Annotated in this window: 64 protein-coding genes (1 of these 64 cut by a window edge); 56 read left to right on the top strand and 8 right to left on the bottom strand. The window is 67.9% G+C overall.

Annotation, left to right across the window (positions count from 1 at the left end; all coding sequences use genetic code 11):
• The 37 genes from fusA to truA all read left to right on the top strand — a co-directional run.
• A protein-coding gene (fusA, locus tag ACFOSH_RS10760) for an elongation factor G (protein ID WP_378238593.1) crosses the window boundary here: on the top strand, positions 1-459 show its 3' portion. The gene continues 1,641 nt to the left of window position 1, outside the view; only the last 459 of its 2,100 coding nucleotides appear in the window; its start codon lies off the left edge, out of view; the stop codon is at positions 457-459.
• 124 nt (positions 460-583) lie between these two features.
• The gene (gene tuf, locus ACFOSH_RS10765) at positions 584-1,777 is read left to right on the top strand and encodes an elongation factor Tu (RefSeq protein WP_378238595.1); all 1,194 of its coding nucleotides are present in this window, start codon (positions 584-586) and stop codon (positions 1,775-1,777) included.
• 412 nt (positions 1,778-2,189) lie between these two features.
• The gene (rpsJ, locus tag ACFOSH_RS10770) at positions 2,190-2,495 is read left to right on the top strand and encodes a 30S ribosomal protein S10 (protein ID WP_003102098.1); all 306 of its coding nucleotides are present in this window, start codon (positions 2,190-2,192) and stop codon (positions 2,493-2,495) included.
• A gap of 31 nt (positions 2,496-2,526) precedes the next feature.
• Positions 2,527-3,177: a 50S ribosomal protein L3 gene (rplC, locus tag ACFOSH_RS10775; protein WP_276366386.1), complete on the top strand. Its 651-nt coding sequence runs from the start codon at positions 2,527-2,529 to the stop codon at positions 3,175-3,177.
• Between the two features lie 2 nt (positions 3,178-3,179).
• Positions 3,180-3,869 carry a 50S ribosomal protein L4 gene (gene rplD / locus ACFOSH_RS10780; protein ID WP_378238596.1) on the top strand — a complete coding sequence of 230 codons (690 nt, stop codon included), beginning with the start codon at positions 3,180-3,182 and terminating at the stop codon, positions 3,867-3,869.
• Positions 3,866-4,177 (top strand): 50S ribosomal protein L23, encoded by a 312-nt coding sequence (gene rplW / locus ACFOSH_RS10785; RefSeq protein ID WP_378238597.1) that lies wholly within the window; start codon positions 3,866-3,868, stop codon positions 4,175-4,177. Before rplD ends, rplW begins: the two co-directional genes overlap by 4 nt.
• A gap of 16 nt (positions 4,178-4,193) precedes the next feature.
• Positions 4,194-5,030: a 50S ribosomal protein L2 gene (rplB, locus tag ACFOSH_RS10790; protein WP_378238598.1), complete on the top strand. Its 837-nt coding sequence runs from the start codon at positions 4,194-4,196 to the stop codon at positions 5,028-5,030.
• An 18-nt stretch (positions 5,031-5,048) separates the two neighbouring features.
• Positions 5,049-5,330, top strand: coding sequence for a 30S ribosomal protein S19 (rpsS, locus tag ACFOSH_RS10795; protein WP_026468892.1), 282 nt, complete (start codon positions 5,049-5,051; stop codon positions 5,328-5,330).
• Between the two features lie 29 nt (positions 5,331-5,359).
• Positions 5,360-5,776, top strand: a complete 417-nt coding sequence (gene rplV / locus ACFOSH_RS10800; protein WP_076163003.1) for a 50S ribosomal protein L22 — start codon at positions 5,360-5,362, stop codon at positions 5,774-5,776.
• Positions 5,776-6,627, top strand: a complete 852-nt coding sequence (gene rpsC, locus ACFOSH_RS10805) for a 30S ribosomal protein S3 (protein ID WP_364026035.1) — start codon at positions 5,776-5,778, stop codon at positions 6,625-6,627. The genes rplV and rpsC overlap by 1 nt, the downstream gene beginning before the upstream one ends.
• A gap of 3 nt (positions 6,628-6,630) precedes the next feature.
• Positions 6,631-7,050, top strand: a complete 420-nt coding sequence (gene rplP, locus ACFOSH_RS10810) for a 50S ribosomal protein L16 (protein ID WP_360279834.1) — start codon at positions 6,631-6,633, stop codon at positions 7,048-7,050.
• Positions 7,050-7,298 carry a 50S ribosomal protein L29 gene (gene rpmC, locus ACFOSH_RS10815; protein WP_005166783.1) on the top strand — a complete coding sequence of 83 codons (249 nt, stop codon included), beginning with the start codon at positions 7,050-7,052 and terminating at the stop codon, positions 7,296-7,298. Before rplP ends, rpmC begins: the two co-directional genes overlap by 1 nt.
• Positions 7,295-7,573 carry a 30S ribosomal protein S17 gene (gene rpsQ / locus ACFOSH_RS10820; protein ID WP_378238599.1) on the top strand — a complete coding sequence of 93 codons (279 nt, stop codon included), beginning with the start codon at positions 7,295-7,297 and terminating at the stop codon, positions 7,571-7,573. Before rpmC ends, rpsQ begins: the two co-directional genes overlap by 4 nt.
• A 79-nt stretch (positions 7,574-7,652) precedes the next feature.
• Positions 7,653-8,021, top strand: a complete 369-nt coding sequence (gene rplN / locus ACFOSH_RS10825) for a 50S ribosomal protein L14 (RefSeq protein ID WP_005166785.1) — start codon at positions 7,653-7,655, stop codon at positions 8,019-8,021.
• A gap of 3 nt (positions 8,022-8,024) precedes the next feature.
• A complete protein-coding gene (gene rplX, locus ACFOSH_RS10830; RefSeq protein WP_378238601.1) occupies positions 8,025-8,339 on the top strand; it encodes a 50S ribosomal protein L24 in 315 nt (104 codons plus the stop codon).
• Positions 8,340-8,341: 2 nt separating this feature from the next.
• Positions 8,342-8,905: a 50S ribosomal protein L5 gene (gene rplE, locus ACFOSH_RS10835; RefSeq protein WP_101612171.1), complete on the top strand. Its 564-nt coding sequence runs from the start codon at positions 8,342-8,344 to the stop codon at positions 8,903-8,905.
• A gap of 4 nt (positions 8,906-8,909) precedes the next feature.
• On the top strand, positions 8,910-9,095 hold the full coding sequence (locus tag ACFOSH_RS10840) for a type Z 30S ribosomal protein S14 (RefSeq protein ID WP_005166789.1): 186 nt from the start codon (positions 8,910-8,912) through the stop codon (positions 9,093-9,095).
• A gap of 80 nt (positions 9,096-9,175) precedes the next feature.
• A complete protein-coding gene (gene rpsH, locus ACFOSH_RS10845; protein ID WP_101612172.1) occupies positions 9,176-9,574 on the top strand; it encodes a 30S ribosomal protein S8 in 399 nt (132 codons plus the stop codon).
• Positions 9,575-9,590: 16 nt separating this feature from the next.
• The gene (gene rplF / locus ACFOSH_RS10850) at positions 9,591-10,130 is read left to right on the top strand and encodes a 50S ribosomal protein L6 (RefSeq protein ID WP_378238602.1); all 540 of its coding nucleotides are present in this window, start codon (positions 9,591-9,593) and stop codon (positions 10,128-10,130) included.
• 2 nt (positions 10,131-10,132) lie between these two features.
• Positions 10,133-10,531, top strand: coding sequence for a 50S ribosomal protein L18 (rplR, locus tag ACFOSH_RS10855; protein WP_378238603.1), 399 nt, complete (start codon positions 10,133-10,135; stop codon positions 10,529-10,531).
• A 31-nt stretch (positions 10,532-10,562) separates the two neighbouring features.
• Positions 10,563-11,207 carry a 30S ribosomal protein S5 gene (rpsE, locus tag ACFOSH_RS10860; RefSeq protein ID WP_378238604.1) on the top strand — a complete coding sequence of 215 codons (645 nt, stop codon included), beginning with the start codon at positions 10,563-10,565 and terminating at the stop codon, positions 11,205-11,207.
• Position 11,208: 1 nt separating this feature from the next.
• On the top strand, positions 11,209-11,394 hold the full coding sequence (rpmD, locus tag ACFOSH_RS10865) for a 50S ribosomal protein L30 (RefSeq protein ID WP_076163011.1): 186 nt from the start codon (positions 11,209-11,211) through the stop codon (positions 11,392-11,394).
• The gene (rplO, locus tag ACFOSH_RS10870) at positions 11,391-11,837 is read left to right on the top strand and encodes a 50S ribosomal protein L15 (RefSeq protein ID WP_378238605.1); all 447 of its coding nucleotides are present in this window, start codon (positions 11,391-11,393) and stop codon (positions 11,835-11,837) included. The genes rpmD and rplO overlap by 4 nt, the downstream gene beginning before the upstream one ends.
• A 359-nt stretch (positions 11,838-12,196) precedes the next feature.
• Positions 12,197-12,961, top strand: a complete 765-nt coding sequence (locus tag ACFOSH_RS10875) for a hypothetical protein (protein WP_378238606.1) — start codon at positions 12,197-12,199, stop codon at positions 12,959-12,961.
• A 50-nt stretch (positions 12,962-13,011) separates the two neighbouring features.
• Complete coding sequence (locus tag ACFOSH_RS10880; protein ID WP_378238607.1) at positions 13,012-13,644, top strand: LysE family translocator; 633 nt, start codon at positions 13,012-13,014, stop codon at positions 13,642-13,644.
• A gap of 308 nt (positions 13,645-13,952) precedes the next feature.
• Positions 13,953-15,260, top strand: a complete 1,308-nt coding sequence (gene secY, locus ACFOSH_RS10885) for a preprotein translocase subunit SecY (protein ID WP_378238608.1) — start codon at positions 13,953-13,955, stop codon at positions 15,258-15,260.
• Entirely contained in the window at positions 15,257-15,811 is a 555-nt protein-coding gene (locus tag ACFOSH_RS10890) for an adenylate kinase (RefSeq protein WP_378238609.1), read from the top strand. Before secY ends, ACFOSH_RS10890 begins: the two co-directional genes overlap by 4 nt.
• 44 nt (positions 15,812-15,855) lie before the next feature.
• On the top strand, positions 15,856-16,632 hold the full coding sequence (gene map, locus ACFOSH_RS10895; RefSeq protein ID WP_378238610.1) for a type I methionyl aminopeptidase: 777 nt from the start codon (positions 15,856-15,858) through the stop codon (positions 16,630-16,632).
• 530 nt (positions 16,633-17,162) lie between these two features.
• Positions 17,163-17,384, top strand: a complete 222-nt coding sequence (infA, locus tag ACFOSH_RS10900; protein ID WP_005166804.1) for a translation initiation factor IF-1 — start codon at positions 17,163-17,165, stop codon at positions 17,382-17,384.
• A gap of 36 nt (positions 17,385-17,420) precedes the next feature.
• Positions 17,421-17,534 carry a 50S ribosomal protein L36 gene (rpmJ, locus tag ACFOSH_RS10905; RefSeq protein ID WP_004558882.1) on the top strand — a complete coding sequence of 38 codons (114 nt, stop codon included), beginning with the start codon at positions 17,421-17,423 and terminating at the stop codon, positions 17,532-17,534.
• Between the two features lie 206 nt (positions 17,535-17,740).
• A complete protein-coding gene (rpsM, locus tag ACFOSH_RS10910) occupies positions 17,741-18,121 on the top strand; it encodes a 30S ribosomal protein S13 (protein WP_101612179.1) in 381 nt (126 codons plus the stop codon).
• Positions 18,118-18,303 carry a hypothetical protein gene (locus ACFOSH_RS10915; protein ID WP_005166807.1) on the top strand — a complete coding sequence of 62 codons (186 nt, stop codon included), beginning with the start codon at positions 18,118-18,120 and terminating at the stop codon, positions 18,301-18,303. The genes rpsM and ACFOSH_RS10915 overlap by 4 nt, the downstream gene beginning before the upstream one ends.
• A gap of 18 nt (positions 18,304-18,321) precedes the next feature.
• Positions 18,322-18,729: a 30S ribosomal protein S11 gene (gene rpsK / locus ACFOSH_RS10920; protein WP_004558885.1), complete on the top strand. Its 408-nt coding sequence runs from the start codon at positions 18,322-18,324 to the stop codon at positions 18,727-18,729.
• A 23-nt stretch (positions 18,730-18,752) separates the two neighbouring features.
• On the top strand, positions 18,753-19,358 hold the full coding sequence (gene rpsD, locus ACFOSH_RS10925; RefSeq protein ID WP_005166810.1) for a 30S ribosomal protein S4: 606 nt from the start codon (positions 18,753-18,755) through the stop codon (positions 19,356-19,358).
• 127 nt (positions 19,359-19,485) lie between these two features.
• Positions 19,486-20,559: a DNA-directed RNA polymerase subunit alpha gene (locus ACFOSH_RS10930; RefSeq protein WP_005166811.1), complete on the top strand. Its 1,074-nt coding sequence runs from the start codon at positions 19,486-19,488 to the stop codon at positions 20,557-20,559.
• A 75-nt stretch (positions 20,560-20,634) separates the two neighbouring features.
• Positions 20,635-21,198, top strand: a complete 564-nt coding sequence (rplQ, locus tag ACFOSH_RS10935) for a 50S ribosomal protein L17 (RefSeq protein WP_378238611.1) — start codon at positions 20,635-20,637, stop codon at positions 21,196-21,198.
• 73 nt (positions 21,199-21,271) lie between these two features.
• On the top strand, positions 21,272-22,105 hold the full coding sequence (truA, locus tag ACFOSH_RS10940) for a tRNA pseudouridine(38-40) synthase TruA (RefSeq protein ID WP_378238829.1): 834 nt from the start codon (positions 21,272-21,274) through the stop codon (positions 22,103-22,105).
• Here the strand turns inward: truA and ACFOSH_RS10945 are convergent.
• From ACFOSH_RS10945 to eccE, 3 genes are all read right to left on the bottom strand, one after another.
• On the bottom strand, positions 22,075-23,034 hold the full coding sequence (locus ACFOSH_RS10945) for an endonuclease domain-containing protein (protein WP_378238613.1): 960 nt from the start codon (positions 23,032-23,034) through the stop codon (positions 22,075-22,077). The genes truA and ACFOSH_RS10945 overlap by 31 nt on opposite strands.
• Before the next feature lie 253 nt (positions 23,035-23,287).
• On the bottom strand, positions 23,288-24,010 hold the full coding sequence (locus ACFOSH_RS10950; RefSeq protein WP_093938471.1) for a hypothetical protein: 723 nt from the start codon (positions 24,008-24,010) through the stop codon (positions 23,288-23,290).
• On the bottom strand, positions 24,007-25,188 hold the full coding sequence (eccE, locus tag ACFOSH_RS10955; RefSeq protein WP_378238615.1) for a type VII secretion protein EccE: 1,182 nt from the start codon (positions 25,186-25,188) through the stop codon (positions 24,007-24,009). Before eccE ends, ACFOSH_RS10950 begins: the two co-directional genes overlap by 4 nt.
• Positions 25,189-25,746: 558 nt before the next feature.
• Here eccE and eccB point away from each other — a divergent pair.
• The 3 genes from eccB (at position 25,747) to ACFOSH_RS10970 (ending at position 28,909) form a co-directional block, all read left to right on the top strand.
• Entirely contained in the window at positions 25,747-27,372 is a 1,626-nt protein-coding gene (gene eccB, locus ACFOSH_RS10960) for a type VII secretion protein EccB (protein ID WP_378238616.1), read from the top strand.
• Between the two features lie 68 nt (positions 27,373-27,440).
• Positions 27,441-27,755 (top strand): hypothetical protein, encoded by a 315-nt coding sequence (locus tag ACFOSH_RS10965; protein WP_378238617.1) that lies wholly within the window; start codon positions 27,441-27,443, stop codon positions 27,753-27,755.
• A 5-nt stretch (positions 27,756-27,760) separates the two neighbouring features.
• Entirely contained in the window at positions 27,761-28,909 is a 1,149-nt protein-coding gene (locus tag ACFOSH_RS10970) for a WXG100 family type VII secretion target (RefSeq protein WP_378238618.1), read from the top strand.
• A gap of 46 nt (positions 28,910-28,955) precedes the next feature.
• Here the strand turns inward: ACFOSH_RS10970 and mycP are convergent, their stop codons facing one another.
• Together mycP and eccD are read right to left on the bottom strand one after the other, a co-directional pair.
• A complete protein-coding gene (gene mycP / locus ACFOSH_RS10975) occupies positions 28,956-30,605 on the bottom strand; it encodes a type VII secretion-associated serine protease mycosin (protein ID WP_378238620.1) in 1,650 nt (549 codons plus the stop codon).
• 23 nt (positions 30,606-30,628) lie between these two features.
• Positions 30,629-31,993 (bottom strand): type VII secretion integral membrane protein EccD, encoded by a 1,365-nt coding sequence (gene eccD / locus ACFOSH_RS10980; RefSeq protein WP_378238830.1) that lies wholly within the window; start codon positions 31,991-31,993, stop codon positions 30,629-30,631.
• Positions 31,994-32,506: 513 nt separating this feature from the next.
• On the opposite strand from eccD, the gene eccCa reads away from it, so the two are divergent.
• The 5 genes from eccCa to ACFOSH_RS11005 all read left to right on the top strand — a co-directional run bounded on the left by eccCa (position 32,507) and on the right by ACFOSH_RS11005 (position 39,790).
• Positions 32,507-36,514: a type VII secretion protein EccCa gene (gene eccCa, locus ACFOSH_RS10985; RefSeq protein ID WP_378238621.1), complete on the top strand. Its 4,008-nt coding sequence runs from the start codon at positions 32,507-32,509 to the stop codon at positions 36,512-36,514.
• A 68-nt stretch (positions 36,515-36,582) separates the two neighbouring features.
• Positions 36,583-38,523: a type VII secretion-associated protein gene (locus tag ACFOSH_RS10990; protein ID WP_378238622.1), complete on the top strand. Its 1,941-nt coding sequence runs from the start codon at positions 36,583-36,585 to the stop codon at positions 38,521-38,523.
• Positions 38,524-38,535: 12 nt separating this feature from the next.
• Entirely contained in the window at positions 38,536-38,898 is a 363-nt protein-coding gene (locus tag ACFOSH_RS10995; protein WP_378238623.1) for a hypothetical protein, read from the top strand.
• 233 nt (positions 38,899-39,131) lie between these two features.
• Entirely contained in the window at positions 39,132-39,452 is a 321-nt protein-coding gene (locus ACFOSH_RS11000; protein WP_350573364.1) for a WXG100 family type VII secretion target, read from the top strand.
• A gap of 53 nt (positions 39,453-39,505) precedes the next feature.
• Positions 39,506-39,790, top strand: coding sequence for a WXG100 family type VII secretion target (locus ACFOSH_RS11005; RefSeq protein ID WP_378238625.1), 285 nt, complete (start codon positions 39,506-39,508; stop codon positions 39,788-39,790).
• Positions 39,791-39,908: 118 nt separating this feature from the next.
• Here the strand turns inward: ACFOSH_RS11005 and ACFOSH_RS11010 are convergent, their stop codons facing one another.
• Entirely contained in the window at positions 39,909-40,643 is a 735-nt protein-coding gene (locus ACFOSH_RS11010; RefSeq protein ID WP_378238627.1) for a DUF4333 domain-containing protein, read from the bottom strand.
• Positions 40,644-40,646: 3 nt separating this feature from the next.
• Positions 40,647-41,537, bottom strand: coding sequence for a hypothetical protein (locus tag ACFOSH_RS11015; RefSeq protein WP_378238628.1), 891 nt, complete (start codon positions 41,535-41,537; stop codon positions 40,647-40,649).
• A 275-nt stretch (positions 41,538-41,812) separates the two neighbouring features.
• Here ACFOSH_RS11015 and rplM point away from each other — a divergent pair, with 275 nt between their 5' ends.
• The 6 genes from rplM to ACFOSH_RS11045 all read left to right on the top strand — a co-directional run bounded on the left by rplM (position 41,813) and on the right by ACFOSH_RS11045 (position 47,804).
• Positions 41,813-42,265 carry a 50S ribosomal protein L13 gene (gene rplM, locus ACFOSH_RS11020; protein ID WP_378238630.1) on the top strand — a complete coding sequence of 151 codons (453 nt, stop codon included), beginning with the start codon at positions 41,813-41,815 and terminating at the stop codon, positions 42,263-42,265.
• A 14-nt stretch (positions 42,266-42,279) separates the two neighbouring features.
• Positions 42,280-42,795: a 30S ribosomal protein S9 gene (rpsI, locus tag ACFOSH_RS11025; protein ID WP_378238631.1), complete on the top strand. Its 516-nt coding sequence runs from the start codon at positions 42,280-42,282 to the stop codon at positions 42,793-42,795.
• Between the two features lie 234 nt (positions 42,796-43,029).
• Positions 43,030-44,364 carry a phosphoglucosamine mutase gene (glmM, locus tag ACFOSH_RS11030; RefSeq protein ID WP_378238632.1) on the top strand — a complete coding sequence of 445 codons (1,335 nt, stop codon included), beginning with the start codon at positions 43,030-43,032 and terminating at the stop codon, positions 44,362-44,364.
• A 141-nt stretch (positions 44,365-44,505) separates the two neighbouring features.
• Positions 44,506-44,814, top strand: coding sequence for a type VII secretion target (locus ACFOSH_RS11035; protein WP_378238634.1), 309 nt, complete (start codon positions 44,506-44,508; stop codon positions 44,812-44,814).
• Positions 44,814-47,288: a hypothetical protein gene (locus ACFOSH_RS11040; RefSeq protein WP_378238635.1), complete on the top strand. Its 2,475-nt coding sequence runs from the start codon at positions 44,814-44,816 to the stop codon at positions 47,286-47,288. Before ACFOSH_RS11035 ends, ACFOSH_RS11040 begins: the two co-directional genes overlap by 1 nt.
• An 18-nt stretch (positions 47,289-47,306) precedes the next feature.
• Positions 47,307-47,804, top strand: coding sequence for a hypothetical protein (locus ACFOSH_RS11045; protein ID WP_378238637.1), 498 nt, complete (start codon positions 47,307-47,309; stop codon positions 47,802-47,804).
• 4 nt (positions 47,805-47,808) lie between these two features.
• Here the strand turns inward: ACFOSH_RS11045 and ACFOSH_RS11050 are convergent, their stop codons facing one another.
• A complete protein-coding gene (locus ACFOSH_RS11050) occupies positions 47,809-48,741 on the bottom strand; it encodes a cytochrome P450 (protein WP_378238639.1) in 933 nt (310 codons plus the stop codon).
• A gap of 15 nt (positions 48,742-48,756) precedes the next feature.
• Between ACFOSH_RS11050 and ACFOSH_RS11055 the strand changes: the two genes are divergently transcribed.
• The 5 genes from ACFOSH_RS11055 (at position 48,757) to ACFOSH_RS11075 (ending at position 54,199) form a co-directional block, all read left to right on the top strand.
• Positions 48,757-50,454: a fatty acyl-AMP ligase gene (locus ACFOSH_RS11055; protein ID WP_378238640.1), complete on the top strand. Its 1,698-nt coding sequence runs from the start codon at positions 48,757-48,759 to the stop codon at positions 50,452-50,454.
• The gene (locus ACFOSH_RS11060; RefSeq protein WP_378238641.1) at positions 50,444-50,749 is read left to right on the top strand and encodes an acyl carrier protein; all 306 of its coding nucleotides are present in this window, start codon (positions 50,444-50,446) and stop codon (positions 50,747-50,749) included. Before ACFOSH_RS11055 ends, ACFOSH_RS11060 begins: the two co-directional genes overlap by 11 nt.
• 138 nt (positions 50,750-50,887) lie before the next feature.
• Complete coding sequence (locus tag ACFOSH_RS11065; protein WP_378238642.1) at positions 50,888-51,202, top strand: hypothetical protein; 315 nt, start codon at positions 50,888-50,890, stop codon at positions 51,200-51,202.
• Complete coding sequence (locus ACFOSH_RS11070; RefSeq protein ID WP_378238643.1) at positions 51,199-53,586, top strand: hypothetical protein; 2,388 nt, start codon at positions 51,199-51,201, stop codon at positions 53,584-53,586. The genes ACFOSH_RS11065 and ACFOSH_RS11070 overlap by 4 nt, the downstream gene beginning before the upstream one ends.
• Positions 53,587-53,614: 28 nt before the next feature.
• Positions 53,615-54,199, top strand: coding sequence for a hypothetical protein (locus tag ACFOSH_RS11075; protein WP_378238644.1), 585 nt, complete (start codon positions 53,615-53,617; stop codon positions 54,197-54,199).
• Positions 54,200-54,256 lie beyond the last annotated feature (57 nt).

Consider the following 54,256-nt stretch of genomic DNA (forward strand, 5'->3'; position numbering starts at 1 on the left):
GACGCGGGCGCGCAGGACGCCATGCAGTACGGCGTGCTGGCGGGCTACCCGCTCGTCGGGTTGAAGTTCACCTTGCTGGACGGCGCGTACCACGAGGTCGACTCGTCGGAAATGGCCTTCAAGATCGCCGGCTCCATCGCGATGAAGGAAGCCGCGCGGAAGGCCAGCCCGGTCATCCTCGAGCCGCTGATGGCCGTCGAGGTCACCACGCCCGAGGACTACATGGGCGATGTGATCGGCGACCTCAACTCCCGCCGTGGCCAGATCCAGGCCATGGAGGAGCGCGCCGGCACCCGTGTCGTCAAGGCGCTGGTGCCGCTGTCGGAGATGTTCGGTTACGTCGGTGACCTGCGGTCGCGTACCCAGGGACGTGCCAACTACTCGATGGTGTTCGACTCCTACGCCGAGGTTCCCGCGAACGTCGCGAAGGAAATCATCGCGAAGGCGACGGGGGAGTAGTTCCCGTCCGCTCGCGGGCATAAGGAACACTCCTGAACGTCCGCGGCATCCGTCAAGAAACGAATCGCCGTCCGACAGCCACGTTGGCCGGTGAGTAAGCAAAACAGTCCAGGAGGACATTCCAGTGGCGAAGGCGAAATTCGAGCGGACCAAGCCGCACGTCAATATCGGAACCATCGGTCACGTCGACCACGGTAAGACCACTCTGACCGCGGCGATCACCAAGGTTCTGCACGACAAGTACCCCGAGCTGAACACCGCCTCGGCGTTCGACCAGATCGACAACGCGCCCGAAGAGAAGGCGCGTGGCATCACGATCAACATCTCGCACGTCGAGTACCAGACCGAGAAGCGGCACTACGCCCACGTCGACGCTCCCGGTCACGCGGACTACATCAAGAACATGATCACCGGTGCGGCCCAGATGGACGGTGCGATCCTCGTGGTCGCGGCGACCGACGGCCCCATGCCGCAGACCCGTGAGCACGTGCTGCTCGCGAAGCAGGTCGGCGTGCCGTACATCGTTGTCGCGCTGAACAAGGCCGACATGGTGGACGACGAGGAGATCCTGGAGCTCGTCGAGCTCGAGGTCCGCGAGCTGCTGTCCTCCCAGGACTTCCCGGGTGACGACGCTCCCGTCATTCAGGTCTCCGGCCTGAAGGCCCTCGAGGGCGACGCCAAGTGGGCCGAGAGTGTTCTCGAGCTCATGGCGGCCGTCGACGAGAACGTGCCGGACCCGGTTCGTGAACTCGACAAGCCGTTCCTGATGCCGATCGAAGACGTCTTCACGATCACCGGCCGTGGCACGGTCGTGACCGGCCGTATCGAGCGTGGCCGCGTCAACGTGAACGAAGAGGTCGAGATCGTCGGCATCAAGGAAAAGTCGACCAAGACCACCGTCACCGGTGTCGAGATGTTCCGCAAGCTGCTCGACCAGGGCGAGGCGGGCGACAACGTCGGTCTGCTGGTCCGTGGCATCAAGCGCGAGGACGTCGAGCGCGGCCAGGTCGTCGTGAAGCCGGGTACCACCACCCCGCACACGGAGTTCGAGGGCTCGGTCTACATCCTGTCGAAGGACGAGGGTGGCCGTCACACCCCGTTCTTCAACAACTACCGCCCGCAGTTCTACTTCCGCACGACGGACGTGACCGGCGTGGTGACCCTCAAGGAGGGCACCGAGATGGTCATGCCGGGCGACAACACGGACATCAGCGTCGTGCTGATCCAGCCGGTCGCCATGGACGAGGGCCTGCGTTTCGCCATCCGTGAGGGTGGACGGACCGTCGGCGCCGGCCAGGTCACCAAGATCAACAAGTGATTTAACGCCGACCCGGGGGTCTGATACACCCCCGGGTTTCAGGCGTCAAATCACGTGTGCGACACTATTCAGGTTGCTCGTCCTGGGGCGGCCGAATCCTGCAAGTCTTTCGACAAGCAGGTTCCGGCCGCCCTGGTATGAGCGGCCACGGTCCGCGGAGCACTTCCTTCGGGTGAGCTAGCGGGCAAGGGCATTTGAGACGGCGATTCGAACACCGCAGCCGGCTCGGTGCCACCTCACGTTGAGGAAGACCAGGCAAGACGAAGATCCCGCGGGATCCGTCTGTGCGTCGGGCGCGACACGCCCGACCGCGTGGACCGGGGACAGGGCCGTTGAGCTGGGAAAACCTCAGTCACGACCGAGGTTTGAAAAGACAAAAGCGGCACGAGACGAGAAGGAACGAGCAGCCACCATGGCGGGACAGAAGATCCGCATCCGGCTCAAGGCCTACGACCACGAGGCGATCGACACCTCGGCGCGCAAGATCGTCGAGACGGTCACGCGTACCGGCGCCCGTGTTGTCGGGCCGGTGCCGCTGCCCACCGAGAAGAACGTTTACTGCGTCATCCGCTCGCCGCACAAGTACAAGGACTCGCGCGAGCACTTCGAGATGCGCACGCACAAGCGTCTGATCGACATCCTCGACCCGACGCCGAAGACGGTCGACGCGCTCATGCGCATCGACCTGCCGGCGAGCGTCGACGTCAACATCCAGTAGCGGCTGGCGAGCGGCGGAGAGTAAGAGACTCATGTCTGACAGGCAAATGAAGGGCATCCTGGGCACCAAGCTCGGCATGACCCAGGTCTTCGACGAGAACAACCGGGTCGTCCCGGTGACCGTCGTGCAGGCCGGCCCGAACGTGGTGACCCAGGTTCGGACCCAGGAGACCGACGGCTACAAGGCCGTGCAGCTGGCTTTCGGCGCGGTCGACCCGCGCCGGGTGAACAAGCCGCGCACCGGCCACTTCGACAAGGCGAGCGTGACCCCGCGCCGTTTCCTTGCCGAGCTGCGTACCACCGACGCCGACACCTACGAAGTGGGCCAGGAGATCACCGCCGAGGTGTTCGAGGCCGGCATCGAGGTCGACGTGACGGGTACCAGCAAGGGCAAGGGCTACGCCGGTGTCATGAAGCGTCACGGCTTCAAGGGCCAGGGCGCGAGCCACGGTGCACAGGCCGTGCACCGCAAGCCCGGCTCGATCGGTGGCTGTGCCACCCCGGGCCGAGTCTTCAAGGGCCTGCGCATGGCGGGCCGGATGGGCAACGACCGGGTCACCACGCAGAACCTGACCGTGCACGCGGTGCGTGCCGAAGACGGCCTGCTGCTGATCAAGGGCGCCGTGCCCGGTCCCAAGGGCGGCCTGCTGTTCGTGCGCAGTGCCGCGAAGGGTGGTAACTGATCATGACCAGCGTCGAGCTGAAGACCCCGGCCGGTAAAGCCGACGGCACGGTCGAGCTCCCCTCGGAGATCTTCGACGTGCAGGCCAACGTGCCCCTCATGCACCAGGTCGTGGTGGGCCAGCTGGCCGCCGCGCGCCAGGGCACGCATGACACCAAGACCCGCGGTGAAGTCCGCGGTGGTGGCAAGAAGCCTTACCGCCAGAAGGGCACCGGCCGCGCCCGCCAGGGTTCGACCCGTGCGCCGCAGTTCACCGGTGGTGGCGTCGTCCACGGCCCCACGCCGCGTGACTACACCCAGCGGACCCCCAAGAAGATGAAGGCCGCCGCTCTGCGTGGCGCCCTCTCCGACCGGGTCCGCGCCGGGCAGCTGCACGTCGTGACCGAGCTGATCGCCGGCGACAAGCCGTCGACCAAGTCGGCCAAGACCGTGATCGCCGCGATCACCCAGGCGAAGCGCGTTCTCGTGGTCCTGAACCGCGACGACACGATCAGCTGGGCGTCCGCGCGGAACCTGCCCGAGATCCACCTCATCGCGCCTGACCAGCTCAACACCTACGACGTGTTGGTCAACGACGACGTGGTGTTCACCAAGTCCGCTTACGACGCTTTCGTCGCCGGTCCCGTCCGGGGCAAGGGCGCCAAGGCTTCGGCGCGGTCGAGCGAGGTTTCGGAAGGGAGTGACGAGCAGTGAGTGCCATCGCCATCGCCGATCCTCGCGACATCTTGCTCGCGCCGGTGATCTCCGAGAAGTCCTACGGGCTCCTCGAGGACCACAAGTACACGTTCGTGGTTCGCCCGGACGCCAACAAGACCCAGATCAAGATCGCGGTCGAGAAGGTGTTCGGCGTCAAGGTGGTCAGTGTCAACACCCTCAACCGCCAGGGCAAGCGTAAGCGGACTCGCGCCGGCTTCGGCAAGCGCAAGGACACCAAGCGCGCCATCGTGACTCTTTCGGCTGAAAGCAAGCCGATCGAGATCTTCGGCGGACCCACCGCGTAAAGGACTGAGCTGACACATGGGCATCCGCAAGTACAAGCCGACGACCCCGGGTCGTCGTGGCTCCAGCGTCTCCGACTTCGCCGAGATCACTCGGTCGACCCCGGAGAAGTCGCTGCTGCGTCCGCTGAGCAAGTCCGGCGGCCGTAACTCCAGCGGCAAGATCACCACCCGCCACAAGGGCGGTGGCCACAAGCGTGCGTACCGGCTGATCGACTTCCGCCGGAACGACAAGGACGGCGTTCCCGCCAAGGTCGCGCACATCGAGTACGACCCCAACCGGTCCGCTCGTATCGCGCTCCTGCACTACGCCGACGGCGAGAAGCGCTACATCATCGCCCCGGAGAAGCTCAAGCAGGGTGACACGGTTGAGAACGGCCCCCGCGCCGACATCAAGCCGGGTAACAACCTGCCGCTGCGCAACATCCCGGTCGGTACCGTGATCCACGCGATCGAGCTCCGCCCCGGTGGCGGCGCGAAGATGGCGCGGTCCGCCGGTGCCAAGGTGCAGCTGGTGGCGAAGGACGGGCCTTACGCCCAGCTTCGTCTCCCGTCGGGCGAGATCCGCAACGTCGACGTCCGCAACCGCGCCACCGTCGGCGAGGTCGGGAACTCCGATCACTCCAACATCAACTGGGGCAAGGCGGGCCGTAACCGCTGGCGCGGCAAGCGTCCCACCGTCCGTGGTGTCGTCATGAACCCGGTCGACCACCCGCACGGTGGTGGTGAGGGTAAGACCTCCGGTGGTCGTCACCCGGTGAACCCGAACGGCAAGCCCGAGGGTCGTACCCGTCGCCGCAAGGCTTCGGACTCGATGATCGTCCGCCGCCGCCGTACCGGCAAGAACAAGCGCTGAGCAGGGAGGTAGAAGCACATGCCACGTAGCCTTAAAAAGGGCCCCTTCGTGGACGACCACCTGCTCAAGAAGGTGGACGTTCTCAACGAGTCGGGCAAGAAGACCGTGATCAAGACTTGGTCGCGTCGCTCCACGATCATCCCGGATTTCCTGGGTCACACGATCGCGGTGCACGACGGACGCAAGCACGTCCCGGTGTTCGTCACCGAGGCGATGGTGGGTCACAAGTTGGGCGAATTCGCTCCGACTAGGACCTTCAAGGGCCACATCAAGGACGACCGCAAGTCGCGCCGCCGCTGAGCGGGCACGAGAGAACAAGGAAGCTAGCGATGAACGCCCAGAACGACGTGGCCGAGGCTTTGCCGACGGCTTACGCGCGGGCTCGCTTCGTCCGGGACTCGCCTACCAAGGTGCGCCGGGTGATCGAGCTGATCAAGGGACGTAGCGCCGCCGACGCCTTGGCCGTGCTCCAGTTCGCCCCGCAGGCGGCAAGTGAGCCGGTCGCGAAGGTGCTCGCCAGCGCCGTGGCCAACGCCGAAAACAACCTCGATCTTGACCCGGACACCCTCTGGATCAAGAACGCCTACGCCGACGAGGGCCCGACCCTCAAGCGCATCCGTCCGCGGGCCCAGGGCCGCGCGTACCGGATCCGCAAGCGGACCAGCCACATCACCGTCGAGGTGGAGTCGCGTCCGAAGGCCGAGGCCAAGAAGGCACAGGGCAAGAAGAAGGCAGGTGGCCGGTAGTGGGCCAGAAGATCAACCCGCACGGCTTCCGCCTGGGTATCACCACGGACTGGAAGTCGCGTTGGTACGCCGACAAGCAGTACGCGGAGTACGTGGCCGAGGACGTCAAGATCCGGAAGCTGCTGTCCACGGGCATGGAGCGCGCCGGGATCTCCAAGGTCGAGATCGAGCGCACCCGTGACCGGGTCCGCGTCGACATCCACACCGCCCGGCCGGGCATCGTCATCGGCCGCCGCGGTGCGGAGGCCGACCGGATCCGCGGCGCGCTGGAGAAGCTGACCGCCAAGCAGGTCCAGCTGAACATCCTCGAGGTCAAGAACCCCGAGGCCGACGCCCAGCTCGTCGCTCAGGGTGTCGCGGAGCAGCTGAGCAACCGTGTGGCGTTCCGCCGCGCGATGCGCAAGGCGATCCAGACCTCCATGCGTTCGCCGCAGGTCAAGGGCATCCGCGTGCAGTGCGGCGGTCGTCTCGGCGGTGCCGAGATGTCCCGCTCCGAGCACTACCGCGATGGCCGCGTCCCGCTGCACACGCTGCGTGCCGACATCGACTACGGCTTCTTCGAGGCCAAGACGACGTTCGGTCGCATCGGCGTGAAGGTGTGGATCTACAAGGGCGAGCTCGTGGGTGGCCTCAAGGCCAGGGAGGCGCGTGACGCCGCCGCTGCCGCCGAGCGTGCCCCGCGCCGTGACCGTGGTGACCGTCCCGCCCGCCCGCGCCGTTCCGGTGCGTCGGGCACGACGCCGACCTCGACCGAAGCCGGCCGGGCCGCCGCCGCCGCCAAGAGCGACGACGCCGCCCCTGCGGCCACCGAGGCCCCGGCTGCTGAGACTGCAGAAAAGACGGAGGGCTGACACGTGCTCATCCCGCGCAGGGTCAAGCACCGGAAGCAGCACTCTCCGAAGCGCCACGGTGCCGCCAAGGGCGGTACGAAGGTGAGCTTCGGCGAGTACGGCATCCAGGCGCTTGAGCACAGCTACGTGACCAACAGGCAGATCGAGTCCGCTCGTATCGCCATGACGCGTCACATCAAGCGTGGCGGCAAGGTGTGGACGACCATCTACCCGGACCGCCCGCTGACCAAGAAGCCGGCGGAAACCCGCATGGGTTCCGGTAAGGGTTCGCCCGAGTGGTGGGTCGCCAACGTGAAGCCGGGTCGCGTGATGTTCGAGATCAGCTTCCCGAACGAGGAGACCGCCCGTGAGGCGCTCCGCCGTGCGATCCACAAGCTGCCCATGAAGTGCCGCATCGTGACCCGTGAAGGTGGTGAGTTCTGATGGCGAAGGCAGGTGCCGCTCTGGCATCGGAGCTGCGTGAGCTCACCGCGGAAGAGCTCGTTCTGCGTCTGAAGGAATACAAGGAGGAGCTCTTCAACCTCCGCTTCCAGATGGCGACCGGACAGCTCGACAACAACCGTCGTCTGCGCACCGTCCGCACGGACATCGCGCGGATCTACACGGTCATGCGCGAGCGTGAACTCGGCCTGTCCGTTTCCCCTGACGCCGAGAGTGAAGGTGCCGCATGAGCGAGCAGCCCACCGAGGCGGCCGGCCGCAACGACCGCAAGGTCCGTGAGGGCTATGTCGTCTCGGACAAGATGGACAAGACGATCGTGGTCGAGCTCGAAGACCGCAAGAAGCACCGGCGTTACGCCAAGGTTCTCCGCAGCACCACCAAGGTCAAGGTGCACGACGAGAACAACGAGGCGGGCACGGGCGACAAGGTCACCTTGATGGAGACCCGCCCGCTGTCGGCGACCAAGCGCTGGCGCCTGGTGCAGATCGTGGAGAAGGCCAAGTAAGTAGGGCTCTTTTTGAGTCCCTTAGTTCCGCAAGGCTCGTACCTCGGTGCGAGAACCAGCGCGACATACAGGAGTTGACGTGATCCAGCAGGAGTCGCGGCTTCGGGTTGCCGACAACACGGGCGCGAAGGAAATCCTTTGCATCCGCGTTCTCGGCGGTTCGGGGCGGCGCTACGCGGGTATCGGCGACATCATCGTCGCCACCGTGAAGGACGCCATGCCGGCTGCCGGCGTGAAGAAGGGTGACGTCGTCAAGGCGGTCATCGTTCGCACGCGCAAGGAGCGCCGTCGTCCGGACGGTTCTTACATCCGCTTCGACGAGAACGCTGCTGTGCTCATCAAGAACGACAATGAGCCCCGCGGCACCCGCATCTTCGGCCCGGTGGGCCGCGAGCTGCGCGACCGAAAGTTCATGAAGATCATTTCGCTCGCGCCGGAGGTGTTGTAGAGCATGAAGGTGAAGAAGGGCGACACGGTCGTCGTCGTCTCCGGCAAGGACAAGGGCGCCAAGGGCAAGGTCATTCAGGCCTACCCCGAGCGCGAGCGTGTGTTGGTCGAGGGCGTGAACCGGATCAAGAAGCACACCCGGATCTCCCAGACCCAGCGCGGCGCGCAGTCCGGTGGCATCGTCACCCAGGAGGCGCCCATTCACGTCTCGAACGTGATGGTCGTCGACTCCGACGGCAAGCCGACCCGGGTGGGCTACCGCATCGGCGAGGACGGCAAGAAGGTCCGGGTCTCGCGCCGTAACGGTAAGGACATCTGATCATGACCACCGCAGAGAAGATCGCCCCGCGCCTCAAGGTGCGGTACCGCGAGGAGATCAAGGGACAGCTCCAGGAGGAATTCTCCTTCGAGAACGTCCACCAGATCCCTGGCGTCGTCAAGGTCGTCGTGAACATGGGTGTCGGAGACGCCGCCCGTGACAGCAAGCTGATCGAAGGCGCCATCAAGGACCTGGCCGCGATCACCGGGCAGAAGCCCGAGGTTCGCAAGGCTCGCAAGTCCATCGCGCAGTTCAAGCTGCGTGAGGGCCAGCCGATCGGTGCGCGCGTCACGCTGCGCAACGACCGCATGTGGGAGTTCCTCGACCGGCTGCTGACCATCGCGCTGCCGCGTATCCGTGACTTCCGCGGGCTTTCGCCGAAGCAGTTCGACGGCAACGGCAACTACACGTTCGGTCTCAACGAGCAGTCGATGTTCCACGAGATCGACCCGGACGCCATCGACCGCCCGCGCGGTATGGACGTCACTGTCGTCACCACCGCCAACACCGACGACGAGGGCCGCGCGCTGCTTCGCAAGCTCGGCTTCCCGTTCAAGGAGAACTGAGTCGATGGCCAAGAAAGCACTGGTCCACAAGGCCGCTAAGACGCCGAAGTTCAAGGTTCGCGGTTACACGCGCTGCCAGCGGTGCGGTCGCCCGCACTCGGTGTTCCGCAAGTTCGGGCTCTGCCGGATCTGCCTTCGCGAGATGGCACACGCGGGCGAGCTGCCCGGCGTCCGCAAGTCCAGCTGGTAAGAGTCTTTTTTAACTCCCACTTCGCCACAGGCCCCGCCGGTTGTGCAGGGAACCAGGGCGAGAAAGGTTGACAGGTCACCATGACGATGACCGACCCCATCGCAGACTTCTTGACCCGTCTGCGTAACGCGAACTCGGCTTACCACGACGAGGTCGTGCTTCCCCACTCGAAGATCAAGGCGAACATCGCCGAGATCCTCAAGCGCGAGGGCTACATCGCGAGCTACCGCGACGAGCCGGGCGAGAAGCACAAGAACCTCATCGTGGAGCTGAAGTACGGCCCCAACCGTGAGCGCAGCATCGCCGGCCTCCGCCGCGTGTCCAAGCCCGGCCTGCGGGTCTACGCAAAATCGACCGAACTGCCGAACGTTCTCGGTGGCCTCGGCGTCGCGATCATCTCGACGTCCTCCGGCCTCCAGACCGACCGTCAGGCCAAGCGCAACAGCGTGGGCGGCGAAGTCCTCGCCTACGTCTGGTAAGGAAGGGGGCACAGACATGTCACGCATCGGAAAGCTGCCGGTCGCCGTCCCCTCCGGGGTCGACGTGACCATCGAAGGTCAGCAGATCAAGGTCAAGGGTCCCAAGGGCACTCTTGAGCACACCATCGCCGAGCCGATCACCGTGGAGCGCGCCGAGAACGGCACGCTGGAGGTGAAGCGTCCCGACGAGGAGCGCACCAGCCGTGCCCTGCACGGTCTCACCCGGACGCTGGTCAACAACCTCGTCGTCGGTGTGACCGAAGGCTACGAGAAGAAGCTCGAGATCCACGGTGTCGGTTACCGTGTGCAGGCCAAGGGCTCGGACCTCGAGTTCGCCCTCGGCTACAGCCACCCGGTGAAGATCGAGGCCCCCGAAGGCATCACCTTCAAGGTCGAGACCCCCACCCGGTTCTCGGTCTCGGGCATCGACAAGCAGAAGGTCGGCCAGATCGCCGCGGTCATCCGCAAGCTGCGCCGCCCGGACCCGTACAAGGGCAAGGGCCTGCGCTACGAGGGTGAGAAAATCCGCCGCAAGGTCGGAAAGACGGGTAAGTGATCATGAGCGACACGACTACGAAGCGCAAGCCGGTCGGCAAGGACATCTCGACCCGCCGCCGCGTCGCGAAGGCCCGTCGGCACTTCCGCCTTCGCAAGAAGATCAACGGCACGGACCTGCGTCCGCGCCTGGTCGTCAAGCGGTCCTCGCGGCACATCGCCGTGCAGCTGATCGACGACCTGGTCGGCAAGACCCTGGCGTCGGCGTCCACCCTCGAGGCGGACGTTCGCGCGATGGACGGCGACAAGAAGGCCAAGGCCGCCAAGGTCGGGGAGCTTCTCGCCGCCCGCGCCAAGAACGCCGGTGTCTCGACCGTGGTGTTCGACCGTGGGGGCAACGCCTACCACGGCCGCATCGCGGCGCTCGCCGACGCTGCCCGTGAGGCGGGGTTGGAGTTCTGATGCAGATGCTCGTGAATGGAAGGACAGCCTGATGCCGGGACGTACACGGCAATTCGGCGGCGGCCAGGGTGGACCCGGCGGACAGGGCGGCAACGACCGCAATGACCGTCGCGACCGCCGTGACCGGCGCGACAGCGGCCGTGGCGGGGCCGGCCAGGACAAGACCCCGCACCTCGAGAAGGTCGTGACGATCAACCGCGTCGCCAAGGTCGTCAAGGGTGGTCGTCGCTTCAGCTTCACCGCCCTGGTGGTCGTCGGTGACGGCGACGGTCAGGTCGGCGTCGGCTACGGCAAGGCCAAGGAAGTTCCCGCGGCCATCGCCAAGGGCGTCGAGGAAGCGAAGAAGAACTTCTTCCGCGTTCCCCGCGTCGGTGGCACCATTCCCCACCCGATCCAGGGTGAGGAAGCCGCCGGTGTCGTGCTGCTCCGTCCGGCCTCGGCCGGTACCGGCGTCATCGCCGGTGGCCCGGTGCGCGCGGTGCTGGAGTGCGCGGGCGTCCACGACGTGCTGTCGAAGTCGCTTGGCTCCGACAACGCGATCAACATCGTGCACGCGACCGTGGCGGCCCTGAAGGGTCTGCAGCGTCCCGAAGAGGTCGCGGCCCGCCGCGGTCTCCCGCTCGAGGACGTCGCCCCGGCTCGGATGCTGCGTCAGCGCGCGGGCCAGGGGGTCTGACATGACTCAGCTCAAGGTGACCCAGGTCAAGAGCAAGATCGGCACGAAGCACAACCACCGTGAATCGCTGCGCACCCTCGGGCTGCGCAAGATCCGGCAGAGTGTCGTGCGTGAAGACACCCCCCAGGTTCGCGGCCTCATCCACACGGTCCGCCACCTGGTGGAGGTCGAGGAGGTCAAGGCATGACTGCCATCAAGATCCACCACCTTCGTCCGGCTCCGGGCGCGAAGCGCGAGAAGATGCGCGTCGGCCGTGGTGAGGGCTCGAAGGGCAAGACCGCCGGTCGCGGTACCAAGGGCACCAAGGCCCGGAAGAACGTGCCCGCCGGTTTCGAGGGTGGGCAGATGCCCATCCACATGCGGCTGCCGAAGCTTCGCGGCTTCAAGAACCGTTTCCGCACCGAGTACCAGCCCGTGAACCTGGGCGACATCGCCCGCGTGTTCCCGGACGGTGGCAAGGTCGGCAACGAGGAGCTCGTCGCGAACGGTCTCGTCCGCAAGAACAAGCTCGTGAAGGTGCTCGGCAACGGTGAACTGAACGGCGTCAAGCTGGACGTCACCGCCGATGCCTTCTCCGGCTCCGCCAAGGAGAAGCTCTCCGCCGCCGGTGGCTCCGCCACCACGCTCTGAGCTCTCCCGCTTCACCCGGCTCCCTCCGCTTCGCTGCGGGAGCCTTCGCTTCACCGAAAGGCCCGCCCGGCTCCGCCCGGCGGGCCTTTCGCTTGCGCTCACTCCGACCTGCGTTTAGCCCCCTAATCGCGATCCGGTCACTCCGCTCCCGGCGCCCCCGCAGACTTGCGTTTAGCCCCCTAATCGCGATCTGGGCGCGGGGAGCTCTTCCGGCCCCGGATCGCGATTAGGGGGCTAAACGCAAGTCCGTCGGTCGCCCAGGTGCCCGCCGCCCGGATCGCGTTTAGCCCGCTAAAGGCGACGTGCCCGTCTGGGCGGCGAGCGTGGCGTGCAGGGGTCTGGCCTGGAAGGATCGCAAGGTGGACACACCTCCCGGGCAGAATCCGCGATCCTTCCAGCAGCAGCCGGACGCTCCGCCGACGGTCGTGTCGGTCTCCGGCCCCATGGATCCGGTACCCGGGCGGGGGAGGACCGACCACCCCGAGCCCCGCAGGCTCGTCGCGGCGAGCCTGACGGTCCTGGCGTCGGTCTTGGTCCTCGTAGGCTGCTTCTTCCCGTTCTTCACCACGGAATATCGGCTCAGTTTCGACCGCAGCGACAAGATCGCGGTCGTCGTCCAAGGCGCCTGGGACACGAAGATCCTCCAGCGCAACGATCCCGCTTTCGTCATGGGAACGTCGCCCGTCGGTGTTCCTCTTCTGGTCGCCGCGGTGATCCTCCTGGCGGCCGCGATCGCCGCCGCCCGCGCCGCCCGGCTGCGACGGCCGGGCACTTTGGACCGATGGCTCACCACCATCGCTGCGGTGTTCCTCATCGGCGTCGTCTCCACCGTCGCCATGCTGGGAATCGGACGCCAGCTGGGAGCACCCGCGGAAGGAACGCTGACGCTCGACGCCGGCATGTGGGCCCTTTTCGCCGCAGCCGCCGCCGCGGCGGGCGCGGCCGTCATGACTCATCGCGTCCAGGCGGACGAGGTCCCAGTGAGCGACCCGAGCCTCGCGGACATGCCGACGCCGAAGGACGGAATCTCCATCACGATGCTCCCGCCGGAGCCACAACCCGAGCTACCGGACTATTCAGCCTTCGCGCCACCCCCTGAGACGGGCTCGAAAGTGCGCGATTAGCCCGCTAAACGCGCTCGCGGCCGCCGATACGGTGGGGGAGGAGGTGGCCGATGACTTGGGCAGTGGTCTTTTTCGGAGCGGCGGTGCTCGTCGCTTTTACGCCAGGGGCGAACAACCTGCTGGGCCTGCACCACGGCATGACACAGGGTGCATGGAAAGGGCTCGCGGGCCTGTTAGGCCGATTGGCCGCTTTCACGGTGCTGATCACGGCCGTCGCGGCAGGCCTCGGGCAACTCCTCGCCGCCTCGGAGCTTGCACTCACGGTGATCAAATGGGCAGGCGTCGCCTACCTGGTCTGGATCGGCGGGCGGTTGCTGTGGTCGACGTTCCATGCCGGGCGAACCTCGCTGGTCCAAGCGCCGCGAGGCACTGAACCCGTACCGGCCTCGCGGATCGCGCGGAAGGAGTTCGTCGTCGCGATCACGAACCCGAAGGCGATCCTCATCTTCACGGCGTTCGTGCCCCAGTTCATCGACGCAGCTCACGGCTCTTTTCCTGCGCAGATCGCGATTCTCGGCGCCATCTACCTGCTCGCCGAGTTCGTCGCGGGCGCGACGTACATCGGGGCCGGCGCGCTCGTGAAATCGCTCCGGTTGTCCCGCCGCGCGACTCGCAACGTCGACCGCGGCACCGGTGTCGTGCTCCTCGGCATGGCTGGAGTCCTCGCCGCTTCGAGCTCCTGATCACGGTGCGTTTAGCGGGCTAAGTGCGATCCGACGGGGTCAGGAAAGCGCGGACGACAGGGCGATCTGTCAAGGTTCCGAAGCGAGATGCACAAGTCGATCAACCTCGCGGACCAACCTTCGTCCGGAAAACCCACACGCACTGCGGACACGCCCTGTGAAGCTGTTAGAGTCGGCGACACGCTTCGGGACGAGTGTGCCCCGAAGCGTTCCTGGCTTGTGCCAGAAAGCTGTGTGTTCCCGCCGGCCCCAGGTCGGCCAAGCCGATCGTCGGTACGACAGCCGACGACGCCGAGGAGGTCCCCCGCGTGCTCAGCGCCTTCCGCTCGGCTCTCGCGACGCCGGATCTACGTAAGAAGATCCTGTTCACGCTAGCCATCGTCGCGGTCTACCGAATCGGTGCCACCATCCCGGCCCCGGGCATCTCATACTCCGCGGTACAGAAATGTACTGAGACCGGGTCGCAGGAGGGCGTCTATCAGCTGCTGAACCTGTTCAGTGGCGGTGCACTGCTGCAGCTGTCGCTGTTTTCGACCGGCATCATGCCGTACATCACGGCGAGCATCATCGTCCAGCTCCTCACCGTGGTCATCCCGCGGTTCGAGGAACTGAAGAAGGAAGGCCAGGCCGGCCAGGGCAAGCTGACCCAGTACACCCGGTACCTGACGATCGCTCTCGCGGTCCTGCAGGCCACTGGCGTGGTGGCGCTCGCCGACCGCAAGCAGCTCTTCCCGCAGTGCGACACCGCGATCATCCCGGACAACAGCGTCTACACGCTGGCCATCATCGTCGTCACGATGACCGCCGGTACCGCCGTCATGATGTGGCTGGGTGAGCTGATCACCGAGCGCGGCGTCGGCAACGGCATGTCCGTCCTCATCTTCCTGAACATCGCGGCCCGCATCCCGATCGAGGGTGGCAACATCCTCAGCAGCGCGGGTGGCGGCGTCTTCGCCTTGATCTGCGTGTTCGGCCTGGTGATCATCGCCAGCGTCATCTTCGTCGAGCAGGGCCAGCGCCGGATCCCGGTGCAGTACGCCAAGCGCATGATCGGCCGCCGCATGTACGGCGGGACCTCGACCTACCTGCCGATCAAGGTGAACCAGGCCGGTGTCATCCCGGTCATCTTCGCCTCGTCGCTGCTCTACCTGCCGGACCTGATCAGCCGCCTCGTCGGCGACGCCAACAGCAACTCCGGCTGGCAGGTCTTCATCCAGAACTACATCGTCAACCAGTCCAGCTGGGCGCACGTCCTGCTGTACTTCGCGTTGATCATCTTCTTCACGTACTTCTACATCACGATCACGTTCAACGTGGACGAGCGTGCGGAAGAGATGAAGAAGTTCGGTGGCTTCATCCCGGGTATCCGGCCGGGCCGCCCCACCGCGGAGTACCTCAGCTACGTCCTCGGCCGGATCACCCTGCCGGGCTCGCTGTACCTGGGCATCATCGCGATCCTTCCGAACTTCTTCCTGTCCGTCACCGGCAGCGGGAACAACCAGAACTTCCCGTTCGGTGGCACGGCTGTGCTGATCATGGTCGGTGTCGGTCTCGACACCGTGAAGCAGATCGAAAGCCAGCTGATGCAACGTAACTACGAAGGGTTCTTGAAGTGACGCGCCTGGTTCTCGTTGGCCCTCCTGGCGCGGGCAAAGGTACTCAGGCGGTAGCACTGTCGGAGAAGCTCCGGATCCCGCACATCTCGACCGGCGACCTGTTCCGCGCCCACGTGGGCGAGCAGACGCCGCTGGGCCAGGAAGCCAAGCGCTACCTGGACTCCGGTGAACTCGTGCCCGATTCGGTCACGAACGAGATGGTGCGCGAGCGTCTCGCCGAGCCCGACGCCAAGGTCGGTTTCCTGCTGGACGGGTTCCCCCGGAACACGAAGCAGGCCGACGTCCTGGGCGAGATCCTGGGCGAGGTCGACGCCGAACTGAACGCGGTCATCCAGCTCCAGGTATCGGAAGACGTCGTCGTCGAGCGGCTGCTGTCCCGCGGCCGCTCGGACGACACCGAAGAGGTCATCCGCCGCCGTCAGCAGATCTACGTGTCCGAGACCGCTCCGCTGCTCGAGTACTACGCGGAAATCCTGGTCACGGTCGACGGCGTCGGCTCGGTCGACGAGATCTCCGCCCGCGTGCTGGAAGCGCTGCGCGACCGCACGTGAACCTCGGAGGACTGCGTGTACTGCAACGGCTTCGTCGTGGGCGCATGATCGAAATCAAGACCCCGGGCGAGCTCCAGGCGATGAGGGCCGCAGGTCTGGTCGTCTGGCGCACGCTCACCGCGGTGCGGGAGATCGCCAAGCCCGGAGTGACCACGGCCGATCTCGACGAACTCGCCGAGCAGACGATCCGTGACGCCGGCGCGGTGCCCTCGTTCAAGGGGTACCACGGCTTCCCGGCGTCGATCTGCGCTTCGGTGAACGAGCAGATCGTCCACGGCATCCCGGTGAAGACGCAGGTCCTGAACGACGGCGACATCATCTCGGTGGACTGCGGCGCCATCCTCGACGGCTGGCACGGCGACTCGGCGGTCACTCTCGCGATCGGTGAGGTGTCGAAGGCGGATCTGGCGCTCTCGGCGGCCACCGAGGCGGCGATGTGGGCCGGGATCGCCGCGGTGTCGTCAGGCGGCAGGCTCACGGACATCTCGCACGCCGTGCAGACCGCGGCCGAGAAGGCCGGTCAGGAAGACGGCGTCGAGTACGGGATGATCGTCGAGTACGGCGGCCACGGGATCGGTCGCCAGATGCACATGGACCCGTTCCTGCCGAACCTGGGCAAACCGGGCAAGGGGCCGCGGCTCAAGACCGGCATGGCGCTCGCGATCGAGCCCATGCTGACCGGTGGCGGCGGTGAGACCGTCGAGCTCGAGGACGGGTGGACCGTCGTGACCGCGGACGGCTCGCGGGCCGCGCACTGGGAACACACCGTCGCCATCACCGATGACGGCCCGTGGATCCTCACCGCCCCCGAAGACGCCTGACCCCCTCCGGATCGCGTTTAGCCCGCTAAACGCAAGTGCGCCCAGACCTGCGTTTAGCCCCCTAATCGCGATCGCCGGATCGCGTTTAGCCCGTTAAAGGCGAGAGCGCCGGGAGCGCGGTTAGCCCGCGAAACGCAAGTCCGCCCGCCGGTCGGCGCAGTGACCGGGTCCGCCGATGAGGCGCCCGCCCGCTGCCCTCATCGGGCGCACCCCGTCCGCCGAGCGCCCCACGTCGCCTGCCCGACAGAGCGCGTTTAGCCCGCTAAACGCAGGTCGGCGTAGGCGTACGATGGTGAAGGTCGCACTCAGCGGGCTCAGGGGTCACCTAACACAGTTACCCCCCGTTTGGGTCTCACGACACGGGTTGCGTACACTGTCAAGTCGGTGTACTCATCGCGCCCGGATCCTGCGCGCTCGTGAATTCTCGCGAACGGACATTGGACCCGGGGAGGAGTGTGCCGAAGCACCACCCAGCCAAGCACTCAAGCTCTGACTGATAACACAGCGTAGCGACAGGAAATGCGGAGGACATGGGCAAGAAAGACGGGGCCATCGAGGTCGAAGGCCGCGTAGTCGAGCCGCTCCCCAACGCGATGTTCCGCGTCGAGTTGGAGAACGGCCACAAGGTCCTTGCACACATCAGCGGCAAGATGCGGCAGCACTACATCCGCATCCTGCCCGAGGACAGGGTTGTCGTGGAGCTCTCGCCCTACGACTTGTCTCGTGGTCGCATCGTCTACCGCTACAAGTGATCACGACGAGTTAGCACAAGCAGGAGAGCAGGAGACGTGAAGGTTCAGCCGAGCGTCAAGAAGATCTGCGACAAGTGCAAGGTGATCCGCCGTCACGGCCGGATCATGGTGATCTGCGAGAACCTGCGGCACAAGCAGCGGCAGGGCTGATCACTCGCACTCGTAACAGAGTGGATTGACGGCTACACAATCTCCCCGCACCTGCCGGGCCGTGCGAACGGCCCGGTTCACCCTCGGACTTCAGGCCGGGGCCGGGACACCCGAAGCGCAAGCCAAGGGCACGACAGGCGAGTCGGTCCCGGGACCGGACGGGGAGCAGACCTGGAGATGAATTCTATGAAGGAGCATCAACGCCAATGGCACGACTCGCTGGCGTAGACCTCCCCCGCGAAAAGCGGTTGGAGATCGCGCTGACCTACATCTACGGCATCGGCCGTACCCGCTCGAAGCAGCTCGTCGCGGCTGCCGAGCTCAACGCGGACACCCGCGTCAAGGATCTGAGCGATGACGACCTCGCCAAGCTGCGGGTCTACATCGAGGAGAACTTCAAGGTCGAGGGTGACCTTCGCCGTGAGGTGAACGCCGACATCCGTCGGAAGATCGAGATCGGGTGCTACGAGGGCCTTCGCTGGCGTCGCGGACTTCCCGTCCGTGGTCAGCGCACCAAGACCAACGCACGCACCCGCAAGGGTCCGAAGAAGACGGTCGCCGGCAAGAAGAAGGCTGGCAAGAAGTGAGCGTCCAGGGCAAGAAGGTCGTGCGCATGGGCGGCGTTCACCGCCGCGGCTCGGCCTGTGTCTCGCCCAAGGCGCTCTACGCCCGCCCGATGGCGCTCCGCAACCTGTACACCGACGCCGGATCGATCATCCGGCGCGGCCAGGCCGAAGCGGTCGCCGCTCACCAAGAGAACGCGCGCTAACAGGAGAACCCTCAGAACATGCCACCGAAGTCTCGTACTGCGGCGGGGGCCAAGAAGGTCCGCCGTAAGGAAAAGAAGAATGTCGCGCACGGTCACGCGCACATCAAGAGCACCTTCAACAACACCATCGTCTCGATCACGGACCCGACCGGTGCCGTGATCGCGTGGGCGTCGAGTGGTCACGTGGGCTTCAAGGGCTCGCGTAAGTCCACCCCGTTCGCCGCGCAGATGGCCGCCGAGAACGCCGCCCGCAAGGCTGCCGAACACGGCATGAAGAAGGTCGACGTTTTCGTGAAGGGCCCGGGTTCGGGCCGCGAGACGGCGATCCGCTCGCTGCAGGCGGCCGGCCTCGAGGTCGGCACCATCCAGGACGTGACCCCGCAGCCTCACAACGGCTGCCGCCCGCCCAAGCGGCGCCGGGTCTGAGGAACGGGGAGGAGTAAGAAGAAATGGCTCGTTACACCGGCCCCGCGACGCGTATTTCGCGTCGCCTCAAGGTTGACCTCATCGGCGGCGACCAGGCTTTCGAGCGTCGCCCCTACCCGCCGGGCCAGCACGGCCGCGGGCGCATCAAGGAGTCCGAGTACCTCCTGCAGTCGCAGGAGAAGCAGAAGGCTCGCTACACCTACGGCGTTCTCGAGCGTCAGTTCGTCCGGTACTACAAGGAAGCCGTCCGGCGTCCCGGTAAGACCGGTGAGAACCTGCTGCAGATCCTCGAGTCCCGCCTGGACAACGTGATCTACCGCGCCGGTATCGCCCGCACCCGCCGTCAGGCGCGTCAGCTGGTGAGCCACGGTCACTTCGTGGTCAACGGCGTCAAGGTCAACGTCCCGTCGTACCAGGTCACGAAGTGGGACATCATCGACGTTCGGCCGAAGTCGTTCGCGATGCTGCCCTTCGTCGCTGCCAAGGAGTCCTTCGGCGAGCGTCCCGTTCCCGCGTGGCTCCAGGTCGTTCCGTCCAACCTCCGTGTGCTGGTCCACCAGCTCCCGGAGCGCGCTCAGATCGATGTTCCGGTCCAGGAACAGCTGATCGTCGAGCTCTACTCGAAGTGATCCATCACCGGGCCGGGGTTTCCCCGGCCCGGTGTGGGCACGGGCGGCGGCGTCCTGAGTGCGCCACCGCTTCGCCATCCCTTTCGGTGTCATATGGCGGGCGCCGTTTGGAAAGGAATTAGGAAAGATGCTGATTTCCCAGCGGCCGGCTCTCGGCGAAGAGACGGTCAACGAGACCCGCTCCCGGTTCACCATCGAACCGCTGGAGCCCGGCTTCGGCTACACGCTCGGCAACTCGCTGCGTCGTACGCTGCTGTCGTCCATTCCGGGCGCGGCCGTGACGAGCATCCGCATCGACGGCGTGCTGCACGAATTCACCACCGTTCCCGGGGTGAAGGAAGACGTCACCGACATCATCCTGAACCTCAAGGAGCTCGTGGTCTCCTCGGAAGAGGACGAGCCGGTCACCATGTACCTGCGCAAGCAGGGCCCCGGTGAGGTCACGGCTGCCGACATCGTGCCCCCGGCCGGTGTCACCGTGCACAACCCGGATCTGCACATCGCGTCGCTGAACGGCAAGGGCAAGCTCGAGATCGAGCTCGTCGTCGAGCGCGGCCGCGGTTACGTTCCGGCCCTGCAGAACAAGCAGGCGGGCGCGGAGATCGGCCGGATCCCGGTCGACTCCATCTACTCCCCGGTGCTGAAGGTGACCTACAAGGTCGAGGCGACCCGTGTCGAGCAGCGCACCGACTTCGACAAGCTGATCCTGGACGTGGAGACGAAGCCGTCGATCACGCCGCGGGACGCCGTCGCGTCGGCCGGCAAGACGCTGGTGGAGCTGTTCGGTCTCGCGCGCGAGCTGAACGTCGACGCCGAGGGCATCGAGATCGGCCCGTCGCCGCAGGAGGCGGACACCATCGCCGCCTACGCGATGCCGATCGAGGACCTGGACCTCACCGTCCGGTCGTACAACTGCCTCAAGCGCGAGGGCATCCACACCGTCGGCGAACTGGTCTCGCGCAGCGAGGCCGACCTGCTGGACATCCGCAACTTCGGTGCGAAGTCGATCGACGAGGTCAAGCTCAAGCTCGTCGGTCTCGGCCTCGCGCTGAAGGACAGCCCGCCCGGGTTCGACCCGACCGCGGCCGCGGCCAGCTACGACGGTGAAGGCTGGTCCGAGGGCGTCGACAGCATCACGGACGGAATTTCGGACAACGGCCACGACGATGGCCAGGACTACGCAGAGACGGAGCAGCTGTAAGGCCAGCTTCGGCTCCCTCCCCGATAGGGGTGGGGGAGCCCCGGCCTCCAGCTGTGAGCTGAACGAGGAGAACCGATGCCCACCCCCACAAAGGGACCCCGTCTCGGCGGGTCGCCCGCGCACGAACGGCTGATCCTGGCCAACCTGGCCACCCAGCTGTTCGAGCACGGCAAGATCACGACGACCGAGGCGAAGGCCCGGCGGGTGCGCCCGCTGGCCGAGAAGCTGATCACGAAGGCGAAGCGGGGCGACCTGCACAACCGTCGTCTGATCCAGCGCGTCGTGCGCGACAAGGACGTCGTGCACAAGCTGATCGCCGAAATCGGTCCGTTCTTCGCGGAGCGCCCGGGTGGCTACACCCGGATCACCAAGACGATGGCGCGCAAGGGCGACAACGCCCCCATGGCCGTCATCGAACTGGTGGCCGAGAAGACCGTCACCGCCGAGGCCGAGGCCGCGCGCAAGACGAAGTTCGCCAAGGACGAGCCGAAGGCTGCCGCCCCGGCCGCCGAGGAGACCACTGAAGCCCCTGAGGTTGCCGACACGGCCGCCACCGAGGCTCCGGAGGCCACCGAGGCTCCCGCCGCCGACGAGGCCGCTGAGGCCCCCGCCGCGGACGCGGACAGCAAGAAGGACTGACGTCCTGACGGCACCGAACACCCCGGACGAGCCCGCCACTCCCACTGCGGAGGGCGGGCTCGTTCGTCTGCGTCTGGATGTTTCCTACGACGGCACCGATTTCTCCGGCTGGGCGCGGCAGCCCGGTCGGCGCACGGTGCAGGGGGTCCTCGAAGAGGCGCTCGCGAAGCAGCCTCCAGGAGCCTCGGTCCCGAAGTCCGTCGTCGTCGCCGGCCGCACCGATGCCGGTGTGCACGCCGCCGGCCAGGTGGTCCACGTCGACGCGTCGCCTTTAGCGGGCAAAACGCGATCCGGGCGTCTGGAACTGGACGAGCAGGGCATTCCTGACCTGGGCCGGATGCGCTACCGCTGGAATCGGTACCTGCCGGGTGACGTGCGGGTGCTGGACGCCCGCGTGGCGGCACCCGGGTTCGACGCGCGGTTCTCGGCCGTGCGGCGGCACTATCGCTATCGCGTTTCGGACGCGCCGTGGGGCGTGGATCCGTTGAGGCGTCACGACACCCTGGCCTGGGGTCGGCCGCTTTCGATCGACGCGATGAACGAGGCGTCGGCGGCTCTCTTGGGGCTCCAGGACTTCGCGGCCTTCTGCAAACAGCGCGAAGGCGGGACGACTATTCGCGAGCTGCAGAAGCTCGTCTGGAAGCGGACCGGACCGCACGCGGTCGAGGTCGACGTCTCCGCTGACGCGTTCTGTCATTCGATGGTGCGCAGCCTGGTGGGGGCGCTGCTCTTGGTCGGTGATGGCCGTCGTCCGCAGGCATGGCCCGGCGACCTCCTGGAGAGCCGGACGCGAGACAGCGCTGTCGCTCCCGCACACGGGCTGACGCTGATGGCCGTCGACTACCCGCCGGACACCGAACTCGCGGCCCGCGCCGATCAAACACGCGCCATGCGCACCTCCTCCTGACCCGGCCGCGGCGCAGTTAGCGGGCTAAACGCGCCGCGTCGGGCGCGCCAGACGGACTCGACGATGCCTTTGAAGTCGTTCGCCAGGTCCTCCGCGGTCACGATCACAAAGCGCCAACCTTCGGCCTCCGCCCGTCTTCGGCGTTTGCGGTCGTGGGCTCGTTGCTCTGGCGTGTTGTGCCATCGGCCGTCGTATTCGATGGCGACCTTGAACTCCTCGTCGCCGAGGTCTAGGCGAGCGATGAAGTGACCCGTTCGGGAGAAGACCTCGACTTGAGGTGTCGCCGCGATGCCGGCCGCGGCCAGCACGATGCGGACTTCCGATTCCGGTGGCGACTCCGCGCGAGGGTCTGACAGCCGCAAAGCATGTCTTGCCAAGCGGATTCCCCGATTGCGGCGCCCATAGAACTCCCCGTTGAGATGAAGATCGGTCAGTTTCGTGGCCCTCATGAACTGGTCCAGATCCGGGACGCCGATGCGGAGCCGTCGTACCCACCCGGATTTGCGAGGAGAAAGCCGGAGTAGCAGATCCAGTGCGATCCGACTCTTTCTCGCGATACGAATGCCGTTCCACGGCTTCGATTCCTCGGGTTTGACCTCGGTCCGTCGAATCTTGATGCCGTCTATCGGGCCGAAGCGTTGTTTCTCCGGTACGACCATCTCGACCGGATCGTTGGGGTTGGCCAGCTCGACGCCATGAACGGTCGCGGCCGAGCGCCCGGTCAGCACGGCTTCCGGCGGCGCCAGCAATGCGGCGCCACGGCAACGCAGTTCGTGCGTGACCTCGACATCAGCGCGTGTGTAGACGTCCTGGAACAGCCTTCGGACGCTGGAACCACGCAGCTGGCTCGCCGAAATTAGGCCCGCTTTGCGTGCCTCGGAGCCGCGGAAGACGTCGGGAAGATGAGATGAATCGAAGGGATTGGTCATCCCGTCACGGTGACCGACAAGACCGACAAGGTAGGCCGTCAACGGCTCCTCGGGGCCGACTTATCCACAACCCCCGACTTGTCCACAGCCGGCGCGATTGCCCCTTGACGGCCGAACTCCCGCCCCGCTTTCCGCCTCAGGTCGACTTTCGCCGCCTAAACGCGACGCGGGCAGGACGCAAAACGGGGGCACTGTCCGATGTGGACAATGCCCCCGCAGGGCACGGTTAGCCCGCTAAAGTCGACGCGGCCGGTTAGTCGCCGCGGCGTACGGGGCCCAGTAGCTGCTGCTCTTTCGCCGTGGTGACCAAGCGAAGCGGGCGCCAGAGGTTCCGGCCCAGAGCGACGACCTGGTCGTCCTTCAGCGTCGTGAGCTGCTTCATCATCTGCGGCGGGAGCCGCCAGATCCGCGCGGCCAGTTCCGCCTGCCCCGGCGGCAGCCGCTGCATCAGCACCAGATCGGCCGCGTTCGCGGTCGCCCCGGCCTGCGGGTGCAGGTACGGCAGCACGTAGACCGTCGTCTGCCACGGAGACCGCGGCGGGAACAAGTCCTGCGGTGTCGGGCCGCCATCGGTCACGACCAGCAGCGGCGCGTCCTCGGACGGGCGCGGGAGGTCCACCGGCGACAGCCGCCGGATCTGCACCAGCGGCGAAGGCCTGCCGTTGGGCTGATTCCCCGCGGCCTGCGGGAGTACCTGCCACGCGGCCGGACGACCGGTCGCCACGACGACCCACGCCCCGACAGCCATCGCCCGCAGCGCGACCTGGCGAGCCAGGTACAGGCCACCGACCAGCACGATCCGGGTCGGCGTCGAGCGCAGCGCGGAGATCGTCAGCGGCTCACCCTTGAGCCCGGAGCCGAGGACGATCCCGCCTCGGTCGCCGGACGGGCTGATCGCGTCGAGCATCGCCGGGTCGACGGTGAACTCCGGGGCGACACCGGCACTCTGGCCGGCGTCGCGCATGCGGGTGCTCATGCCGTGCCTCCGATCGGCAAAGTAGCGGAGAACCCGGAGACCTGCAGGCCGCGCAAGGGCGTCAGCGCCACACCGAGCCGGTCCGAGACGCCCTGCAGCCGCTGGTCGGCCGCGTCCAGTTCACGCGGGTTCCGCGCGCTCAGGCGCACGATCCCCCGCAGGCCGATCTTGCCTTCGTCAGCGGACGGCGAGATCGACATCGCCACCGTCGCCGACAGCGCGCGGACACTGGTCAGCGCGTTCAGGCTGCCGCTGATCTTGCCCTTCGGCCAGCTGGTGATCGCGTAGCTCGCGTGCCCGATGCCCGCCGCGGTGACGCCGGTCCAGCGTTCCTGCAGACCGACTTTCGCGGGCGAACCGGCGACCGCGGTCAGTTCCGCGGCCGAAATGCTGGACCGCAGCAACTCGTCCGGATCGAGCGGCCGGGTCGGCACGCCCTGCGATTCCAAGGCGTTGCGCACCCGCGACAGCGCGCCGATCAGCGCGCGATGCGCACCGACGACACCGCCGCCGCGCTCGCGGATGGCGGCCGGGCACCGGCGAGGGTCGAGCCGGATGGCGACCCACGTCGTCCGCCGCGCGGCCGCGGGAAGCGGGCCGAGCACCTCCATGTAGGAGCTGAGCGCCGGCGAGTCCGACGGAAGCGCGGCGCTGCCCGGGTAGCAGTGCCAGATCATCTGGATCGAGTCGAGGACCACGCCGCGGTCCTCGAGGCAGGGCGCGAGCGCGGACAGCGGCAGGCTCGGCGCGCCGCCCGCCTGGGTGATCAGCGCGGGCGCGGGCTCGACGAGCAGGACCGCGGTCCACGTCCCGTCGTTCCACGCGAGGCCGACCTGCTGGCGTTCGTGATCCACGCCGTGCGCGACAACGAGATCGGGAACGGCGAGGCGGAGAAGGTTCACCCGCGCGTCGTCAGGACCGGTGACGGCGTCCTCTTCGGCGGCGAGCGTCTCGATGCTGCTCGGCGGAAGCGGATTCGCCACCCGATCGTGCGAGCGGAGCATGTACCGCGTGGTGAGTCCAGCCCATTGGGTGAACCAGCGGCCGCCCCAGCGCAGGAACGCGATGATGATCGCGAACCCGAGCACACCGATCGCGATGTACTTCAGCTTCATGTCGATCGCGAGCAGGACGAGACCGATCGCGAGCCCGAGTTCGAGCACGACCAGATTCGCCACGGGCAGCGGACCGAGGTTGATCCCACCGGTCCGGCGCCGCGTGGGCGCGGCGATGCGTGCCGTCTGAGCGGGCGGGGGACCGGACTGCGGGCCGGGGCCACCGGGCGGAGGACCGCTCGGGCCGCCTGGCCCACCAGGGCCTCCCGGACCGCCAGGTCCACCGGGGCCCCCAGGCCCTCCTGGACCACCAGGACCCTGCGGTCCGCCGGGACCTCCAGGGCCGCCGTGCCCACCGGGGCCGCCAGGGCCCTGCGGACCGCGAGGAGCACCGGGACCACCCGGGCCTCCGGCCGGGCCACCCGGACCACCTGGTCTGCCGGGCCTGGGTGGCGGCCCCGGCGGACGACCCGGAGGTTGCGGCCCCGGAGGGCCGGGCGGACGTGGAGGAGTGGTGACGGACATCCGCGCTTTCTCTTCCCCTCGTGCGTGCTGCGTACCCGGAAAGCCGGTCCCGAGGAACTTGACACTAGCTGGAGTTGGTAGAAACCCCACACCAGACGGTCCCCGTACGGCTATCCTGCGGAACCGTACCGCGACGGGGAGGACTGTAGGTCGAGAATGCCATCAACACCGACTACTAAGTCTCAAGTTCAGGCTTATCAGTTCGTTTTGCGCCGGATGCAATCCGCGCTGGTCCGTCGTGATGCCGTCATGCTCCACGACCCGATGCGCACGCACACGCGGGCGACCATCGTGGGCGTCGTGCTGGCCGCGCTGGGCGTCCTGGTCTTCGTCATCTGGGGCCTTCTGAGCCCGAAGCCCTCCGTGCCGGAAGCGGGCAACATCGTCATCGGCGAGCAGTCCGGAACGGTGTACGTCGTGGCGGGGAACCCGAAGAAACTCGTCCCGACCTTCAACCTCGCCTCCGCGCGGCTGCTGATCATGGCGCAGTCGAAGCAGGGGGCGCAGCAGGCGGGGACCAAGCCTTCCGGGCCGCAGCAGGCCTCCGAAGTGAAGAACCCCACAGTCGTCTCGGATGAACAGCTGAAGAGCATCCCCCGCGGCCAGCTCATGGGCATTCCCAACGGCCCGCAGCTGATGCCGACGGAAGCCCAGCGCGTCAGCCCGGACTGGGGAGTCTGCGACGAGGTCATGTACGACCCGTCGGTGCCGAAGCCCGATCTCATGAAGACGGAGACGACCGTCTACGCGGGTGTGCCGCAGCTCGCGAACCGTGAGCTCGGTCAGAACGAGGCGCTGCTGGCCAAGGGCGCCAACGGCAGGACCTATCTGATCTACCGGCTGGCCGCGAATCCCAACCTGCCGAACGCCAACGCCGTCAAGGCCGAGATCAAGCCCGACGCGAACGCCGTCCTCTCCGCGTTGAAGCTGCCCGATCAGCCTCGCGGGATTTCGCAGGGCCTGCTGGACGCGATTCCCGAGGTGCCCGAGCTGAAGCTGCCGGAAGTTCAGGGCAAGGGGGAAACCCCCAACTACGAGATCGAAGGCATGAAGGTCGGCGACGTCTTCTCCACGGAGCAGGCCGAAGGGCGGAAGGACTTCCACCTCATCCTGAGGGAAGGGATCCAGACCGTTTCCGCGGCGGTCGCGGACATCGTCCAGACCGGCAAGAACGACGGCAGCACCTCGGTGATGTCCGTCGCGCAGGGCAAGATCCGCAACATCACGCGGGTGACCACGGGGCAGCAGGGCTTCGTCGAGCTCGACGCCTACCCTCAGGCCGTGCCGACGGTGCTGAACGCGACCCAGGGTTCCCGGGTCTCGTGCCTGAGCTGGTCCGTTGTCGGCGAAGGCAGCAACCGGGACGGGCACACGGCGGTCTTCGTCGACGACAAGATGCCGAAGGGCAGGAACGCCGACGGATCCGCGCCCGGCGTCAAGATCGGCACCCCCGGTCCGGTCGGCGCGCCGATCAACAGCTTCTTCATGGAGCCGGGTTTCGCGGCCGTCGTCCAGTCGGCGACCGGCAAGGAGACCTTCGACAAGGGGCCGATCCAGCTGATCTCCGACCGCGGGATCCGCTACGGCGTTCCCGACGCCGTGACGGCGGACTCGATCGGGCTCAACAAGCGCGTACCCGCGCCCGAGTCCATCATCAGGATCCTGCCCAACGGCGCTTCGCTGAACACACAGGACGTGCTTCGCACCTTCGACACGGTGCCGATCGACGACAGGGCGGGCTCGGTCGCCACGCAGTCGCAGCAGGCTCCGGCGGGTAACTGATCGCGGGAACCCGCGGGACGGCGCGCGCGTCTCAACGCCCAAGCGATATCGGGTGAGTGGAGGGTGCAGTGGCCGGCCTGAAGATCGACGGCACCGTCGTCGGTGACTATGCGAAGCGGGTCGAGGCGGCCGCCGGAGAGCTCGATCTGGCGGCCGCGGAGGTGACCGGGGACGGCATCACCGTCGAGTCCCACGGCGCGCTGGGGGAGGAGCTGGGCCTCGGCGCGTCTTACGGACGTGCGGCCGAGGCCATCCGGCGCCAGCTGGAGGACGGCGCGACCGCGCTGAGGTCGGCGTCGGAGGCCCTGCACACGGTGACCGCGCGGCACGCCGGGCACGACGACGAGGCCGCCCAGATGATCAAACGCGCCGTGGAGCTCTGAACCGCATGATCGCCGAGTCGGAGAACCCGACCGATTCCATCCCGCACCCGAAGGCCGCTCGCGCCGCCGCTCCCGAGGCGGCCCAGATCGCGTTTAGCCCCCTAAACGCGACGGGCTCGGGCGGTGAGGACCTGGTCGAGGCTGCGGCACCGCATCTCGCCTTCGTCTCCGAGCTGGCGGGCCATCTGGGGCTGATCGATCCGGTCGAGGCCTACCTGACCCCGCTGTCGGGGCGCTGGGAGGACTTGAAGGACGAGGCGGACCGGCTCCGAAAAGCGGCGGCGACCGCAGGCACCGTCTCGAAAGAACTGTCGGAGGATCTCGGTCGTCTCGACGCCGGGTGGTCCGGCAAGGACGCTGACGCGTTCGTCGAGTACATCGTGGACATCAACGCCGCGGGCTCGGACGTCGAAGACGCCCTCACCACGCTGGCGGGTTCGCTCGACGAGCTGGTGTTGACGATCCGTCGCATCCTGACCGACCTCGTCGAGATCCTGGTCGATACGGCCGAACTGACCTCCGAGACCGCGATGCTGCCGGTCGGCGGCGTCCGGCGGGCGCGGACTCAGCTTGAAGAGGCGCAGGAGTCGGCCAAGGCGCTCTTCGAAGCCGCTCGTAACGTCATCGAGGGCTTCGTACGGCTTTGTGACGGCGTCGACGATCCTGACGGCGCTTCGCGGAGCATCGAGATCGCCCATCGGTACCCGCAGGACGAGTTCAAGCTCAACGACGATTCCGAGCCGGCGAGCGCGCCGGTGCCGGAGAAGGCCGCCGCTGAAGCGGATTCCGGTACCGAGTCCGAGGAGCAGTCGACGTCGCCGTCCGCTGCCGATCCCGCAGACAGCCGGAAGACCGGTTCGCAGGAACCCCTGATCGAGCAAGGGCAGGCGCCGATCCCGGAGGTCGCGCCGATGCAGGCCGCTCCGGCTCAGGGGCAGGTCGCCGGGTCGGGATCGGGGATGATGCCGATGGGGATGGCGCCCATGATGGGGATGGGTGCGGGCGGAGGCGGCGGGACGGCTCACCAGTCGAAGACGCGGCCCGCTTCGAAACCGTCCGATGTGGTCGGCGAACCCGGCCAGGTGGTCCCGCCCGTGATCGGCGAGGACGACGCCCCGGCGAAACCCGCCCCGAAGCCCAAGCCCGCCAAGTAGGCACCTCCGCAGGCGGAGCGACTTTAGCCCGCTAAAGTCGCTCCGCCTAGGGGGCCTTGCGGCCGGGGGAGGCGGTCGGCCGGTTGCGGCGGACCGAGTGCACCACGAACAGCGTGACGAGCAGCGCCACCAGGCCCCCGCCGGTCCCGGCGAGCGCGATGATCATCGGGGTGGAATCGCGGTCGTTCGACGGCGGCAGATTCGCGGGCAGCGCGACCGGCTTGGCCTTGTCCGCCTCCGACGGCACGATCGCCGTCAGCGCCGCGATCGGGTCGATGACCCCGAAGCCGACGAAGTTGTCCCGGCCGCCCGGCGCCGCGGGGTGCTGCGCCGTCGCCTTGATCCGGTTCATCACCTCACGCGCTTTCAAGCCCTGGAACTTCGCACGCACGAGCGCGGCCACGCCGGCGACATACGGTGCGGCGAAGCTGGTCCCTTGGATGGCGCCGGGTTCCCCGTTGCCCTCGATGGTCAGGTTGGCCAGGCTGCTCGACCCTTCCGCGGGGTCCAGCGAAATGATCTTGGTGCCCGGAGCGGCCACGGAGACCCACGGCCCGTTGACGCTGAAGTCCGCGACACCACCCGTGTCGTCGATGGCCGCGACCGACAGGACGTCGTCGGAGAACCACGGCGGTGTGACGATCATCTTGGGCGACTTGGGATCCGGCTGGTCGTTCTGCGGGCACTTGTCGCCGACGTTGCCCGCCGCCGCGACGACGACCACGTCGTTCTCGACGGCGTGGTTCACCGCGGCCTGCAGTTGCTGCTCGCCTTCGGTGATCCCGCCGGTGGCCGGACGACAGTTGTCGACCGACATGTTGATGACCCGGGCGCCCTTGGCGACGGCCCGGACCACCGCCTGCGCGAGCGTCTTCAGCGTCCCCGCGCTCTTGCCCTGCTCCTGCTGACGTCCGCCCTTGTCCTGCTCGGGCGCCGTTCCGTCAGCCGCCCCGCCGACCGCGCCGTTCCCCTGCGAGGACGGCGGAAGCTGCGATCCCGGATTGTTCGACGACGCGGGAGGAGCGGAATTGGACGGGGGCGGCGGTTCGGCCTTCTTCTCCGCCTCTTCGTAGTTCTGGCTCGACTGACGGATCGACAGGATCGTGGCGTCCGGCGCGACCCCCCGGAAACCGATGCTCGCGTCGGGCGGGCTCGCGGCGATGATTCCCGCTACCTCGGTGCCGTGGCCGTCGCAGTCCTCGAGTCCCGGTGCCTTGCCGCCGTTGGGGGTCGCGACGTAGTCACCACCCGATTCGACGGGGTTCTTGAAGTACGGGTGCGCGGTGACGCCGGTGTCGATCACGGCGACCTTGACGTTTCCGCCGACCGAACCGGTGGCGCCGCGCATCAGCTCGTGCACCTTGTTGATCTGCAGGTATTCCTGGCCCCACGGGCGGTTCTTGATGTCGACCTGGTCGCCGCCGAGCTTGCTGCGCTGCACGCACTGCGTCTTCTGCTCGTAGTTCTTGTCCGGCTTGCCGTCGTCGTTCGGCTTCTTGGACTTGTCCACCGGGGGCGGGCTCGCGTAGTAGCCGCCGGCGTCCGGCGCGACGCTGCTTTGCTGCGCCCACGCGGGAAGCGCCACCGACGCCGGCGAGAGAACGCCGATACCGGCCGCCAGCAGCACCGTTCCGGTACGTCCGGCGACGCCGAGGTGGCGGACGCGCGTCCCCCTGGACTTCCGCGCTGCGGCCATCAGAGCATCATCCGATCGGGTCGTCACTTGAAGTTGAGGTGCCGCAGCGTCGTGTAGAGATCCATGACGCCGAGCGCCAGCGGGAGCACTGTCGCGATGAAGATGGCCTCGAAGATCTCGACGGTCCGCCGCAGCGGCGGCGAGAAGCGCTGGTTCGGGAAGATCACGCCGACCACGAGCGCGCCGGCGCCGATCAGCAGCAGCGCGCCGAACACGAACAGGACGCGGTTCAGCGGGCTAGCCGACCACATCCACCCGAGCAGGATGCCCGCGCCGGACACCATGCCGGTGGTCAGCAGGGCGATGGCCTGCGCGCCGTTCGCGTACGCCCGCGCCCTCAGAAGCAGGACCAGCGTGGCGATCACACCGAGGATCGGGCCGAAGATCGACGGAGACGTCGAGGCGATGATCGCGAACAGCGCCGTGGCCGCGCCGCAGCCGGTCAGCAGACCGGTCATGTACTGGTGGGCGACCGCGGTGCGGCGCTCGATGGCGCGGTAGTCCGGGAAGCCCGAGTCTTCCTTGAGTTCTTCGGCGCTGCCGGGGACGTGCGGTGTCGGCAACGCCGCGAGCTTGATCGTCGCGCGCGGCAGGAGCGAGATGCAGGCCAGCGAGAACGCGGTGGCGCCGGCGGCGATACCGGCGATCGGGGTGTCGATGAGCGTCGCGGCCAGGAACGTCAGCGCCGAGACCGTGGCCGTCGTCGCGGCCGCGATGAAGGTGGTGATCCCGTGACCGATGACGAGGATGCAGACCGCCGCCACGATGATCACGAGAGTGCTCGCGAGCAGCAGGTTCGCCCACAGGGACAGCCCCGGCACGATGTAGAACCCGCTGACGAAGGCCAGTGGCAGACCGCCTGTCGCGGCGATCAGCACGCCGGTCGCCTCGGCCTGGTAGGCCTTGGCCAGCGTCGCGCCGACGGCGACGCACGCGATCGCGCCGACACCGCCCGCGATCGCGGCGGCCAGGGCGTTGCCGCCGTAGAACGACCCGCTGCTGAAGAGCGCGAGGGCCGAGAAGAACAGCGCCAGACCGCCCGCGATGTGCCCGAAGCGTCGCGCTGTCTCCTTGGTCCACGGACGGAAGCTGTCCGGGGACGACTCCGCGATCGCGTCGACGACGTCGTCGTACAGCGGAGGCGGCGGGTTCTCGTTGCGTTTGCGCAGCTGAAGCAGCTCGCCGTCGACGACACCGAGGGACGCGAGGGTCCGGCTCGGGTCGAGTGGCGCGTCGCCCAGCTTCGCCAGCGCCCAGCCGCCGTGGCGGGCACCGCCGTCCGGCGTCGCCTCCTTCGCCATCTCCAACAGCATGGGCAGCAGGTCCGCCACCGCGACGTCAGCCGGCAAAGCCACGTCGATCCGGGTGCGTGGCGCGACCACCGTCACCCTGCTGAATACCGTCGTGCCCGTTGCCACTGCCTTCCCCCTGCCCTGAGAGTCTGCTCCCGGGGGAACCTATACCGAACCCGGGTGCCCACATCATCGACTGTCGGAAAAAGACCGGCAAAAGTAGGAGAGGTGACCTCCAGGACCCCTCTGACCGGCTGCCGGGCGCGTCGACTTTCGCGGGCTAATCGTGACGCTTAGCGAGCCTAAGCATTTCGGGGCCGCTGCCGCCGGATCGCGATTAGGGGGCTAAACGCATGTCGGGGGTCTGGCCGCGGGATCGCGATTAGGGGGCTAAACGCAAGTCGGGCGCCTGGCCGCGGGATCGCACTTAGCCCGCTAAACGCACGTCGGCGGAGCCGGAGCCCTACACTCCGGGCAGGCGCACGGTCCTGGCCGGGGCCGTTCTCGGCGTTGTCCGGATTTCACCGGCCGCGTTCGATAGGTTGTCTCGCGCACCAGTACGCGCACCAACGGTGGCCGCCATCGTCGAGTTTGAAGAGGGGTCCTTCGATGAGCACGCTGCAGTTCAAGAAGTCACCGCGCCTGGCGGCCCCGCGGCCGCCGGGCGGCGAGGTGCATCTCGAACCGCCGCCTGAGGTGCCGCGCACCATCCCGGGCAACATCGTCATGAAGCTGCTTCCCGCCGTGATGATCGTCGCTTCCCTCGGGATGATGGTCTTCATGTTCACCACCGGTGGACGCAATCCCATGATGATGATGATGGGCGGGATGATGGTGCTCAGCACCGTCGGCATGATGGCCGGCGGCGCGGGCAAGGGCGGCGGCGCCAAAAAGGCCGAGATGGACGAGGACCGCAAGGACTACCTGCGCTACCTCGGCCAGATGCGTGACAGGGCCCGCGAGGCCATGGTCGACCAGCGCGCCGCGCTCGAGTGGGTCCACCCCGACCCGCAGACGCTGTGGTCGCTGGCCGCGAGCCGCCGCATGTGGGAACGCCGCCAGAACGACCAGGACTTCCTCCACCTCCGCGTCGGCCGCAGCTCGCACCGGCTCGCGACGCGGCTCGTGCCGCCGCAGACCGGCCCGGTCGACGAACTGGAGCCGATCGCCACGCTCGCCCTGCGCCGATTCGTCCGCGCGCATTCGATCGTCCCGGACCTGCCGACCCAGATCACCCTCCGCGGGTTCGCCGCGGTCAGCATGCAGGGCGACCGCGGCCTCACCCGCGGTCTCACCCGGGCGATGCTGGCCCAGCTGGTCGCCTTCCACAGCCCCGACGACGTCCTCATCGCGGTCGCGACGGCGGGACGCGCCAAGGAGGAGTGGGAATGGGCGAAGTGGCTGCCGCACGCCCAGCACCCGGCGCTCGCCGACGGCATCGGCCAGCTGCGGATGATGGCCGGTTCCCTCGCGCAGATCGAGCAGTGGCTCGACGAGGAACTCCGTGACCGCCAGCGGTTCTCCCGCAACGCGACGCCCGCCCCGGACCAGCCGCACGTCGTCATCATCGTCGACGACGCCGAGGTCACCCGCGAAGAGCAGATCATCCTCGAAGAGGGCTTGGTCGGCGTCACCCTGATCGACCTTTCCGACTCCATCGGCAACCTCGCGGCCCGTCGTGGCCTGCGGCTGGTCGTCGAGGAAGACCGCCTCGGCGCGCGCAGCGCCGGCGGCGTCGAGTGGTTCGGCCGTCCGGACACGCTCAGCGTGGTCGAGTCCGAAGCGCTGGCACGACTTCTCGCCCCGTACCGCGTCGGCACCGCCGCGCAGGACGCCGCCGAGGAAGAGCCGCTGCTGTCCAACCCCGGCCTGCTCGAACTGCTGGGCATCCCCGGCGACCCGATGACCTTCGACGTCCAGCAGGCTTGGCGGCCGCGCCCGGTGCGCGACCGCTACCGCGTCCCGTTCGGCGTCGGCGAGTACGGCCAGCCGGTCGAGCTGGACATCAAGGAAGCCGCGATGGAAGGCATGGGCCCGCACGGCCTGTGCATCGGGGCGACCGGTTCCGGTAAGTCCGAATTCCTCCGCACCCTGGTGCTGGGCATGCTCGCCACGCACTCGTCGAGCACGCTGAACTTCGTCCTCGTCGACTTCAAGGGTGGTGCGACGTTCCTCGGTCTGGACGCCGCCCCGCACGTCTCCGCGGTCATCACCAACCTCGCGGACGAGGTCACGCTGGTCGACCGGATGAAGGACGCGCTGGCCGGCGAGATGAACCGGCGCCAGGAAGCGCTGAAGAACGGCGGTAACTTCAAGAACGTCTGGGAGTACGAAAAGGCCCGCGAGAACGGCGCCGACCTCGACCCGCTGCCCGCGCTCTTCATCGTCTGTGACGAGTTCTCCGAGCTGCTGGCCGCGAAGCCGGACTTCATCGACCTGTTCGTCGCCATCGGGCGGCTGGGCCGGTCGCTGCAGATGCACATGCTCCTCGCGTCGCAGCGGCTGGAAGAGGGCAAGCTGCGCGGTCTCGACTCGCACCTTTCCTACCGCATCGGTCTGAAGACCTTCTCCGCCGCGGAATCCCGTGCCGCGATCGGCGTGCCCGACGCGTTCGAGCTGCCGTCCGTCCCCGGTGGCGGTTTCCTCAAGTACGACACCTCGACGCTGGTCCGCTTCAAGGCCTCCTACGTCTCGGGCCCGTACCGGCCCGCGGGTATCAAGGCGGCGGGCCCGGTCGCGACCGTGGTCCGCGCGGACAAGCGCCCGCAGCTGTTCGTCCCGGACTTCGTCGAACTGCCGAAGGAACCGGAGCCGCAGCAGATCGAGGCCGCGCCGGTGGAGGAGAGCAAGCCGGAGGAGGCCGTCGAGCCCAGTGAGCTCGACGTGATCGTGTCCCGGCTGCTCGGTCAGGGCCCGCCCGCGCACGAGGTCTGGCTGCCGCCGCTCAAGGAGCCGAACTCGCTCGACACCCTGCTGCCGAACCTGAACCCCACCGAAGACCGCGGTCTTTCCCCGGTCGGGTTCTTCGGCAACGGACGACTGCAGGTGCCGATGGGCATCGTCGACCGCCCGTACGAACAGCGTCGTGACCTGCTGTGGGCCGACTTCTCCGGTGGCGCCGGGCACGGTGTGATCGTCGGCGGCCCGCAGTCGGGCAAGTCGACCATGCTCCGGACGCTGATCATGTCGATGGCGCTGACCCACACCCCCGAGGAAGCGCAGTTCTACGCGCTCGACCTCGGTGGCGGTACGTTGGCCGGTCTTCAGGGCCTGCCGCACGTCGGTGGTGTCGCCGTCGCCCGCCGCGAGCCGGACAAGGCCCGCCGGATCGTGGCCGAGCTGACCACCCTGCTCACCGAGCGGGAAGGCCGGTTCGGTGCCTTGGGCATCGACTCGATGAACGAGTTCCGCAACCGCAAGCGGCGGGGCGAGATCAAGCCCGAGGACGACGCCTTCGGTGACGCCTTCCTGATCGTCGACAACTGGAAGGCGCTGCGGGACGACTTCGACGAGCTGGAGATCTCGATCACCAAGCTCGCCACCCAGGGTCTTTCCTACGGCGTGCACGTCATCATCGCGGCGAACCGGTGGGCGGACATCCGCCCGGCGATCAAGGACATGATCGGTTCCCGGTTCGAGCTGCGCCTCGGTGACCCGAGCGAGTCGGACATCGACCGCCGGGTCGCGGTGAACGTCCCGGCCGCCCGGCCCGGCCGTGGCCTGACCAGGGACAAGCTGCACCTGCTGACCGGTCTGCCGCGCATCGACGGATCGAGCAGCTCGGACGACATCGCCGCCGGTGTCGCCGACGCCGTGGCGAAGATCAAGGCCGCGTGGCGGGGCCGCCCGGCGCCGCAGGTCCGCCTGCTGCCGGAGATGGTCACCTACGACGAGGTCCTCAGCATCGATTCCAAGCGCAATTCGAAGCTGGTGCCGATCGGCGTCAACGAGGAAGACCTCCAGCCGATCTACCTCGACTTCGCCGCCGATTCGCACTTCTACGCGTTCGCGGACGGCGAGTCGGGCAAGACGAACCTGCTGCGGCAGATCACCCGGGGCATCACCGAGCGGTACACGACGCAGGAAGCGGTCATCATCCTCGTCGACTACCGGCGCACGATGCTCGGTTTCGTCGGCGGAGACCAGCTGCTCGGCTACGCGGTGTCCGCCGCGCAGCTGGACAGCATGGTCAAGGACGTCCACGGGTCGATGACCCGGCGGCTCCCCGGTCCGGACGTCACGCAGGAGCAGCTGAAGACCCGCTCCTGGTGGACCGGTCCGGAGCTGTTCGTCATCGTCGACGACTACGACCTGGTCGCCACGCAGTCGAGCAACCCGCTGAAGCCGCTCGCCGAGTTCCTCGCCCAGGCGAAGGACGTCGGTCTGCACGTGATCGTGGTGCGCCGGAGCGGTGGCGCCAGCCGGGCGATGTTCGACCCGATCCTCGGCAAGCTCAGGGAGATCGCGGCGCCCGGTATGGTCATGAACGGCTCGCGGGACGAGGGCAACCTCGTCGCCAACGTGAAGCCGAGCCAGATGCCGCCGGGCCGAGGCAACCTCGTCACCCGGAAGCACGGCAAGCAGCTCATGCAGGTCTCGTGGATCCAGCCGGACTGACCTCCCGCGGAACCAGGTGAGGGACGGGCCGGGCTCGGGGTGAAGACGACGATCTGCGGGAGTGGCTTGTGACAGTGCGGGTAGCGGTGGACTTCGGGACATCGAGCACCTGCGTAGTCGCTTCGATCAACGGCCGCGAACCGCAGGTCGTCGTGGTGGACGGGCAGCCGCTGATGTCGTCGGCCGTCTACGCCGCGCCGGACGGGACGCTGTTCGTCGGCCAGGAGGCGGAACGGCAGGCGGCGGTGGATCCGTCGCGCTACGAGCCGAATCCGAAGCGCCGGATCGACGAAGGCGACCTGCTGCTGGGCGACAACGTCCTCCGCGTGACCGACGTCGTCCACGCCGTGCTGAAACGCGCGGTGACCGAGGCACGCCGGCTCGCCGGTGACGCCGAGGTCGAGTTGCTCGTGCTGACCCACCCGGCCGATTGGGGCGCGACCCGGACCCGGCTGCTCCGGCAGGCGGCGGGCGGGCTCGCGCGTCAGGTCGCCCTGGTGCCGGAGCCGGTCGCCGCGGCGGTCTATCACGCGGCGACGTTCGCTCCGGCCGAGCTCAACTCCGAGCGCACCGTCGAGTTCAGCGGCCGTCCCGGCGACGCCCTCGCGGTCCTCGACCTCGGGGGCGGCACCGTCGACGTCTCCGTGGTCCAGCGCATGCCCGGCAGCCCGGCGGATCGCAGTTCGCCCGCTAAACGCGCCGGGTTCCAGGTGCTGGCCACCCGGGGGGATCCGAGCTTCGGGGGAGCGGACGTCGATCAGGCGCTCCTGGAGCACGTGGGGTCGCTCGTGTCGTCCGTCGATCCGCCGGAATGGCGGAAGCTGGTCGAAGGCCGCGAACTCACGGACCGACGACGGCGGCGCGTACTGCGGCAGGACGTGCGCGGCGCGAAGGAGACGCTGTCGCGGCACGCGTACACCGACGTCCCGATGCCGCCGCCGTTCGCCGACGCCCATGTGACCCGCGAGGATCTCGAGCGGCTCATCGCGGGCCCGCTCGGGCGCGCGGTCGAGCTGACCGTGGCCGCGATCGGCGAATCCGGGCTGCGGCCCAAGCAGCTGACGGCGATCTTCCTGGTGGGCGGGTCGAGCCGGATCCCGATGGTGTCCCGGCTGGTGCACGAGCGGACCGGTGTCGTGCCCACCACGCTGGACCAGCCGGAGACCGTGGTCGCCCGCGGCGCCCTGCGCGCGGTGCTGATCGACCCGGACCGGACGGGCTCGCTGGCGGGCTCCGCGGTCTCCCGGGTCGGCGGCGCGCCCACGCCCGCCCCCACCGACCGGCGCCCCCAGTTTCCCCACCGGCCCACCGCGCCCCCGACCCCGCAGAGCGCGTTTAGCCCGCTAAACGCGACGCGGCCGCCGGGGCCGCCGTCGCCTCCGATGGGACAGCAGGGGATAGCGCCACCGCCGCCGTGGCGGCCGGGTGAGTCCTTCCGCGAGACCAAACCCGCCGAGCGGGGCGGGAAGAACAAGAAGACGTCCTGGATCATCGCGGCGGCCGTCGTGGCCGTGGCCGCGGTCGTCGGTGGTGTTCTCTTCGCGATCAACAGCGGGGAGGCCGAACCGGAAGGCCGGACGCTCGCACAGTACGACTACCGCTTCATCGCGCCGACGGACTGGACACAGACCGACGACCGCGTCGCCGACCGTCAGGTGGTGATCCATCCGAGCGAGTCCCTCACCGGCGACGACCTAGTGGTCGCCCAGGAGTACGTGATGGACTACGACGCCACTGCCAACAGACAGAAGCTCGTCGACAACCTCAGTACCGGGGCGACGAACTCGCCGGAGAAATACAGCGGCTTCAACGGTTCCGCGAACTACGCGGGCAAGACCGTCGTCTACTACCGCGAGACCAAGCCGAAGGCACGCGTCGACTGGTACGTCGTCGCTCAGGGAAAGATCCGCGTCCACATCGGTTGCCAGTACGGCACCGGCTCACCGCTCGAACAGCGGGTGAGCGCGGCCTGCGAGCAGGTCGTCAAAACGATGGTGGTCGTCAACTGAAGGGGGAGGCGCATGCCACCCGAATCCGAGACCCCCGCCGAACACTTCGCGCGAACAGGACGCGACGCGGTCACCTATGTCCGGCAGGTCGCCCGCACGGCCAAGGCGCGGTACGAACGCCGCCGGGGCGAGAACGCCGAACTGGCCAAGCAATTCGGCAAGGGGCGGCTCGCGGGCGGAGAGACCGCGCCGACTCCGAGCGTCGTGCGGAACGCCGCGAAACGGTTCCGCGCGGGCGCCGGACTTCCGGTCCCCCCTTTGCCCTCAGCGGCAGACTTGGTTCCCTTTCGGCCAGAACCAGTGGCCCGACGGCCACGGGTGGGTGACGAGGACGACGACTTTTCGCAGTCGCGAATTATGCGCCGCGTCGATTGACCGATCACTGTGCACTTGCGAAATCCCCTGGTGAAAGCGCTTTTCTTCGCGTGAATCACCGCGTGCGCGCCGAGCTCTCGCGTGCGGTTCCCGCCGGGAGCGTTAACGCAAGCAACTACTTGAAACCAACGAGCGACAAGAGGGAACCAGACGTGGCAGTGTCTCCGTCGTAGGTCCGTACCAAACGAACTTCACCGAGTACGGATAAACCACGAACGAAGGGGGCAGCTCCCATGGCCGGCGGCTTTCAAGGAAACGTCGAACAGTTCACCCAGGCTGAGAAGCGGGTGACCGAGGTTCGCGTCTCGATGGACCAGAACCTGAGCAAGCTTCGCGACAACATCGAGGCCACCCGCGCGGGTTGGACCGGCGACGCCTCGATCGCGTTCAACAACGTGATGAAGCGCTTCGACGAGACGGGCCGTGGACTCAACCAGGCCCTCCAGAACATCGGTGACCTGCTCGAGCAGGCCGGCTCGAAGTACAACGCTTCCGAGCAGCAGCAGCAGGAACTCATCAACTCGGTCAACAAGGGCTTCGGCGTCCTCGGCTGATCTGGCTCCACCCCGCGACAACCCCAAGACTTTCTTGATCACTGGAGGAAATCATGAGCGAGATGAAGGTCGATTACGCCACGATCCACGCGGCGGCCGACGACTGCAAGAACACCGGCGGCGAGCTGGAGTCCCTCTTCGGTCAGCTGAAGAGCGACCTCGCCCCGCTGGTCAACACCTGGCAGGGTGACGCGCAGACCGCGTACCTGTCCGCGCAGACCGAGTGGGACAACAAGTTCGAGGAGCTCAAGCAGCTTCTCGCGCAGGTCGCCGGCGTGCTGCCGCAGCTGGCCGACGGTTACCAGAGCACGGAGCAGGGCGTCACCGGCCTGTTCTGAGTCTCACGCTCCGAACGAGCAACGGCGGGCAGGCATCTTCGGATGCCGAGCCCGCCGTTTCGTTTTTGTCAAAGGAAAAGCCGCGACGGGTGTGCCGCCGCGGCTTTTTCCGTGTCCGTCAGTGCGGCGCGCCGATCTCGAATTCCGGGGTGGTGTTCAGCACCCGGACGGTGACCTTCTTCTGCTGTCCCGAAAGGTCGATCGAGCAGTCGAAGGTGGTGCCGTTCTCCACCGGCTGACCGGAAGGGCACGTCACGTTCTTCACGTCCGGCTCCCCGTAGTGCTCGTTGAGCACCCGGGTGACCCCGTCCTGGACCGACTTCTGATCGAGACTGTCACCCGCGAAAGCGCCGAGCAGCCAGGCCCCGAAGCCGCCCGCGATCACCACGGCCGCGGCGATTCCGCCGATCAGCAAAGCCTTCTTGGGTACCTTCGGCTTCTTTTCGGGCTCGGCACCGAAAGCGCCGAGCCCGCCGTACTGAGACGACTGCGCGGGCTGGAACCCTCCGCCGTACTGCCCCTGCGGGGGAGTGCCCGGATTTTGGTGCGATGCCTGCCAATCCTGCTGCGGCGCGGGCGGCTGCTGGTGTTGCTGCTGCCACGCCGCGCCCGGCGCCGGGGCCCCGCTTTGCTGCCAGGGCCCGGAAAACGAGCCGGTGACGCCGGGCTGGGCGGGCTGCTGCCACTGTCCCGTGTAGGAACCGGTGCTCGCGGCGTTCGGGTCGTTCTGCTGCCACTGCCCGGCGTGCGGTCCGGTGGCCTGCCCTTCCTGCTGCCAGCCCTGCTGCTGGTTCCCGGGGTTCGCCGGCGGCTGCCACCACTGCTGTGGCTGCTGCGGTTGCTGGTCGGTCATGCCTCAGACGCCCTTCAACTCGTTGAACCGGCGGTTGAAGTCGTCCTTGGCCGCCTTGTCCGGCAGCACGGTGATCTGCGAAGCGTCCGGCAGCTTCGGCAGGTCCTGCGTGGTCGCCTTGCCGGTGAAGCGGAAGTCGTAGCGCAGCTCGATCTTGTGCCCGTTGCCCTCGATCTTCGCCTCCATCACGATCTGGCTCAGCGTCCCGTCCGGGTTGAGGGAGACGGTGGTCCGCACCGGGGCTTTCTTCATCTCGTCCGTGATGCCGCTGCTGATCGACGTCGGCAGAACCTCCACCCGGCGTTCGATGAACTTCCCGAACGGGACGTCGGCGGTCAGCTCGATCCGCTTGTCCGGAAGGCTTTTGGCGCCCTTCACGACCTTCTTGTCCGCGTTGTAGGACACGGCGATCGCGTCGGCCATCTTGCAGGCGTGGATGATCCCGACCCACGCGCAGGGAATGGTCAGCCCGGCCTCGGACTTCAGCATCGAAACCCACGGCGTCGGGGCGAGGCTCTTGTAAACGGGGCCGAGGTACACGTATTCGACGGCACCGTCGGCCGGGGTGTACCAGTCGATGCTGTCGTCCGGGTTCTTCTGCGAGCGCTGACGGCTGACCCGTGCCTCCGGGGAACCGGTGCGGGCCGAGGAGATCGTGCTGCGGACGTACTTCTCGTCGAACCGGAAATAGGCGCCCGATTCGCTGGTGACGTCGCGCTGGTCGCCGATGGTCTCCTGCAGCTTGTTCATCGCCGTTTCGAACTTCGTGCCGACGTAGGTCGCCGCGTCGTCGCCCTTCGGCACGGCTGTGCCCGCACGCGCCTGGCCGCAGGCTGTGGTGAGCGCCAGTACGGCGCCCAGCACGCACAAGATGGTCGTTGGCCGTTTGTTCATCGCCGTTCCCCTGATCGAGTCCCCGCGCGCGGTGCGCGTCCGGATCGTCTCATCCTCTCCCGCGAAGGACGATGCCGTGGGCGGTTCCGCCACACCGGCGAGGTACAGTTGCGGGGCGCCCGCCGGGCGCCGGTCCTAGTATGGGACCCCGGACCGACCCCCGCTTCGCAGTAGGGTCGGGCGTGGGGGTATCTTCATATGTCGTTGTGCGCTGCGGCGCGTAAGCGCTAGGCCCGCACAGAACCCACACGCAATGTTGACGACGAGGTAGACCCTTGCCCACGTACAGCCCCAAGCCCGGCGACGTCACTCGTGCCTGGCACGTGATCGACGCCGAGGATGTCGTGCTCGGCCGGCTCGCGACCGAGGTCGCCACGCTGCTGCGCGGCAAGCACAAGCCGACCTACGCCCCGCACGTGGACACCGGTGACTTCGTCATCATCGTCAACGCCGAGAAGGTCGCGCTCACCGGAAACAAGCGCGAGCAGAAGTTCGCGTACCGGCACAGCGGTTACCCCGGCGGTCTGCGGAAGCGTTCCTTCGGCGAACTGCTCGACACCAAGCCCGAGCACCTGCTCGAGAAGGTCGTCAAGGGCATGCTCCCGAAGAACAAGCTCGGCCGCGCCCAGGCGAAGAAGCTCAAGGTGTACGCCGGCGCCGTGCACCCGCACGCCGCGCAGCAGCCGCAGGCGCGCGAGATCACCAAGATCGCGCAGGTCGCGCAGTGAGTGAGGAACAGTCTGTGACCAGCACCGAGGAGACCGCGACCGAGGCCACCACCGAGGCCGTCGCGACCACGGAGACCCCCGCAGTCGGCGAAGCCGTCGCGACCAGCGAGACGCCGGCCGCCCCGCGCCCGTCGCGTGCCGCCGGTGGCAACGCCCAGACCGTCGGCCGCCGCAAGGAAGCCGTGGTCCGGGTGCGCGTCGTTCCCGGTACCGGTGAGTTCAAGCTCAACGGCCGCACGCTCGAACAGTACTTCCCGAACAAGGTGCACCAGCAGCTCATCCGTGAGCCGCTGGTGACGGTCGACAAGCCCGACTCGTTCGACATCTTCGCCAACCTGCACGGTGGCGGGATCTCGGGCCAGGCCGGCGCGCTTCGTCTCGCGATCGCCCGTGCGCTCGTCGAGGTCGACGCCGACGACCGCCCGGCCCTGAAGAAGGCCGGCTTCCTGACCCGTGACGCCCGCGCCACGGAGCGGAAGAAGTACGGCCTCAAGAAGGCCCGTAAGGCCCCGCAGTACAGCAAGCGCTGATCGCGCCTCTGGCGCAACCCGCGGAAGCGCCCATCCGTCTCTCGGATGGGCGCTTCCGTGTTTCCAGGGTCCCGTCGTTCCCGGGGCCCCGTTGTCACAGCAGTCCCGTGTGCCCCACGCGTTCGCCTTTAGCGGGCTAATCGCGCTCCGCGCGTCGCGTTTAGCCCGCTAAACGCGAAGAGGGGGTGGGGGACTGGCTAGGTTGTCGTGGTGGTTTTTCAAGGAGGTCGACAGATGGCTCGCCTATTCGGTACCGACGGCGTACGTGGCCTCGCCAACGAGGAGCTGACCCCGGAGCTGGCGCTCTCGCTCGCCGCCAGCGCCGCCCGCGTCCTCGCCGCCCACGACCGTTCGCACCGCCCGGTCGCGGTCGTCGGCCGTGACCCGCGTGCCAGCGGCGAGATGCTCGAGGCCGCCGTCGTGGCGGGCCTCACGTCCGCCGGCGCCGACGTGCTCCGTCTCGGCGTCCTCCCGACGCCCGCCGTCGCCTACCTGGTCGGCTCGCTCGAAGCGGATCTCGGCGTGATGATCTCCGCCTCCCACAACCCCATGCCCGACAACGGCATCAAGCTCTTCGCCGCGGGCGGCCACAAGCTCCCCGACGGGATCGAGGACGAGATCGAGGCCGGTCTCGCCGCTCCCGTCACCCGCCCGACCGGGACCGGCGTCGGCCGCGTCAAGGACGTCCCCGACGCGGGTGACCGCTACACCCAGCACCTGCTGTCGGCCACCCCGCACCCGCTCGCGGGCCTGCGTGTCGTCGTCGACTGCGCCAACGGCGCGTCGTCCTTCGCCGCCCCCGAGGTCTACCGCAAGGCCGGCGCCGAGGTCATCGCGATCCACGCCGACCCGGACGGCGTCAACATCAACGAGCACTGTGGGTCGAATCACCCGGACGCGTTGCGCGCGGCCGTCGTCGAGCACGGCGCCGACCTCGGCATCGCCCACGACGGTGACGCCGACCGCTGTGTCGCGGTCGACGCCGCGGGCGAACTCGTCGACGGCGACCAGATCATGGCCGTCCTCGCGCTCGCCCTCGCCGAGACCGGCGAACTGACCAAGAACACCCTGGTCGCGACCGTGATGAGCAACCTCGGCCTGCACCTGGCGATGCGCGCGCACGACATCAACCTCGTCACCACCGCCGTCGGCGACCGCTACGTCCTCGAAGAGCTCCGCGCGAGCGGGTTCGCGCTCGGCGGCGAGCAGTCCGGCCACGTCGTCCTGCCCGCCTTCGCGACCACCGGCGACGGTCTCCTCACCGCGCTGCGCGTGATGAGCCGCATGGCGTCCACCGGCAAGTCGCTCGCCGACCTCGCCGCCGTCATGAACCGCCTGCCGCAGGTGCTGGTGAACGTCCCGGTGGCGGACAAGGCGGCGGTCGCCGTCTCGGCCGCGGTCCGCGACGCCGTCGGCGCCGTCGAGGCCGAACTCGGCGAAGAGGGCCGTGTCCTGCTGCGCCCGTCGGGCACCGAGCAGCTGGTCCGCGTGATGGTCGAAGCCACCGCGCACGACACCGCACAGGCGGCCGCCGACAGGCTCGCCGGAGTCGTCTCCTCCGCCTCCTGAGCCCTCCCGCGATCTTCCTTCCCAAGTCGCTGCGCACGGGTTACCGGCCCGGTACATTCCGTGTGCGGGTCACCGGCACCGAAACGGTGCCGCGCGCGTCCGATCATGGATGGGACGTGAGCACTCAGGGGAGGGTGAAGAGTGACGGGCAAAGGGCACAAGGTCGACACGGCGCAGCTGAACGAGGCCGCCAAGGTCCTGCAGGACCTGCCCAAGCAGGCCTGTGAAGGGCCGATCGGGGCGGTCGAGCAGATCAACCTGAGCGCGGCGAGTTTCGGGCCCGCGCACGGTGACTGCTTCACGGGCTATTCCGCGAGCATCCAGCGCATGGCGAAGTGCGCACGGAGCTACCTCGCGGCGTCGGACGAGTTCGGCCGCAAACTCGCGGCGTCCAAGGACCTCTACCAGTCCAATGAGGACGCCGGCGCCGCCGAGATGAGGAAGCACTGATGGGCCTCGCAGATGTCGGCGGTGACGTCGGCCACGACATTCCCAGCCGGGCCGAGGTCGAGAAGATCCTCAACGACCCGAACATCGACCGCGACACCAAACGCGAACTCGCCCTCAACTACATCGACTACATCGAAGACGAGACCCCGGAAAGCTGTGGTTTCGCCAGCGAAGCCGAGCGGAACGGCTTCCGGGACTACATCAAGTCGATGAACGGTGACTGGATCACCGAAAGCGACATCGGCGACAACGACGCCTACCTCGAAGACGTCCAGAAGGCGTACAAGGACGCGCACGAGAAGTACGACGCGAACCAGGCCGCGGGGCGACAGGGCGATCGCGACGCGCTCAACAAGGACGCGGCGAAGAGCCAGGAGATCGCCGGTCGCGCCACCGAGACCGACCCGGGCTGCGCGAATTCGAACGACATCATGGTCCCCGGTCTGTCGGGGTTCAAGGTCTACGAGATCTTCCACCCGCTCTACGTCCGCGCGCTGGGCCTGGCGGGTGGCGGGGCGGCCGTCTCACTCGGCGAACTCCAGCGGCTGTACCACGAGCAGGACAACATCCCGTTCAACCTGTTCAAGGCGAGCGCGGACGAGCTGACCGCGGTCGGCACGGCCGTCGCCGGATCGGCGCAGGACGTCTCCGGGAAATTGGGGAATTCACTCGGCACCTGGGAAGGGCCCGCGGCCGATCAGGCGCGTGCCTATCAGAAGGCCTATTCGGACAAGACCGGTCTGGTAGCCGAGGCCTTCAAGGCCGCCGGTGACGGGCTTCTCCGGACCAACGCCTCGGTGGGCAAGTTCTGCCGGGAGAAGGTCGATTGGCTGCAGAAGTGGTACACCGACAACATCGACGGTGCCACGGCGCAGGACATCGAGCGGATCATCCGCATCGCCGACGGTTCGTGCAGCCAGAACGACATCATCCACTGCATCAAGTTCCTGAGCATCGAAGCCAAGAACGCGTTCAACGACGACGGCGGTGACATCGACCAGAGCACCATCGACGAGGTCCTCAAACCCCAGTCGGTGGCCTGGCTGAAGAACGTCTTCCTCGGCTGGTTCGGCAAGCACATCGAGAACTTCCAGCTGGTGTGCAAGAACACGCGCGACGCGATCAACGGCGCGTGGAAGGCGTACTTCGATTCACTCGGCCAGGTGGTCGAGAATCCGTTCGCGGATCTGGGCAAGACCCCGGAGACGGGTGGCGAAAAGCCCGTCGAGAAGGGCGGCGGCGGCAAGGACACCGGCGCAGGCGGCGGCCCGTCTTCCGGTGGGGGCGGCCCGTCTTCCGGCGGTGGTGGGCAGAAGCCGCCGCCGAGCGCCGTCGAATACAAGCAGCCGGAAAAGCCCGAGGTGCCGGAAGTGCCGGGGCAGGAGAAGAACCCGGTCACGGACAAGCCGCTCGACGTCGACCCGGCCACCGGCGAGCCGTATCCGATCGACCCGCGCACGGGCGAGGCGATCAAGAACGACACCGGCGGCACCCAGCCCGAGACGATGACGGTCGAACAGGGCGACCGCAAGATCTCCATGGCCGAGCCCGGCGCCGACGGGAAGATGGACATCTCCGTCCAGGACGGCACCGGTCAGGCCAAGGACTACAACCTCGATTTCGGCGACGGCAAGGCCACGCCGGGAACAGGCGACGCGGCGGGCGGACCCGTCCACAAGGACACCGCCGAGCGGCTGGACCAGCAGGCGGCTTCGCGTCCCCTCGCGAGCCCCGGCCAGGTCTACCAGCCGGGACCCGACGGCAAGATCCACATCGAGGACGGCGGCCTCAAGATCATCGCGGAACAGCCCGGAGGCCCCGGCGGGCCGACGCTGGTGACCGTCGACGACGGATCGGGTCAGCCGTCGAAGTACACCTTGGGCGAAGACGAACCCGCGGGCGGTCGTCACGCGAGTCCGGAGTCCACGCCGCAGGCCGCCGGAAGGCACGCCGCGGAAGGCGTCGCGGCCCGGCCGGTCGAAGAGGTCGCGCGGCAGCAGGCTGAGCCCGCTGCCGGTCCGCACGACGCCACGTCCGGCGGTACCGGCGGCGGAGCGCCCGCTTCGGCGCCTGCTCACCCTGTCGAGTCGGTGGCGGCGGCGACGGACGACGCCTCCGAATCGACGACGGCCCAGTCGTTGAGCAACCCGTTCGACGGCGAGGACAACGGCCTCGGCGACACGTCGGATCCCGCCGGGACCGGTGGCGGCGCGACCGCCCCGTCGGCGCCGTCCGGACTCGGTTCCGCTCCTGGAGGGGGCGCCCAGGATCCGGCCGCGGCCGGAGCGGGGATGATGGGCGGCATGGGCATGATGGGCGGCGGTGCGGCCGGAGGCGGCCAAGGGGGCGGCGAAGACCAGCAGCGCACGTCCAGCGGATACCGCGTCGACGGCGGCCTGTTCGACACCGCGACGACGACGGGCAGCCGGATCAGCGGCTCGCTCGACGACGACGGCGTCATCGGCTTCCGTTAGCGGTCAGGGGAGGGATCAGTGAATCCTGAGGAGGATCTCGCCGGACTCCGGCACAAGCTGGCCGGGCTGGAGCGCGAGAACGGCGACCGGATGTACCTGGTCGACAACCGGGCGACCAAGGCGATCGAGGAGACCCGGTCCGCGGGCGACAAGCTCAAGCAGGAGACGAGCGCGGCGCTGACCGCGCGGCTTGAGCAGAAGCGGCGAGCGGAGGCCGCGGGCGGTTGGGCGACCGAGTCGACCCTCAGCGACAAGGTCGAGGACGACGGCGACTTCGGGTTCGAGGAGGACGAGACCGAGAACGAGCGCCGCGCCGGGTACCGGGCGGCCGACGAGCCGCCGATCTCGTACCGGCCGCCTGCCCCGACCGGTCCGGCGCCACAGGCTCCGCCACCACCCCCGCCGCCTCCGATGTCTGTGCCTGTGCCGGAAGAGCGTCCGGCCGGGCGGCATCGGCGGTCGGCCGCGCGGGGTGACGACGACGATTTCGCCGAAACCGACTGGCTGGCGACCTGAGGGGTCAGGCGCACAGCACCACGATGGCCCGTTCGACGCCGTGGAAGACGGCGTGCGTCTTGTATCGCACGTCTTCGGCGACGTGGTCGGGAGTCAGGATCTCGGCGAGGGCGCGAAGCGCGGCTTCGCCCTCGGCGACCGCGACCCGCGAGCCGGGGCAGGTGTGCCGTCCGAGGCCGAACGCGAGTTCGGCCTCGGGGCCCAGCGGGATGGCCAGTTTGTCCCCGGTCTTGAAGTCCTTGTCCGCCATGGAGAACGGCGCTGTCACCCGGCGGGCGGCGAAGCGGGTCGGGGCGATTTCGTGGATCAGGCCGCGGACGTCGTCGAGGACGTCTGGGCGGCGTAGGAGTTCGAGGCCGGCGAGGGCGAGGAAGTTCATGGAGTTCTCGTACGCCGCGTGGGCGAGCATGACCGGGGTGATCATCAGCTCGTCTTCGGTGACCCGGCCCGCTTCGTGTGCTTCGCGGAGCAGCGCCAGCCCGCCGCCTTCGACGGCCTTCGCCTTCAGGAAGAACATCGCGACCCTGATCGCGGCGGTGTCGGCCCCGCCCGGCCCGCCCGACCAGACGTCCAGGTTCGCGGCGGTCTCCGAAAGGTTCGTCAGCAGCTTCTCGCCGAGCGGCTCGACCGTGCCGAGCACCGCCTCCGTCACCCTGGCCGCCGCGGGCCTGGCGAAGTCGGCCACCAGGTCGAACCGCCGGAGCGACTTTAGCCCCCTAATCGCGACGCGCAGGTCCGTGAGCACGGCGTCCGGCAGGGGCTCCACCTGGGCGATGACCTCCTTGACGACCGCGCGCAGCCGCCGGTGGTCCGCGCCGTCCATCAGCAGGAGGTTCGGGGTCTCGGCGGCGCCACCGCCCGGGTTCGAGCTGAGCTCGCGGTCGCGCAGGGCCTTGACGCGGTCCGCCGGATCGTCCAGCACGAAGAAGTCGTCCACGCTCGTATGATGCCCATGCCGCGGCCGGAGGATGTGCCAGTGCCCTCAGAAGTACCCGACGAAGTGCTGCGGACCCCGCTCGTGCGGCGCCTGCTCGAGCGAGCCGAGGTCGAGCGCCCGGCGTACACGCACCTCGATTGCTCGAACCGGCACGAACCCGTCGAGGACACGCTGACCTGGGCCGAGCTCCTCGTTCACGTTCGCGCTGTCGCGGCGAAGCTGCGCGAAGTGATCCAGCCGGGAGACCGCGTCGCGATCACGGCGCGGCAGGACCTTTCTTACGTCGTCGCGTTCTTCGGCGCGCTGTACGCCGGGGCCGTCGCGGTGCCACTGTCCGCGCCGGACGTCCGCGCCCACCGCGAGCGGCTCGTCGGGGTCCTCAACGACTGCGACGCCGACATCTGGCTGACGTCGGAATCCTTGGTCGAACGGCTGACGGAGTTCGCCGAGGCCGAGCCGGTGCCCGCTCCCCGCGAGATCGTCGCCGTCGACACCCTGCCGCTGGACCCGGTGGACCGGTCGCTGCCGTCGCCGGTCGCCCCCGAGGACCCCGCCTACCTGCAGTACACCTCCGGCACGACGCGCTCGCCCGCCGGCGTGATCATCACGCATCGGGCGTTGTCGGCCGCGTGCTGGCAGATCTGCGACGCCTACGACGTCGACGAGCGCACGACGTGCGTCGGCTGGATCCCGTTCTTCCACGACATGGGGCTGGCGCAGCTGATCGCGGGGACGATGCATTCCGGTGGGCGGACGGTGTTCATCGCGCCGCTGGAGTTCATCCGGCGCCCGGAACGCTGGCTGCTGCTGATGTCGGCGTATCCGAACACGCTCACGGCGGCCCCGAACTTCGCGTACGACCTGGTGACCGAGGCCGTGCCCGAGCCGAAGCGCGCCGAGTACGACCTCTCGACGGTGTCGATCGCGCTCAGCGGCAGTGAACCGATCCGGGCGGCGACCGTCCGGGAGTTCCTGGCCGCCTACGAACCCCACGGGTTCCCGAGGGGCGCTTTCCGGCCGTCCTACGGGCTGGCCGAGGCGACGGTTTACGTCGCCAGCGGCGATTCCGGCGGCCCGGTGGTGACCGAAGTGGACGGCCGCGAGGTTGTCGAGATCGGACGGCCCCGGGGCCAGCGGGTCCGCGTCGTCCCGGCGCCGGATCGCGTTTTGCCCGCTAAAGGCGAAGTGGGCGAGATCTGGGTCAAGGGGCCCAACGTGGCGGCCGGGTACTGGCGGCGCCCCGAGCTGACCACCGAGGTGTTCGGCGCCGAGTTCGACGGCGAAGGCGGCTGGCTCCGCACCGGGGACCTGGGGACCATCCGGAACGGCAGGCTCTCCGTGACCGGACGCCTGAAGGACCTGATCATCATCGACGGCCGCAACCACAGTCCCCACGACATCGAAGAGACGGTCGCCGCGGCTCACCCCCTTCTCGGACCCGACAGGGTCGCCGCCTTCGCTGTCGACAGCGACGAAGGAGAGGGCGTCGTCGTGGTCGCCGAGCGCGCTCGAAAGGCGCCGGACTTCGACGAACCCGAGATCGCGCGGGCGGCCACCCGCGCCGTCGCCGAGCGACACGACGTGCGCCTCCGGGCCTTCTTCCTGGTGAAACCCGGTGGGCTGCCCCGGACCTCCAGCGGCAAGGTCGCGCGTTCCGCGGCCAAAACGCGGTATTGGACGGCGGATGGGACAGAATCCCCCCATGGCAGCTGACGGGAGTGAATACGTCGACGAGATCAAGGCACTCGTCTGCAAGACCTTCGACGTGGATCCGGACACCATCGACGAGAACACGCCCTTCGCCGAAATGGGCGTCGATTCCCGCCGCCGGGTCCGGCTCCTGGCGACGGTCGAGGTGGAGTTCGGTATCGACATCGACCTCGACGAGCTGGATCGCCTGGTCGACATCCGGGGCGCGGCGACCGTTCTCGCCGAGGCCGTCGAGGCGGGCGGCAAACCGCGAAAACGCGGTCTACCAGGCCTCTTGCGCCGAAATCGTTTGAGTTAGCAAAGGTGTGAATGTCCCTGCGGCTGCGTTGACCGGTGGGTACATTCTGTGTGCATATGCGACGGCACCTGATGCCGCCGGCGTGCGTCGTAGGTAAGACAACGAGGCGGATACAGCGGGACGAAGGGGGCACCGGTCATGCCGGACGGGGGCTACAAAGCCGATTCAGAGGCGATGCTCACGGCGTCGACGTCGTTGGATCGTGCGGCTGAGAACACGACGTCCGAGGCGGGGAAGGTGGGGCCGACCCAGGTCCAGCCCGCGGACTTCGGCCGGGTGCACAAGGACTACCAAAAGGGCTACGCCACCGGAATCCTCGCCATTTCCGACGCGATGAAGGGCTACGCGGGCCAGCTCACGCAGCTCGCCGGCGGGGTCAGCACCGCGTCGACCCGCTACACCTCATCCGACCAGGCGAGCGCCGCGGCGGCCAACAAGGCGGGGACGCAATGAGCAAGTACACGTGGGAGCAGAAGAAGGCCCTGCTCGACGACCCGTACATCACGCAGGGCACCAAGAACGCGCTGCTCTTCGGCGGGGACTCGGCCTACGAGAAGGCCATCGCCGAGCGTGACTCGAACGCGGCCGCGGACAAGAAACAGAAGAGCGCCGTCGACAAGGCGGACAAGGATCTCGACTCCATGGCCAGGCCGGCCGCGGGCGGTGCGACGACCAAGTCCGACCAGGTGCTCGACCTCGGCAACCCGGCGCTGGACTTCTTCTCCGACTGGATCGAGCAGGTCTGGAACAAGATGCCGGACAAGCCGTCCGAAATGAATTACAAGACCGACATCTGGGACCGGTTCCACGAGAACCGCGAGATCAACTTCCAGGCGATGTTCGACGAGGTCGAGGATCTCGGCGACGCTAAGAAGGCCGTCGAGCAGACCGGGACCGACGCCACTTCGGCGCTGACCACGCTCTTCCACGACTGGAAGGGCGAGGGCGCGACGGCGGCGAAGGTCAAGTACGAGCAGCGGATCCAGCCTGACGCGAAGGAACTCGTCGCGCAGATGGACGGCGCCATCAAACTGGTGCCCGCGACGATCGACAAGATCTACACCGCGCTCAAGCTGAAGGTCGACGAAACGCTGAAGCTGCGTGTCGACAAGGTCGCCACGGCGCCGCTGTTCACGGCGAAGCAGGTCGTCGAGATCGCGAACGGCAAGGTCGACTCCAAAGACAAGCTCATGGACGTCGCGTACTGGCTGGACTCCGCGTGCCCCGGCAACAACCTCGCCGAACGGCTGCGTGACGACGACTGCGACCTGAACGACGAGAACAAGGACTACGCGATCGGGGCCGCGAAACAGTGGCTGAAGGGGTCGTTCGCGAAAGAATTCGGTGAGCGGTTCGAGAACTTCAAGAAGCTCTGCAAGAACGCGACCGACACGATCAACACGCAGTATCACGAGCTTTCGCGGTTCATGGAGGACTACACGAACCCGTTCCCCGCGGCCGGGTCCGAGAAGCCGCCGGGCTCGGAGAAGAAGCCGCCGGGCAGCGACGGCAACGGCAGTGGCAGCGGGACCCCGCCCGGCGGTGGCGGTGGGACCCCGCCCGGTGGCGGAGGTGGCACGCCTCCCGGTGGTGGGGGCGGCACGCCGCCGGAGGCCTCGGTCCCCGAGGCGCCGAAACCGGAGGACAAGCCCGCCGACGGCACGAACCCGGTCACCGGGAAGCCGCTCGAGATGGACCCGGAGACCGGCAAGCCGTACCCGATCGACCCGGCGACGGGTGAGGCGATCAAGGACGGTATCGACGGTCAGGACACCATGACCGTCGAAAAGGGCGACAACAAGATCGAGATGTCCGAGCCGGACAAAGACGGCAAAATGGATATCAAAGTCGACGACGGCAAGGGCAACGAGAAGGACTACAAGCTCGACTTCGACGACCCCAAGGGCGAAGACGGCAAGCCCGGCGAAGAGGGCAAGGACGGCGACTTCGGTCCGCAGGGTGCGGTCAAGGAGGGCGAGCCCGGCAAGGACGGTGTCTACCGGCCCGGTCCGGACGGCAAGATCCACATCCAGGACGGCAACCTCAAGATCACCGCCGAGCAGCCGGACGGCCCGAACGGCCCGACCGTGGTGACCGTCGACGACGGCAAGGGCGAGCCGACCACCTACACCCTCGACGAAAAGGGTGAGAAGAAGGAACTCAAGCCCGGCGATGTCGTCCAGACCGACGACATCAAGAACGGTCTCGACGACCGGAATCCCGGCAACCCGCAGCCTGGCAAGCCCGATGACATCCGCACGATGCCAGCCCCGGCCGACGGCTTGGCCCCTGGCGGCGGTGGCGGTTTCAGCGCTCCGGGTGGCGTCGAGGTCGGCGTCGGAGCCGAAGGGACCGCCGCTGAGTCGGCGGAAGCTTCCGGTGGAGCCGCGTCGGGTGCGGGTGGCGATGGCACCGTGCCGACGTCCAGCGGTGGCGGAGGCGGCGGCAGCTTCGAAGGCGCGCTCGGTGGTGTCGGCGAGGGCGGTTCGGCGGGTTCGCTGAACGAGGCTGGTTCGCTTGAGGCGGGTGCGCAGTCCGGAGGCGGCGCGCAGCCGGCCGCGGCCGATGGCGGTCTCGGGGCGGCTCCCGGCGGGATGGACGCGGCGCCCGCCGGTGCCGGAGCCGGTGCTGGTAGCTCGGCCGGTGGGATGGGCGGCATGATGGGTGGAATGGGCGCCATGGGTGGCGCGGCCGGTGGTGGCGGGGGCGACACGCAGCGCGGGTCGAGCCAGTACCGCGTCGAGGGTGGCATTTTCGAGACCAGTGGCGCGGGCGGCCGGATCAGCGGTTCGCTCGACGACGAGGGTGGCGACCGTTCGATCAGCTACGAGCGATGATCGGTAGCCGGGGAACGAGGGAGGACCGATGAGCGCTGTCGACCGGCTGGCGGCCGCCATGTCCAGGCAGGACGCCGCCATCACGGAACAGGCGGAGCAGCGCGGGCTGCGGGAGCGGCATCTCGCCGACGCCAAGGCCCAGGCGGCGGAGACCATGCAGAAGGACGCCGCCGTCCACGACAAGTACGCGGCCCACATGCAGGAACTGGGGAAGCGGAGCAAGGAGGCGGGTGGCTGGCTGACCGGCAAGACGACCGCCGACCGCAGCCACACGATCGGCTTCGACATCGAGGACGACGACAAGCCGGACGCCCGGTTCGCCGAGTTCGGCGCGCGTCAGGTGCCCGACACTTCGCGGCCGGCGCCTCTTCCGCCGCCACCGCCTCCGGTCGCGCCGGGCGTGCCCGGGATGCCGGCGACGGTGGACGTCCCGCCGCCCGCGGCGCCGACGCCCGCTCCGACTGGCGGGATGCCCGAAGCGCCTGGCGCCCCTGGCGTCCCCGGGACTCCCGGCGCACCTGGCACGCCCGCGCGTCGTCGGGGTCGTCACGCCCGTGACGACAAGGGCTTCGACGACGACGACTTTTCGAACAACTCGTGGATGGTCGACTGACCCGCTTCACCGCACTTCAGGGCCCGGCTCACCAGAGCCGGGCCCTTCTCTTACCCC

The organism is Amycolatopsis speibonae (assembly GCF_042647925.1).
GTDB classification, from domain to species: Bacteria; Actinomycetota; Actinomycetes; order Mycobacteriales; family Pseudonocardiaceae; genus Amycolatopsis; species Amycolatopsis speibonae.

What these genes read in the sequence shown, in the direction of transcription:
- rpsJ (WP_003102098.1), top strand. Translation starts at nt 2,190, where the DNA reads ATGGCGGGACAGAAGATCCGCATCCGGCTCAAGGCCTACGACCACGAG.
- rplC (WP_276366386.1), top strand. Translation starts at nt 2,527, where the DNA reads ATGTCTGACAGGCAAATGAAGGGCATCCTGGGCACCAAGCTCGGCATG.
- rplD (WP_378238596.1), top strand. Translation starts at nt 3,180, where the DNA reads ATGACCAGCGTCGAGCTGAAGACCCCGGCCGGTAAAGCCGACGGCACG.
- rplB (WP_378238598.1), top strand. Translation starts at nt 4,194, where the DNA reads ATGGGCATCCGCAAGTACAAGCCGACGACCCCGGGTCGTCGTGGCTCC.
- rpsS (WP_026468892.1), top strand. Translation starts at nt 5,049, where the DNA reads ATGCCACGTAGCCTTAAAAAGGGCCCCTTCGTGGACGACCACCTGCTC.
- rplV (WP_076163003.1), top strand. Translation starts at nt 5,360, where the DNA reads ATGAACGCCCAGAACGACGTGGCCGAGGCTTTGCCGACGGCTTACGCG.
- rpmC (WP_005166783.1), top strand. Translation starts at nt 7,050, where the DNA reads ATGGCGAAGGCAGGTGCCGCTCTGGCATCGGAGCTGCGTGAGCTCACC.
- rpsQ (WP_378238599.1), top strand. Translation starts at nt 7,295, where the DNA reads ATGAGCGAGCAGCCCACCGAGGCGGCCGGCCGCAACGACCGCAAGGTC.
- rplX (WP_378238601.1), top strand. Translation starts at nt 8,025, where the DNA reads ATGAAGGTGAAGAAGGGCGACACGGTCGTCGTCGTCTCCGGCAAGGAC.
- rplE (WP_101612171.1), top strand. Translation starts at nt 8,342, where the DNA reads ATGACCACCGCAGAGAAGATCGCCCCGCGCCTCAAGGTGCGGTACCGC.
- ACFOSH_RS10840 (WP_005166789.1), top strand. Translation starts at nt 8,910, where the DNA reads ATGGCCAAGAAAGCACTGGTCCACAAGGCCGCTAAGACGCCGAAGTTC.
- rpsH (WP_101612172.1), top strand. Translation starts at nt 9,176, where the DNA reads ATGACGATGACCGACCCCATCGCAGACTTCTTGACCCGTCTGCGTAAC.
- rplF (WP_378238602.1), top strand. Translation starts at nt 9,591, where the DNA reads ATGTCACGCATCGGAAAGCTGCCGGTCGCCGTCCCCTCCGGGGTCGAC.
- rplR (WP_378238603.1), top strand. Translation starts at nt 10,133, where the DNA reads ATGAGCGACACGACTACGAAGCGCAAGCCGGTCGGCAAGGACATCTCG.
- rpsE (WP_378238604.1), top strand. Translation starts at nt 10,563, where the DNA reads ATGCCGGGACGTACACGGCAATTCGGCGGCGGCCAGGGTGGACCCGGC.
- rpmD (WP_076163011.1), top strand. Translation starts at nt 11,209, where the DNA reads ATGACTCAGCTCAAGGTGACCCAGGTCAAGAGCAAGATCGGCACGAAG.
- rplO (WP_378238605.1), top strand. Translation starts at nt 11,391, where the DNA reads ATGACTGCCATCAAGATCCACCACCTTCGTCCGGCTCCGGGCGCGAAG.
- ACFOSH_RS10880 (WP_378238607.1), top strand. Translation starts at nt 13,012, where the DNA reads ATGACTTGGGCAGTGGTCTTTTTCGGAGCGGCGGTGCTCGTCGCTTTT.
- map (WP_378238610.1), top strand. Translation starts at nt 15,856, where the DNA reads ATGATCGAAATCAAGACCCCGGGCGAGCTCCAGGCGATGAGGGCCGCA.
- infA (WP_005166804.1), top strand. Translation starts at nt 17,163, where the DNA reads ATGGGCAAGAAAGACGGGGCCATCGAGGTCGAAGGCCGCGTAGTCGAG.
- rpsM (WP_101612179.1), top strand. Translation starts at nt 17,741, where the DNA reads ATGGCACGACTCGCTGGCGTAGACCTCCCCCGCGAAAAGCGGTTGGAG.
- rpsK (WP_004558885.1), top strand. Translation starts at nt 18,322, where the DNA reads ATGCCACCGAAGTCTCGTACTGCGGCGGGGGCCAAGAAGGTCCGCCGT.
- rpsD (WP_005166810.1), top strand. Translation starts at nt 18,753, where the DNA reads ATGGCTCGTTACACCGGCCCCGCGACGCGTATTTCGCGTCGCCTCAAG.
- ACFOSH_RS10930 (WP_005166811.1), top strand. Translation starts at nt 19,486, where the DNA reads ATGCTGATTTCCCAGCGGCCGGCTCTCGGCGAAGAGACGGTCAACGAG.
- rplQ (WP_378238611.1), top strand. Translation starts at nt 20,635, where the DNA reads ATGCCCACCCCCACAAAGGGACCCCGTCTCGGCGGGTCGCCCGCGCAC.
- ACFOSH_RS10945 (WP_378238613.1), bottom strand. Translation starts at nt 23,034, where the DNA reads ATGACCAATCCCTTCGATTCATCTCATCTTCCCGACGTCTTCCGCGGC.
- ACFOSH_RS10950 (WP_093938471.1), bottom strand. Translation starts at nt 24,010, where the DNA reads ATGAGCACCCGCATGCGCGACGCCGGCCAGAGTGCCGGTGTCGCCCCG.
- eccB (WP_378238616.1), top strand. Translation starts at nt 25,747, where the DNA reads ATGCCATCAACACCGACTACTAAGTCTCAAGTTCAGGCTTATCAGTTC.
- ACFOSH_RS10970 (WP_378238618.1), top strand. Translation starts at nt 27,761, where the DNA reads ATGATCGCCGAGTCGGAGAACCCGACCGATTCCATCCCGCACCCGAAG.
- mycP (WP_378238620.1), bottom strand. Translation starts at nt 30,605, where the DNA reads ATGGCCGCAGCGCGGAAGTCCAGGGGGACGCGCGTCCGCCACCTCGGC.
- eccCa (WP_378238621.1), top strand. Translation starts at nt 32,507, where the DNA reads ATGAGCACGCTGCAGTTCAAGAAGTCACCGCGCCTGGCGGCCCCGCGG.
- ACFOSH_RS10995 (WP_378238623.1), top strand. Translation starts at nt 38,536, where the DNA reads ATGCCACCCGAATCCGAGACCCCCGCCGAACACTTCGCGCGAACAGGA.
- ACFOSH_RS11000 (WP_350573364.1), top strand. Translation starts at nt 39,132, where the DNA reads ATGGCCGGCGGCTTTCAAGGAAACGTCGAACAGTTCACCCAGGCTGAG.
- ACFOSH_RS11005 (WP_378238625.1), top strand. Translation starts at nt 39,506, where the DNA reads ATGAGCGAGATGAAGGTCGATTACGCCACGATCCACGCGGCGGCCGAC.
- ACFOSH_RS11010 (WP_378238627.1), bottom strand. Translation starts at nt 40,643, where the DNA reads ATGACCGACCAGCAACCGCAGCAGCCACAGCAGTGGTGGCAGCCGCCG.
- ACFOSH_RS11015 (WP_378238628.1), bottom strand. Translation starts at nt 41,537, where the DNA reads ATGAACAAACGGCCAACGACCATCTTGTGCGTGCTGGGCGCCGTACTG.
- glmM (WP_378238632.1), top strand. Translation starts at nt 43,030, where the DNA reads ATGGCTCGCCTATTCGGTACCGACGGCGTACGTGGCCTCGCCAACGAG.
- ACFOSH_RS11040 (WP_378238635.1), top strand. Translation starts at nt 44,814, where the DNA reads ATGGGCCTCGCAGATGTCGGCGGTGACGTCGGCCACGACATTCCCAGC.
- ACFOSH_RS11055 (WP_378238640.1), top strand. Translation starts at nt 48,757, where the DNA reads ATGCCGCGGCCGGAGGATGTGCCAGTGCCCTCAGAAGTACCCGACGAA.
- ACFOSH_RS11060 (WP_378238641.1), top strand. Translation starts at nt 50,444, where the DNA reads ATGGCAGCTGACGGGAGTGAATACGTCGACGAGATCAAGGCACTCGTC.
- ACFOSH_RS11065 (WP_378238642.1), top strand. Translation starts at nt 50,888, where the DNA reads ATGCCGGACGGGGGCTACAAAGCCGATTCAGAGGCGATGCTCACGGCG.
- ACFOSH_RS11070 (WP_378238643.1), top strand. Translation starts at nt 51,199, where the DNA reads ATGAGCAAGTACACGTGGGAGCAGAAGAAGGCCCTGCTCGACGACCCG.
- ACFOSH_RS11075 (WP_378238644.1), top strand. Translation starts at nt 53,615, where the DNA reads ATGAGCGCTGTCGACCGGCTGGCGGCCGCCATGTCCAGGCAGGACGCC.